Origin of the sequence: Chitinimonas sp. JJ19, assembly GCF_036961565.1 — a bacterium.
Lineage (GTDB): Bacteria > Pseudomonadota > Gammaproteobacteria > Burkholderiales > Chitinimonadaceae > Chitinimonas.
Genome location: NZ_JBAMDD010000001.1, coordinates 57,154 through 114,824 on the forward strand (window position 1 = coordinate 57,154; position 57,671 = coordinate 114,824).

The window sequence follows — 57,671 nt, forward strand, 5'->3', positions numbered from 1 at the left end:
TTGCTGGGGGCGGCCAGCAGCAGTCGCAGGAAGGGTGTCTGACGGTCGCCCGTGGTTTCGCTCAGTGCAAGGCGTGCAGCGTCGATCAGGTTTTGCGGCACCTGGACAAAGCGATTGGGGTGCTTGCGCGCCTCTTGCAGCAGTTGCTGCCACAGGTAGCGATGGATGGCGCGGGCAAGTTGGGGATAGCCGGATTGCTCCTGTGCATCGGCATAGGTTTCCAACCAGTTGCGGCTGGGTTCGGTGCGGTTGCGACGCATGCGCTGCAGCTCTGCCCGGAAGATGGCGCGGGCAATCCTGGGTTGACCCAGTTGCAGGAAGGCGCTACCCACCGCCTGCGCCATGGCACCGCCTCGCATGGCCTCATTGCGCCAGGCATGGGCGTAGCCCTGCAGTTCGTCATACTGCCGCATATCCAGCAACAGCCAGATCAAGCCGCTACGGATGTCATTGTCACCAGGGGCAAGGCTGAGGGCGGTCTTGCTATTGAGCAGGGCGCGCTCGGGCTGGCCGTTTTGCAGCCTGACCTGGGCCGACAAGGCATAGAACTGGGCGTTCTGGCTGAACAGCTGGCGCTGAGCCGGCGTCATGGCGTCCAGCCGCTGGGCCAGGGTCTGCCAGCGTAGCGCGGCAGCTTCCAGATTGAGCAGGGCCATGAACAACTGGGCATCGCTGTAGTGCAGCCAGGCCAGTTCTGCCGCCCTTGCGGCTTCGGCTGGCTCTTGCCGCCAGGTAAGGTAGTAGTAGGCCGCCAGATCGCGTTGGGTGGGTTTCTCTGCGGCGATAAGTCGCTTGTAGGCGGCGCGGGCGTCGTCTTCCTTCTGCAGCAGGTTGGCCAGTTCGGCAAACAGCTGCCAATAGGCATCGCTGGCGCCTTGCTTGTCGCTATCGCGCAGGGTGGCGAACGCCTGTTCCATCTGGCGCAGGGCAATCTGGGTCTTGGCCAGACGCAAAGCCAGCGCGGGTGTCATGCCTTGATCGGCCGCCAGGCGCTGCAGGGTGGCGGCCTCGGCAGGACGGTCGCCAATGTGCTGCTGGAAGTCGGCCAATCTGAGCAGAAAACGCGCCTCGCGCTTTTCACGATAGAGCTGGTCGAGAAAGGCAATGGCCGATTCCGGCTTACCCTGGGCATCGTAGGAGTTGATCAGCTCCTCCAGCCTCAGCTCGGTACCGCGACCGCCCTTGATCATGGCCTGCAGGGCGGCGACACGCAGGTCTTCGTCCTGGGTCAGGGGGGTCAGTTCCTCCACTTGCGCCCAGGCGGTGGCATCACCCAGCTTGGCCGCAGCCAGCCAGTGCTCCAACGCTTCGTCCGGCCGGCTGACCCAACGGGCCACCTGCGCCAGCCGGCGGCGCCAGGCCATGTCCTCGGGCCGGGCGCGGACAGCGGCCTGAGCCAGTAAGTAGGCATCATTGACGTTACGATTGGCCAGGAAAACATCGTAGCCGAGCCGGTACAGGTCTTCATCGAAGGGGAGGGCCGGCGGCTTGCCATTGAGTGGGGGAAACAAGGGTTCGCTGGTGGCGGAGGTGTTGGCGACCAGCATGAAGCTGCCAGGGTAGGCGGGCTCGCCCAGCCCGGCTAGCGAGCCCTGATACTGTTGCAGGTATTGCTGCATGGCCATCTTGAGCGCGCGCTTCATATACCGCTCGGCCAGGGCAGGCTTGCCGACAGCCAGGCTGACCTTGGCCAACTCGGCCCAAAAGCTGCCTTGCTCACCCAGGTTGGTCGGCGGCTCTGCCAGCAGTTCGCCCGCACGGTCATACAGCCCACCACTTTGCAGATCGCGCACGGCTGCCAGGAACAGGCGACGGCGTTCGGTCTGAGAGCCGCTACGCTTGAGTGCCTGCATGCGGAAGCCAGAGGCCGCGCGGTAGCTGCCCTGGCTGAGCGAGAGGGCGGCAAGCTCTTCGAGCTCGTCGGCACGCAGCTGATTTTGCCGGGCAAGGTGTTGCTGCAATTTATCCAGCAAGCTGCCACCGGTAAGTGGGCGCATCAGTTCGGGTTTGAGTAGCTCCAGCAACTGGCGGTCTACGGGGCCGTGCTCAATCAGGCGGATGACCAGTATCTGGATTTCGCGTTCCAGCACGCGGTAGTGCGAGGCGGTATGCCGTCCCAGTGCACGGTCGCGCTGGGCTACCTTGAGCAGCAGCAGATCAATGCGCTGCTGCCATTCCGCCTCATGACGCTCACGCAGGCTCTCTGCGATGCTGCGTGCCACGCTGAAGTTGCCCAGTACCATCTCCTGTTCGGCCAGGATCAGCTGCAGCTCAATGTCGCCGGGGCTGGCGCGTACCAGGTTGCGCAGGTATTGCAGGGAGAGGGCGTCTGTGCGGGCTTGCGCGGCGATCTCGGATAGCTCTCGTCCCTTGGGGAAAATCAGCGCCAGGGCCGCTGTGGCGCCGGCTGCCAGGGCCAGCACCGTGGTAGGCGGAAACAGCCGCTGCCGTGGCAGCTGCTTGCGCTCATCCAATAGCCCAGCCGGGGCGCCTGCTTTTTTCACAGCACGCTCCGGGTGAGGCAGTTGGCGGGGAGTACGTTAGGGACTGCAGGCAAGATCAAGATCGGCAACCTGTTCGGCCAGTTTGTATTGGGTGCCAGCGGCAGTGCGGCTTAGGGGCTTGATAGGGCGGCCTGCCTGGCTGAGGGTGCAGTGGGTGTCATGGGCAAGGCTCCATTGCAGTGGCACGCCGCCCTCGAGCTTGAAGCGCACGCCATCGGCGCGTGGCTGCCAGGTGGCGAGGTGGGCATTGGCTTCGACCAGATAGGGGCGTTTAGCGGCTTCGGCTGCGACTACGATGTCGGCAGATTGCTGGCCGCTCAGGTGCAGGTAACGGCCTTGCGGTTGCGGCCGCCAGCCGGCGATGCCCTGGCTGGTGGCGAAATCAGGTGTGGCGCTCTCGGGCAGCCGTACAGTACGCAGCGCCCCTTGGTTGCGTATGCGCCAGCCGCTGTCGGTCTTGGCCACCACGACCTGATTGAAGCCGATGACGCGGTCTATATAGGCCGATGCGTAGAGCGGCAGGGTTTCCTGGCTCAGGGCATAGCGGTAGACCTGGTGCAGGGCTTCTATGCTGGCCTTACGGCTGGCAGAGTAGGTGTGGTAGTAGATATTGATGGGCTTGAAGCGATAGGGCTTGTCGGTCAACTCAAAGGTTTCTATCACCCGACGGAAACCCCAATAGGGGCCTTTCCAATCGTTGGTGTAGATGTTCTCGTTCTGGTTGGGCGCGAAAATCTGGAAATTGCCGCCGCCCTTGTCCAGCCCCAGCGATGAGATACGGGTCCAGGACGGGTGGGCGCGTGTGATGGTGGTATCGCCTGCATTCATATTGCGCAGACCGGCCTTGTAAGTCGCGGCAACGGTCTCGCCATCGGGGTCGCAGTCACCACTCCACAGCAAGACCTTGACCTGCTTGCCAGGTGGCGCCAGGCGGCTGTTGATATAAGCGGCCGAACCGGAAATCTCGCGATCTACGCTGAATTTGTAGTCCTTCAGCTGCAGGTTCATGCCATAGAGGCTGCCTTCCACCTTGCGCTTGCCTGTCAACGCCTGCCAGAAGAAGGGGTGGCTGTAGGTATGGCTGGCGACTTCCACATGGGGTAGCGCAAAAATCGCGCGCGAAGTCGTTTCCAGCGACTTGGCCATGCTGCTCCAGAGTCCATTGGGTGAGGTCTCGCCTTCAATGACCGACACGGTGTGGGGCACCCGATAGCGCTCAATAAAGTCGCGCCGCATGACTTCGGCGGCGGTGGGCGAGCCCGGTATCTCGGCCAGGCTGGGAAAACCATCGCCATCGATATGGGTCAACCATAACCGTCGGCCATTCTCAGTGGTGGTATCGGCAATGGGCATGGCCGGCAGTTGCAAGGCGGTCTTCAGGAATTCCAGCGGTTGTATCACCCAATAGGTGTCGGTTTCATCACCCGGCGCCAGTTCCACGACATAGGGCCCAAGTGCATAGCCGCCCCAGGGCGTGATGCCTACCGGGTCCTGCTGTAGATCGCCACTGGCCAGGCTAAGCCAGGCCTCGCCCTGGTTCAGCTTCATGGGCTCGAAGTTGTCGCGCTGGGGGTAGGGCTTGTGCTCAAAGCCGACGGCGGTGTGCTGCCTGGTGATGCGCACGGCTTCGGTGGCATTGCCTTCACGTACGCTGATACCGCGCTGCGCCATCCAGCCCGGATCGTTAAAGCCAAAGCGCGACAGGATGGCCAGCGGCACGCCTTCGTTGCGGGCACGATCAAACAGGCGCTTGATATCGCCGGCACGGCTGGGCAAGTCGCCATTCAGCCAGCTGACTATGCCGGCGTAGCGTCCTGCCAGGGCGATGCTGGGCAGCGGCTGCTGTACATCCACATATTCAGGCACCAGCCCCAGGTAGTTGAGCGGGGTGGCGAGAAAACGAACGTGGTCGGACTCCATCAGGTTGTCGTACTGGGCGCTGTCATACAGCACCAGCACACGCCGTGGCTGCACTTCAACCTGGCCCACGCCCAGTATGTCGAGTTCAGGTGTGGCTACCCAGGGAATAAGCCCGTGTGCGCGGATGCGGGCAGCCACTTCGCGGGCCTGTTGCCTATCGCCTGCGGGTACGTAGTCGATGGCAATGACGGGCAGCTTCCATTGCTCCTGTATCGGCTTGATCTGTTGCAACAGCCAAGCGCGGTCGGCTTCCGGTACCTTGCTGTATTGGCGATTGGCGGGCTGCCAGCGGGCCTCCAGCGATTCAAATGCCACGCCGGCTGCAAGCCCGTGTACTTCCGGCAGCACCTCGAAACCACGATTGAACAGCAGCTTGGCTTCTGGATATCTGGCTTTCAGGGCCTTGAGCGTACGTATCAGGCCAGCCTGCTGGGCGGCCTGCTCTGCCGGTGTACTGGCCAGCAGCTGCCAGGAATCCAGGGTGTCGAGAAAGAAGTGCCGCCAGCCCTGCTGCCACAAGGGGGTGATGATCTGCTCGACAAAGAAGGCAGGCCATTCGGGCTGGCTCTGGTCAATGATCTTGCCACCCCAGGCGGGGTTGCTGCTAGGGAGCCAGGCCGAGGGGATCTTGCCGGCATAGCTGCGGCGCGCCTCCACTTCGCCGACGCTGACATAGGCGAACCAGTCGGTTTCGGGGCTGGCTGCCGGCGCGGCCTTGAAGTGGTCGGGCTCCAGCACTACCCAGTCGAAGGCGCGCAGCTCATTCATTGGGGGCTGAGCGCCATAGAAGAAAGCGACAGCCGGCTTGCCACTGGCCGTGGCCAGGCAGGCCAACAGCGCAGCGATCAGGGTACGGCAGAATTTTTGCAGCATAGGTCGCTTAGCCGGCCAGCAACTTGGCCAGGCCTTGTTCCAGGGTGACAAAGTCAAAATGCCCAAGCGCCGCCAGCAAGGCGCTGTTGTGTGCGGCAGAGTGGACGATGTCGCCTGAACGTGCGGGTTGATGGCTGACATCGAGCTGCTTGCCGACCACCTGCCCGAAGCTGGCGATGACCTGGTTGAGGGTACGGCTTTGGCCCGTGGCCACATTCAATACCCCGGTCTGATCGGCGAACAGGGCACGCCGGTTGGCTTCGGCCACATCGCCGACATAGATGAAGTCGCGGGTTTGCTCGCCATCGCCAAAGACCAGCAGGGTGGCTTGCTGCTCGATTCGCTCCTTGAACTTGGACAGTACGCCTGCGTAGGGCGAGCGCGGATCCTGGCGTGGTCCAAACACATTGAAGTAGCGCAAGCCCAGGCAGGACATGCCGTAGAGTTCGGCGTAGAGCTTGGCATACTGATCATTGATCAGTTTTTCGAGGCCATAGGGCGAGGCGGGGTGGACAGCCGAGCCCTCGCTGAGCGGTAGCGTGATGGGTTGACCATAGACAGCCGCCGAGGAGGCATAGACAAAGCGTTGGACGCCCGCCTGGCGTGCGGCATCCAGCACATTGATAAAGCCGGTGAGATTGCGTTCGGCCGAGGTGGGCGGTGCATCGACCGAGGCTTGCACCGAGACCTGCGCTGCCAGGTGCAGAACGCGATCAACACCCTGCATGGCATGCATGACTGCCTGGGGGTTGCGGATATCACCTATCAGCATTTCCAGTTGGGGATGGTCTGGCAGGTTATCGGGCCGGCCGGTACTGAGGTCGTCCAGTACGCGTACCGCATGGCCCTGCGAGAGCAGGTTCTCAACCGTGTGTGAGCCGATGAAGCCTGCGCCGCCGGTGACCAGTATCTTGCTCATGCCCCAACCCTTCTTGCCCTAGTAGGCAATGTTGTTTCAGGCCCGCATTGGAACAGGCTTGCCTGCTGCGCACAACAAGACTATTCGAACCTGCTGATATGCCCGCATAGCATTGATGCTGCTGGTTTCATGATGTTGGAATATTAGCCTACCAGTAGGCCGTGGTAGCCCTTGGTTTCTCGCCTGTCATAACAAGAATAGGTGCTTGTGGATAAGTCAGTGGTGAAAGCAGGATGCTGCAATAAATATATTTTTACCCTATGTGACTGATGTGCCGCAGTCGTTGCTCGGCTGTGCCGTAGTTAGGCTCGACAGGCCGCGCCTGCGCGTAGAAAATCCGCCACCGCGCCAAGTGACACGCGCCCAGCAACTTGTTCCAATCAATCCGGAAGACCCGACATGCGCCCTATCCCTGTCATTGCCATCGATGGCCCATCTGCTTCGGGCAAAGGTACGGTCGCCGCGCGCGTGGCGGCGGCACTGGGTTGGCACTATCTGGACAGTGGCGCGCTGTATAGGCTCACCGCGCTGGCGGTATTGCAGCGAGGCCTGCAACTGGATGATGCCCAGCAGGTAACGGCGGTCGCTGCGGCACTGGATGTGAGTTTTCTGGAGGGCATGATCTTGCTGGATGGCGAGGATGCCACGGAGTTGATACGCGCCGAGGCCGTGGGTGAGGCGGCCTCCAAGGTGGCGGTATTGCCCACGGTACGGGCGGCCTTGCTGCAGCGGCAACGTGACTTTGCCCGTGCGCCAGGGCTGGTAGCCGACGGTCGGGATATGGGTTCAGCGGTGTTCCCCGAGGCCACATTGAAGGTGTTTTTGACCGCCAGTGCAGAAGAACGCGCCAGTCGACGCTATAAGCAGTTGATTGCAAAAGGGGAATCGGTTAACATCTTGCAGATTTTGCAGGACATAGAGCAGCGGGATGCGCGTGATCGCGCCCGCAGCGTAGCGCCGTTGCAGCAATTGCCTGATGCGCATTTGCTGGATACAACGCAACTATCCATAGAGCAGGCCGTCAAGGCTGTGCTTGATTGGTGGCAGGCGGTTTCGCCCGAATACGCGGGCAAACTGTCGTAGCGATACCAGGTCGCTGCGGCAGCAAAGGTGCCGGTACTTGCGCAAGGCAGGTCCGGCGTTTCACAACTTGACCCCACAGGCAGTACACGTGGGCTATCTGGATAAATCTGAAATGACTACCGAAGTTTCTTCCATGGAAAGTTTTGCCGCCCTCTTCGAGGAAAGCCTGGCGCGCCAAGAGATGCGCACCGGCGAAGTAATCACTGCTGAAGTGGTTGCCGTCGAAGACAAGGTGGTGATCGTCAACGCCGGCCTGAAGTCCGAGTCGCTGATCGACATCAATGAATTCAAGAACGACCAAGGCGTGGTTGACGTCAAGGTTGGCGACTTCGTGCAAGTTGCCATCGACAGCGTTGAAAACGGTTTCGGCGAGACCAAGCTGTCGCGCGACAAGGCCAAGCGCCTGGCCGCCTGGATAGACCTGGAAGAAGCGCTGGAGCAAGGCGTCATCAAGACCGGTCTGATTTCGGGCAAGGTCAAGGGTGGTCTGACCGTCATGATCAACGGCATCCGCGCCTTCCTGCCGGGTTCGCTGGTCGACATCCGTCCGATCAAGGACACCACGCCTTTCGAAGGCAAGGACATCGAGTTCAAGGTTATCAAGCTGGACCGCAAGCGCAACAACGTGGTTGTGTCGCGCCGTGCCGTGCTGGAAGAGACCATGGGCGAAGAGCGCGAAAAGCTGCTGTCCACCCTGTCCGAAGGCGCTACCGTCAAGGGTATCGTCAAGAACATCACCGACTACGGTGCGTTCGTGGACTTGGGCGGTATCGATGGCCTGCTGCACATCACCGATCTGGCCTGGCGCCGTGTCAAGCATCCGAGCGAAGTGCTCACCGTCGGTGACGAAGTTACCGCCAAGGTGCTCAAGTTCGACCAAGAGAAGAACCGCGTTTCCCTGGGCCTCAAGCAGCTCGGCGAAGATCCGTGGGTGGGCCTGGCTCGCCGCTACCCGCAGAGCACCCGCCTGTTCGGTAAGGTTACCAACATCACCGACTACGGCGCCTTCGTTGAAATCGAACAAGGTATCGAAGGTCTGGTCCACGTGTCCGAAATGGACTGGACCAACAAGAACATCCACCCGACCAAGGTCGTCCAACTGGGCGATGAAGTCGAAGTGATGATTCTGGAGATCGACGAAGACCGTCGTCGTATCAGCCTGGGCATGAAGCAGTGCATGGCCAACCCCTGGGACGATTTCCAGGCTTCCTACAAGAAGGGCGACAAGATCAAGGGCGCCATCAAGTCGATTACCGACTTCGGTGTGTTCATTGGTCTGCCAGGCGGCATCGATGGCCTGGTTCACCTGTCCGACCTGTCCTGGAACCTGCCAGGCGAAGAAGCTGTTCGCAACTACAAGAAGGGCGACGAAGTGGAAGCCATCGTGCTGTCCATTGACGTCGAGCGCGAGCGCATCTCCATGGGCATCAAGCAAATGGAAGGCGATCCGTTCAACAACTTCGTGTCGACCAACGACAAGGGCGCTATCGTCAAGGGTATCGTCAAGTCGCTGGACGCCAAGGGTGCCGTTGTTGCCCTGTCCGAAGAAGTTGAAGGCTACCTGCGTGCTACCGAAGTCTCGCGCGACCGCGTTGAGAACATCGGTACCGTGCTGAAGGAAGGCGACGAAGTCGAAGCCATGATCATCAACGTTGATCGCAAGAACCGCTCGATCAACCTGTCGATCAAGGCCAAGGATCAGTCGGATGACTCCAGCGCCATGACCAAGCTGGCTGGTGAATCGGCTGGCAACGCTGGCACGACCAGCCTGGGTGCACTGCTGAAGGCCAAGCTCTCGGGCAACCAAGAGTAATCGGCGATGTCGTCCGGTAGCCCCATGACCAAGTCCGAGCTGATCGCCAAGCTGGCGGAGCGTTACCCGCAGCTCGTGGCGAAGGACGCCGAACTGGCCGTGAAGACGATACTTGATGCCATGGCCAGCAGTCTGGCCAGTGGTCAACGTATCGAAATTCGGGGGTTCGGCAGCTTTGACCTGAACTACCGGCCGCCACGTGTGGGGCGCAATCCGAAATCCGGGACGAAAGTCGCGGTGCCGGAGAAGTACGTGCCCCATTTCAAGGCCGGTAAAGAGCTGCGCGAGCGAGTGGACGGCCAGGAGGCATAAAGCCTGGCTGTTCCATCGGACTTGCATCCAGTAAGAAAACGCGACGTCGCAAGACGTCGCGTTTTTCTTTTGTGCAGGCCCAAGCAAGTAAAACCGATGGCATGCCCGCTTCCCTGGCGACCTCGGCTAAAATGACGGTCTATTCCAAGGAGCTGTCCGTGCGCTATCTCGCCTGGTTCATCAAGATTGCCCTGTTTTTGTTCCTGTTTGCCTTTGCCATCAAGAATATGGCCATGGTGACCTTGCATGGGCTGCTGGACATGCAGTGGCAAGCACCGTTGGCGCTGGTGCTGTTTGGCGCCTTTGTACTGGGTGCGCTGGCAGGCGTGCTAGCCATGTTGCTGCAGGTGGCGCGGCTCAAGCGTGAACTACAGCAGCTTAAGCAGCACAAAGAGAGCGGCGTACCCGCAGTGACTGAGCCGGCAGACCGGGTGGAGCCTTCGGTGCCGCTAGATGCGGTGATCTGAGTAAAACAATAACAAGGAATTACCTGTGGAATTCGAAGCCTGGTGGCTGATACTTTTCCCGTTGTGTTTCGGCCTGGGTTGGCTGGCGGCACGCGTCGACATACGGCATATTCTGTCCGATTCAAAACTGCTGCCACGGCAATACTTCGAGGGCCTCAACCATTTGCTGAATGAGCGCACCGACAAGGCTGTCGATGTGTTTGTTGATTTGGCGCGCAACCATAGCGAGACCATAGAGCTGCAGTTTGCCCTGGGCCATCTGTTTCGCAAGAAAGGTGAAATCGAGCGCGCCATAAGGATGCACCAGAAGCTGCTGGCGCGGCCTGAGCTCAAGCTGTTCGACAAACAGTCCGCCACATTCGAGCTGGCGCTGGATTTCATGAAGGCCGGCCTGTTCGACCGGGCGGAGGAGCTGTTTGGCAAGCTCGATGACACCGAATTTGCCCGTGCGGCCCGGCGCCACCTGCTGGATATCTACCAGCAGGAGAAAGAGTGGCACAAGGCGATTGAGACCGCGCAACAGTTGCGCGATACCAGCCACACCTACCAGCACGAAATTGCCGAGTTCTATTGCGAGTTGGCCACAGCGGCCATGACACGGTCGCAGCCGCAGGAGGCCAGGCAGTTTCTGCAGCAGGCGCTGGCCGAGCATCGCAAGTGTGTGCGGGCCAATCTGTTGCTGGGCGAGCTGGCAGCCAACGAGGGGCAGTATGAAGCCGCCATCGATGCCTGGCTCAAGATAGAGTCGCAGGACCATCGCTTCCTGCCCTTTGCTGCGCGCAAATTGCTGGATGCCTATGACAAGCTGGCCAAGTCCGAAGAGGGCACCGCCTTGCTCAAGGGCTTTCTCTCCACCTATCCCGAGCTGGATATGCTGGACGTGGTCGTGGAGCGCATTGCCGCCCAGGAATCGGAGCTGGCAGCTTATGAATGGCTGCGTGAGGAATTGCGGCGCAATCCCAATATGACGGGCCTGCTCAAGCTGCTGGAGGCCCAGGCCAAGGCTGCGCCGCCAGAGCGACAGGCCGAGCTCGATACCATGCTGCGGCTGACCCAGGAATCAACGCGTGGGCTCAGCATGTACCACTGTGCCTCCTGCGGCTTCAAGGCGCGCCAGTATTTCTGGCGCTGCCCGGCCTGCAATGACTGGGAGCGCTTCCTGCCGGCCCGTGGCCAGACCCGTTCCTGATCGTGCCATCCCTTTACCATTGAGAACCCGCCATGACCGTTCACGATCCCAAGATCATTGTTGCCCTGGATTTCCATGATGCCGCTGCTGCACTGGCCTTTGCCGACAAGGTGAATCCCGCGCTCTGCCGGCTCAAGGTGGGTAAGGAGTTGTTCACTGCCGCCGGCCCTGCGCTGGTGGAACAGTTGGTGGGCCGCGGCTATGAGGTGTTCCTGGACCTGAAATTCCACGACATCCCCAACACGGTCGCCCAAGCCGTCAAGGTGGCGGCCAGGCTGGGCGTCTGGATGGTGAATGTGCATGCCTCGGGTGGCCGCAAGATGATGCTGGCCGCCCGTGATGCGCTCGATGGCGAGCCCAATCGTCCGCTGCTGATTGCGGTGACGGTACTGACCAGCATGGATGGTGCGGACCTGGCGGAGATGGGTATGCCCGAACCCGCCGTGCAGGTACCCCTGCTGGCTCGCCTGGCGCTGGAGTGTGATCTGGACGGGGTGGTCTGCTCGGCCCAGGAAGCCTTTGTGTTGAAGAAGCTCTGCGGTAACGATTTCAAGCTGGTGACACCCGGTATCCGCCCCTTGGGCAGCGCTGCCGGGGACCAGAGTCGGGTGATGACACCCGAAGCGGCCTTGGAGGCCGGTGCCGACTATCTGGTGATAGGTCGCCCGATAACCCAAAGCGCCGACCCTGTCGCAACACTGCAATCCATACACGCTAGTCTCGCCGCTATCTGAGGGGCGTGGGCCCCGCATAGGCGGAGCGCAAACGCATGAAGCTGACCATAGTCGGTACGGGTTATGTGGGCTTGGTGACAGGGGCTTGTCTGGCTGAAGTGGGTAACGAGGTGCTGTGTCTGGATGTGGATGCCAGCAAGGTGGCGGATCTGCGGGCCGGTATCATGCCCATACACGAGCCGGGCCTGGAGGCGCTGGTCAGCCGCAATCAGCAGGCCGGGCGGCTACGCTTTACCACTGATGTGGATGAGGCCGTGGCTTATGCCACCCTGCAGATTATTGCGGTGGGTACGCCGCCGGGCGAGAACGGTGCGGCTGACCTGCAGCATGTGGTGGCTGCTGCGCGCCAGATAGGCCAGCGCATGACGGACTACAAGATCATCGTGGACAAATCTACCGTGCCGGTAGGGACAGCCGACAAGGTGGGCGAGGCGATTGCAGAAGAATTGGCGGGGCGGGGCGTGCAACTGCCCTATGCCGTGGTGTCCAACCCTGAGTTCCTGAAGGAAGGCGCGGCGGTAGAGGATTTCATGCGGCCCGACCGTATTGTAGTGGGCAGCGATGATGAGCGCGCCACTCAGTGGCTGAGGGCGCTCTACCAGCCTTTTCAGCGCAGCCACGAGCGGCTGGTGTTGATGGACGTGCGCTCGGCCGAGCTGACCAAGTATGCTGCCAATGCCATGCTGGCGACGCGTATTTCCTTCATGAACGAGATGGCCAATCTGGCGGAAGCCCTGCAGGCCGACATCGAGCAGGTACGGCGGGGCATAGGGGCCGATCCACGCATAGGCTACCAGTTCCTTTACCCGGGTGTCGGCTATGGTGGGTCGTGCTTTCCCAAGGATGTGCGAGCGCTGCGGCGTACGGCGGAGGCCCATGGCGTGCAACTGCGGGTGCTGGAGGCCGTGGAGGCGGCCAATGATGCGCAAAAGCACAAGCTGGTGATCAAGCTGGTGCAGCGCCTGGGTGCCAGCCTGCGTGGTCGTTGCATCGCCCTGTGGGGACTGGCGTTCAAGCCGGATACCGATGATATGCGCGAGGCGCCCAGCCTGACGGTGATAGACGGGCTGTTGGATAGAGGGGCGCGGGTGTCGGCCTATGACCCCACGGCCAGCAAGGCGGCGCGCAAACTCCTGGGCGAGCGCATACACTATGCAGCTAGCCCCATGGCGGCGCTGGAGGGCGCAGATGCTCTTCTGATCGCCACCGAATGGAAGGAATTTCGCAGCCCGGATTTCGATGCCATCAAGCGCGCGCTAAAGCGGCCGCTGATTATCGACGGGCGTAATCTCTATGACCCGGCTTACCTGCGTGAACTGGGATTTGTCTACGACGCAATAGGGCGTTGAAAGGCCTGGAATGAAGCATGAAGACTTGAGGCGCGCGCTGGCAGCATCGCGCGTGCTGGTGGTGGGCGATGTGATGCTGGACCGCTACTGGTTCGGCGATGTGGAGCGCATATCGCCCGAGGCGCCGGTGCCGGTGGCCAAGATCAGCCGTATCGAAGAGCGTGCCGGTGGTGCTGCCAACGTGGCGCGCAATATTGCGGCTATCGGTGGGCAAGCCACCCTGCTGTCGGTGGTGGGGGATGACGAGGCCGGCAGCGCGCTGCAAAGGCTGCTGAATGAGCATGGCGTGGCTACCAGCCTGCATCGCGATGCCAGCATCACCACCACGGTGAAGCTGCGTGTCGTGGCCAGGCAGCAGCAACTGATACGGCTGGACTTTGAGTACAGCCCCAGTCACGAGGTATTGGCTGCCAAGCTGGATGACTTCCGCGCTGTACTGGCGCAGCATGATGTGGTGATACTGTCAGACTACGGCAAGGGTGGGCTGACACACGTGGCAACCATGATCGAAGCTGCCAGGGCTGCTGGCAAGCCGGTGTTGGTTGACCCGAAAGGCGATGACTACAGCCGCTACGCCGGCGCGACCTTGCTGACGCCGAATCGTAGCGAACTGCGCGAGGTGACCGGGCGCTGGGGGAGCGAGGCGGAGTTGGTGGAGAAGGCTCAGCAATTGCGCACGCAATTGCGGCTGGACGCCTTGCTAGTGACACGCTCGGAAGAAGGCATGAGCCTGTTCGAGCCTGCTGGTGTGACCCATGAGCAGACACTGGCGCAGGAAGTGTTCGATGTATCGGGTGCGGGCGACACGGTGATCGCCACCCTGGCGGCCATGCTGGCAGCAGGTGAGAGCCTACCACGGGCCATGCAGTGGTCCAACCTGGCGGCGGGCATCGTGGTGGGCAAGCTGGGTACGGCGGTAGCCACGGCCGAGGAATTGTTCGAGCGTTGAGCAGTTGCGTTTTTTTGGCAACCGGGAGGGTGTACAAGGCCCGGTGCTTAACCACAAGGGAAGGAGCAACCATGTTTGGCAAGCTGGCAGCAGATGCTTTGGGACTGAGCGATATCGGTGCGGTGATCAAGCCGGAGGATTACGACAAGGTCGATGCCGATGACTATGTAATGCACGAGGACCAGGAAAAGATCTTCTTCCTGATCAAATCCAAGGTGGACGAATACTGCTTTACCAACAAGGCGTTGATACACCTGGATGGTTCCAGCGCCATGAGCAAGAAGCGCATGCTGCATCGTTACAGCTATAGCGCCTATCCGGTGTCCGAGGTGCTGCTGGAAACTGCCGGCACCATAGATATGGACGTGGAAGTGAAATTCCAGCTGGGTAACAAGGCCTTCTCCATCGATGTGCACAAAAAGCATATTGAAGAGGTGAAGGACCTGTACAAGGCGCTGCTGCGCATTGCAGAACTGATGCATGAGAATGAGATTGCCCTGGCTTATGCCAAATCCAGCCTGGAGCTGGCATCGGTGACGCTGGGCCGTGGCCAGAGCGGTGGCACCCCGGTGGTGGAGGCCTTCAAGGAGCTGAACCAGGCGGCGTTCTCCTGGCTGAGTGCTGCCCAGCAGAAGTATGTGGTCAAGGACTTTGGCTTCGTGTTCGAGCGCTATATCAAGAACTGAGCCCGTTGAGGCGCTGGCGACAGCGCCAGGGTGTCAACAAACCGCCACGATGTGGCGGTTTTTTCTTGGCTGCGAGCTTAGTCGCTGTATTTGCGATTGATGGCTGCCAGGGTGCCGTCGCTCTGGAGCGACTGGAAGCCCTGCTGCAGCTTGTGCAACACGGCAGCATCGGTGCCGGGATGGCAGGCGAGGTAAAGCTCGAAACTGCGTACCGGGATCATGGGCTTGATCTTGCCGGTGAGATGCTGGCGGGCGATCAGGGCGTTGCCGCTGTCTCCGCTGGCCAGCCAGTAGTCCAGCCGGCCTGCCATCAGATTCTTGATGGAGATATCGTGGTTGGCCGACATCACCACGTTGTAGCCCTGCTTGATCATGTACAGCGCGCTGGCGGAGCCATAGTAGCCACCTATGCGGGCGCCTATGATGCTTTCCAGGCTACGGGGCGCCTGTGGTTTGTCGGTACGGCCAAACAACATCCAATCGTTGTGCGCCAGTGGGCCTATCCAGACAAAGCTGGCTTCGCGCTCGGGGGTGCGTGCGGTGGAGTAGACGCAATGGCCGGGCTGGCTGCGGGCGGATTCGAAAGCGCGAGCCCATGGGGTTAGTTCTATCTTGTAGGTCAGATTGCTGCGCGTCAGCAGGATTTCGACCTTCTCCGTCGAGCTGCCGCCCACCCTGCCGTCGGGCAGGGGGAAGTTGTAAGGTGGCAAATCCTCGGTGAACAGCTTGAGTTGCAGGCTGTCGGCCAGGCAGGGGGGCAGCGACAAGGCTGCCAGGCAAAGCATGAGCGGCCGATACATGGCAGCCTCTTGCGGGTGATGGTGATACCACTATATGTCGGACTGCTGCTTGTGGTGGATCGTCCCGCTTGCCGTGGGGGCTTATCCGATGGGCGGCTGCGCTGCCAGGCAGGCGCGGGCGGCTGCTACGCCGCTGCGCACCGCGCCCTCCAGGGTGGCGGGGTAGTCGCCTGCCGTATAGTCGCCGGCCAGCCACAGCGCAGGGTCGGCCGTGGCATTGCCCGGCCGCTGCAGCCCGGCAGTGCAGGCAAAGGTGGCGCGTTTCTCTGCGATTACCTTATGCCACAACGGTGCAGGTAGCTGGGGGTGGGCCTGTGCGATCTCGGCTGTCACAGCGGCGGCCAGTTGCGCCTGCGACCAGGCTTCGTGCGGGCCTTCGGCACTGATGACGGCCGCCAGGAGGCCGTCCTGGCCACACAGGCGGCCTCGATCGAACAACCATTGGGTGCTGCTGCCCACCATGCCTTGCATGGCCTTGGGCAGCCGCGTGCCTGCCGGGTAACGTAGGTATACGGTGTAGATTGGTTGCCAGGTCCATTCGTCGAGCAGGGCGCAGACCGGGGTGAGGGCTGGCAGGTGTTCTGCCAGCATGGCCAGCCTATGTGGCGGCAACGCCAATATCAGCTGGCTGTAGCGCCTAGCGCTGCGATCCAGCTGCCAGCCTTCGGTGCTTTGCACCACCTGCTTGACCATGGCGCCGGTATGCACGGTGCAATTGCGCTCAGCCAGATAGCGCCCTGCGGCCTCGGGAAAGAGTGCCGAGAGATCAGTTGCGGGCAGCAGGAAGTCACTGGCCGCGCGCTTGCCGGCCAGGCTGTCGCGCAGCACGTTGAGCAGCACCTGGGCACTGGCTGTGGCGATAGGGGTGTTGAGGGCGGCCAGGGTAAGTGGCTCCCACAGGCAACGAACCAGGTGGGCGGACTGCCCATGGTCGGCCAGCCAGTTTGCGACCGTGGTGTCCTGCGTCAGCTGGAAGCCACGCAACTGCGCAGCGGCCATGGCGCGTATGGCGCTGATACGCTCGCCCCAGCTGAGTCCATCGGCCCATAGCAGGCCGGCCAGGGTATGCAGCGGTGCGGGCAGCCGTGGGCAGGCCAGGCGGAATACCCGCTGGTTACCCTGTTGTACATCGAGCTCCAGGGGTGTGCGGACGAAGCCCTCGGCTTCGCTTATTCCGGCCAGCTGCATCAGGCGCAATAGCTCGGCATAGGCGCCTATGGCCATGTGCTGGCCGTTATCCAGTGCCACACCGTCTATTTCTACCCGGCGGGCGCGGCCACCCAGTACCGGGCCTGCCTCGAACACTTCAAGCGGCTGGCCATGGGCTGCCAGTTCCATCGCGGCAGCCATGCCAGCGTAGCCGCCGCCGATGATGGCAATGGGGTCAGATTTCTTCACGGAATATGTCGCGATACAGCTCGGGATAGCGTGCCAGCACCTGGCGGGCGCGATCCGGCTTGATGGGGTGTATGGTCTGGATGAAATGAAGATCGCCCTCGGGCTCGATGGCCACCAGCTCCAGGATGAAGAACAGGCGCCGCTCGGGCATGAAATACAGCCAGCTGGCCGAGCCCTGGCCGTATTTGGCGATCTGGTTGTTCAGTTCCAAGAGGCGCTTGGAATTATCGGCGCTGTAGAGAAACAGTTCGGGCGTGCCATCGGTGCGCTGGTAATTGCGCGCGATGCGGAAGGTTTCCAGCGCTTGCCGCATCTTGCGCCGACGTATTGCCTTGCGGTCTGCATGGCGCATCTCTACCCAGCCTGCGACCAGGATGGCGATGATGACCAGCGCGGCAAACAACAGATACCAGGGCGAGAAGGGCAGTTTGTCCATCAGCTTGGGCTGGGTGTCTGGGTTGGGCGATACAGGTAGGGTAGCGTCATGACCTGATTGAACCCGCAAGCACGCGCAAGTGCAATGGATGCGTGATTGTCGGCGCTGGCCAGATAGTGGGCCTGCTTGCCCTGGGCATGTATCCAGTTGGCCGCATGGGCCACCACGGCCTTGCCCAGCCCCCGGTTACGCAGTGTGGAGGCGGTGCTGACGGCCTGGATGCTGATATGGCTGCCTGCGGCAAGATTGCATTCGGCCATGGCAACCAGTTGGCCGTCATGGATGGCAGCAAAGAAGCGATCCAGCCTGCCGAAGTCACGGATCAGTGCAGGATAGTCGGCATAGCCTTGGGCTGCCAGTTGCGGGTGCATGGGCGTGCCCTGCTGGCGTGCCTGTTCGAAATCGACAATGGTGATAGGGCTGGCGGTGAGGGCGGGGCCGTCCAAACATAGATGGGTGTCCCAGCCGACTTGCCAGCCACCGCTTGCAACCAGCTTGCCAGCGGGTAGATTGCACAGGGCGATATCGGCAACAGGAGCGTGCTGATCCAGCCCGTGCAAGGTGGCATCCAGTGCAGCTTGATCCTGGGCATAGGCCCAATACGAGGGGACTCCTGGCCGGCCGGCCCAGGGGCCGCCCAGTATCCAGGCGCTGCCGTCATCGGCCAGCATGGCTGTGGAGGCGGGATCGTGCGCCACGATGTAACGCGCAAATACCGCCATGGCGTTGTCGGGCAGGTGCGGCAGCAGTGCCGCCGCCTGGGTGAGTTGTAAGCCAGGGTGGCTGCCGCTCACGCAAACCACCAGGTTTTCCAGGCCAGCCAGAGCTTGCGTATGGGTGTGAGGCTGAGCCGCTGATTGAGCACCTTGGCAGGGCCGTCGAGCACGATTTCTTCCAGCGTGGCGCGGTATATGGCCGCCATCACGAGGCCGGCGCGCTGCTTCTTGCGGTCTGGCGCTGGCAGGGCGGCCAGGGCTTCGTCGTAATAGGTCTGCGCACGCTGAATCTGGAAATCCATCAATTGCTTGAAGTTGTCGGATTCGCGGTAGCTGAGTATGTCGGCGGCCGGTACGTTGAAGCGCTGCAGTTCTTCGACCGGCAGGTAGATACGGCCACGGCGGGCATCTTCGCCCACATCGCGGATGATATTGGTGAGCTGGAAGGCCAGGCCCAGTTTTTCGGCGTAGACATAAGTCTTGTCATCGCTGACGCCAAAAATGCGGGCGGATAACAGACCGACCACCGAGGCTACCAGGTAACAGTACTGCTGCAGGTCGGCAAAGCTGTTGTAGCGGGCCTGGGTCAGGTCCATCTCCATGCCGTCTATGATCTGCAGCAATTGCTGTTGCGGCAGTTGCAGGCGAGCGACATGCGGTTGCAGGGCCCGGGTCACCGGGTGCTGCGGGTTGTTGGCATACAGGTTGGCCACCTCGCTACGCCACCAGTTGAGCGTCGTGCGGGCCACGTTCTCGTCATGGGTTTCATCCACCACATCGTCCACCTCGCGGCAGAAGGCGTACAGCGCCGTAATGGCACGGCGGGTTTCCAGCGGCAGGAAGCGGAAGCTGTAGTAGAAACTGGAGCCACTCTGGGCGGCTTTGTCTTCGCAATATTGGTCGGGCGTCACTTGATCGGTCTCACGCTGGCTGATGGCCAGGAACGCCCGGATTGTAGCGAGTTACGCGGCTTTTGCCTTGCTTATCCAGGTAATTCCGGCCAGTACCAGGCAAAGGCCTACTACCTGCAACAGGGAAAAGGGCTCGCCCAGTATCAGCCAGCCGAAGGCGATGGTCAGCACAGGCCCTACTGTGCCCATGGCGGCGGCTCGGCTGGCGCCCAACCGTTCCACCGCACGGGCAGCCAGCCAGATGGGGAGTACGGTGGAGACCAGCGCCATGGCCAGCGCCCAGCCCCAGACGCCTTGGGGCAGGCCGGCCAGGGCATCCAGCGGGCGGGCCAGCAGAAAGTGCCCCAGAACAAAGCCGCATGCCATGGCGCCGGAGTAACCGGCCAGCCGGGTGGAGCCGATACGTTTTACATAACGGCCGGTGCCCAGGTAGTAGAGCGAAAAGGTGATGGCAGACAGGAAGACCCAGCCGCCACCTATCAGTACGGCAGTGCCGGCGGTAGTGTGGACCAAGTCGTGCCAGAAGGCTGCCAGCAGCCCGAGGTAGCACAAGCCCATGGCGGCCCAGATGCGTCCGCTGATGGGGCGGCGATGCCAAGCCGCTTCCATCAGCAGCACCAGGCTGGGGTAGGTGAACAGGATGAGTCTTTCCAGTCCGGCCGAGATGGTTTGCAGGCCCAGGAAATCAAACAGGCTGGAGAGGTAATAGCCCACCAGGCCCAGGCCGGCCAGACCCAGCCAGTCGCGCTTGCCCAGGGTGTCGCCCTGGGCGGAATAAGCGAGCCAGAGAAAGGCGGGCAAGGCCAGGCCCATGCGTAGCGCCAGCAGGCTGATAGCGTCGACCGGCCCGGCGGCATAGGCCAGTTTGACGAAAATGGCCTTGAGCGAGAAACCGGCGGCAGACAGCAAGGCCAGGGTGCGGCCGTCCTGCCACCAATGCCTGTGTTCTGAAATAGCGAAGGCTGTCAGGGCGCGCTGTATCATGGCTGCTCCAGAAACGGGTTGATGCGGCCCATTGTGAACCGCGGCAGCCAGCGCGAGAATGCGTTTTTACACCATGGGCCTTCGCCAATGACGAAACCTCTGCGCTTTGATCTGAACGATCTGCGCTTGTTTGCTGCCGTGGCTGCGGCGGGGTCGCTCTCCAAGGGGGCGGCCAGTCTGCCGCTGGCGTTGTCGGCCGCCAGTGCGCGGTTAAGGCTGCTTGAGCACAGGCTGGGCCTAAGCCTGTTTGTGCGGCACGCTACCGGTGTGAGGTTGACGCCGGCAGGCGAGGTGCTGCTGGAACACGCCCGCCGATTGCTGCGTTCGGCACAGGATGCCCAGCTGGCGATGGACGGCTTGAGCGGCGAGCAGCGCGTGGCCTTGCGGCTCTATGCCAATACCACTGCCAACAGCACGATACTGCCGGGCGCCCTGGGGCGTTTTCTGGCGGAGCATAGCTATGTTGATGTGACGCTGGTGGAGCGCCCCAGCCGCGAAGTGATCGCTGCGGTGGCGGCGGGTGAGGCAGACCTCGGTGTGATAGATGGCGACTACGAGCCCCCCGGCCTGTTGGCACTGCCCATAGGCCGGTACCGGCTGGCCGTGCTGGCATCGCCCAAACACCCGCTGGCCGATAGGGCCTGTATCAGTTTTCGTGAACTGGCCAGCCACGACCTGGTGGGCTTGCCGGATGGCAGCGCCATGCAGGGCTTTGTGGAAAAGCTGGCCAGGCTGTCGGGCCTGGATCTGCACATGCGGGCAAGGGCGCCGAGCTTTGCCGCCATCGCCAGGTTGGTGGCGGGCGGGGCCGGTGTAGCCGTTGTGCCGGAAGCCACCGGCCAGGGCTACCGGGATGCCATGGGCTTGGCCTTGGTCGCACTGAGCGATGACTGGGCGGAGCGGGAGCTGAAACTCTGCCTGCGCCAATGGGAAACCCTGCCCACCATGGTCAGGGCGCTGGCGGAAGCATTGAGCGGCATAGCACGGTAGCGCTGGCTGGGTACGAACCGAGGCTGATGGAGCCTGCCCCGGCTCAGGCTAGCCAGCCGCTGGCCGCCCGCTTGACACGGTCATTCACGGCCAGCCAGGCGGCTGCCTGCGGGGGCTGTTCCAGCAGCAAGACGTCGAAACGGCCGCCATCGTGCTCCCGCAGGGTGGCATAGAGTACGCGGGCATAGGCTTCGGCGTTCAGCGGCATGGCATGGCATTCTGCGCCGCAGACCGCCTGTAGCATTTGCGAATGGTGCAGCAGGGCTACCCGCTGGCCGGCTTCAAAGCGCTGGTAGGCCTCGGCCTCCAGGGCAGCCAGGGGGCCCACCAGCAAGGGGGTGCGGGGGGCGTAGTGGGAATCGAGCAGGCCCGATACCCGCAGCTTGGCGGTGGTCGGTTTTTCGTGGTGTATCAGCTTGACGCCCAATACGGCTTCAATGGCTTCAGCTGAGATGCCACCAGGGCGCAGCAGGGTGGGGTGGTCGTCCGTCAGGCCGACGATGGTGGATTCCACGCCGACCGTGCAGGGGCCGCCATCAAGGATAAGGCCCAGCGCATCGCCGAACTCGTTGTAAACATGTTCGGCTGTCGTGGGGCTGACATGGCCGAACTGGTTGGCAGACGGGGCGGCCAGCCCACCGCCGAAGTGCTCCAGCAAGGCATGGGTGAGCGGGTGGGCGGGGGCACGCAGGCCGACCGTATCCTGCCCGCCCGTGACGGCGTCCGGCACATGGGGCTTGCGCCGCAATATCAGGGTCAGCGAGCCAGGCCAGAAGGCATCGGCCAGCTTCCAGGCGGCATCGGGGATATCCTGCGCCCAGTCGGCCAGTTGCTGGCGGCCGGCGATATGTACGATGACCGGGTGGTCAGCCGGCCGGCCCTTCATGGCGAAGATCTTGGCTACCGCGTCGGGGCGGCTGGCATCGGCCGCCAGGCCGTAGACGGTTTCGGTGGGGATGCCGACCAGCTCGCCTGCTTGCAGCAGTGCCAGGGCCTGGTCGAGGTCGGTGGAGATAGGGCGCATGGGGCTATTTTATCGCGGTTTCTGGTTTGCGCCCGCTGTTGTCGCAGGGCTAGTGCGCCACATCGGTGGCCTGTGCCATGCGCGGTGGTGTGCGCATCCAGAACAATAGCGGCAGCAGCAGGATGATGATGGCGCCAAACCACAGGAACAGCTCGCTGAAGGCCAGCAGCATGGCCTGCTGGCTGACCTGCAGATTGATCAGGGCATAGGCCTTTTGGGTGGCGCTGGCGATGGCATCACCCTTTTGCTGGAATAGCCGGGTATAGGCTTCCAGCCTTTCGGCCATGGCGGCGTTGTCATGGGCCAGATGCTCGACCAGGGCCGAGCGTTTGATGTCTTCGAACTTGACCAGCAGCGTGGCCGACAGCGCAATGCCTACGCTGCCCCCCAACTGCCTTACCAGGTTGTAGAGGCCGGTAGCGTTGGGGATTTCAGTAGGCAGGATACGGGCCAGGCTGAGGTTGTTGAGCGGCATGAACACCAGGCCCAGGCCAAAGCCCCGTAGCAGCAAAGGCCAGAAGAAATCGGCCGCGCCCGATTCGGTGGTAAACAGGTGGTGACCCCACATGGCGTACATGAACAGGGCGGCTCCCGCGATGATCAGCACATGGGCCGGCACACCGCGGGAAATCAGCTTGGCGGCAATGGGCATGGCAAAGGCCGCTGCCAGGGCGGAGGGCAGGATGATCATGCCGGTCTGGAAGGCGTCGAAACCAATGAGGGTCTGGGCATAGACCGGGAACAGGAACACGGTGGAGAACAAGGCGGCACCCAGAAAGAAGGTGAACAGCAGGCCAGCTGAAAACTGCAGATCCTTCATGATGCGCAGGTTGACGATGGGATGGGCTATCTCAAGCTGGCGGATGACGAAAGCGAACAACGAGACGAAGCTGGTGACCGCGTAGGCCAGGATCTCAGTGGACTCGAACCATTCCAGCTTTTCGCCGCGCTCCAGCATCAGCTGCAGGCTGCCTATGCCGATTGCCAGCAAGAGCAGGCCCAGGTAGTCCACGCTGCTGATCTGCCGGCGATGGGCGGAGTCGGGTACGAAGGCCAGCACCAGGAAGAGGGCGATGGCACCGAGGGGCAGGTTGATATAGAAAATCCAGGGCCAGGACCAGGTGTCGGTAATCCAGCCGCCTACGGTTGGGCCGAGCGAGGGGCCGAACATGATGCCTATGCCGAAGATGGCCATGGCCGTCGCCATCTCCTCGGCCGGAAACACTTCGTACAGCGTGGCCTGCGCCGTGGCGATCAGACCGCCGCCGCCCAGGCCCTGGACGATGCGCCAGAACACCAGCTCGCCCAGGGAGGTAGCATTGCCACAGGCCCAGGAGGCGACGGTGAAGATGATGATGGACAGCGCCAGGTAGTTGCGGCGGCCTATCTGGTTGGCCAGGAAGCCCGAAATGGGCAGGATGATGACGTTGGCGACCACATAGCCTATCGAAACCCAGGTGATTTCATCGAGCGTGGCACCCAGGGTGCCCATCATATGGGGGACGGCAACATTGACGATGCTGGTGTCCAGCAGTTCCAGCACGCAGGCCAGGGTGACCGTGATCGCGATGATAAAGCGGTTGCGATGGATGGCATCTGGATGGTTGCTGCGTAGCAGGCTGGGGAAGAAAGGCTTCATGCTATGACCTTGGCTGGGGCGGCTGGCGGGTAGATGAATCAGGCCTGCCTGGAGAGGGCGAGCTTGATGCCGAGGAACAGGAACAACGCCCCCATGCTGCGGTTAAGCCACTGGCTAATGCCCTTGCCGGGCTGGATCAGGCTGCTGACCTTGGCGGCGGTATAGGCCAGGGTGTGGCACCAGAGCATGCCGTTGAAATTGAATATCGCCCCCAGGAAGATAAAGGCGAGGGCTTTGCTGGGTGCCGTGGCATCAATGAACTGGGGCACGAAGGCCAGAAAGAACAGGGCCACCTTGGGGTTCAGCACATTAGTCCAGAAGCCTTGCCAGAATATGCTGGACAGGGGCGCGGCCTGCAGCGTGGCCAGTTCACCTGGCGTGCTGACCTTGCTGCGCAGCATGCTGATGCCGACCCAGATCAGGTAGGCGGCGCCGATCAGCTTGACGATGGTGAAGGCCGTGGCCGAGGTGGCCAGAATGGCCGACAAGCCCAAGGCTGCGGCGAAGATATGGACAAAGGTACCCAGGCCTATACCCAGTGCGGCGGCGGAACCTGCCCTGAAACCCTGGCCGGCGGCGCGGCTGGCGATGTAGAGGGAATCCGGGCCAGGCGCGATATTGAGCATCAGGCCGGACAGGATAAACAGCCAGAGGTCGTGGGTGCCGAACATGGATTGGTCTCAGGTAGGGGATACGAGGGCGTAGCCGGTGCGCAGGGCGTGTGCCCACTCAGGCCGACCATTGCGGGCGGCTTGCGCGGCGGCAGACTCAAAGTCATACGGCAGCGCAAGCAGATCGACCTGCCAGCCGTGATCCAGGCGCTCGACGATCGCATAGCGGGCATCGGGGCTGCCGTTCTCTATCAGGTGAAAGTGCGGGTGATCGTCGTCGTAGGCCGGCAGGCCGACGCTGCCGGGGTTGACCACCAGCCGGCCATCGAGGGCGCGCAGGGTACGGGGGAGATGGGTATGGCCGCAGGCAATCAGGCGGGCGGTCTCCTGGCCCAGGCGTGCATCCAGCTCGGTGGGCGTGGCCATACGGCAGCCCGTGGGGGTCACGGTTTCCATGCAATAGACCAGGTCGCTGCTGGGGGTGCCATGGCACAGCAGCACCTCGTCCATCCGGTAGGTGGGCGGCAGGCTGGCCAGCCACTGCAAGGTGGCAGGGCTGATCTGCTGGCGGGCGTGGCGATCGCTGGCGGCCATGCGGGACGGATGCTGGGTCAGCAATTGCCGCTCGTGATTGCCCGCCAGTTGCGGCCAGCTCTGCTGCCGCAGCAATACCGCAGTTTCTTCTGGCCATAGCGGCCCGCTCAAGCTGTCGCCCAGATTGGCAATCTGCGTGATGCCACGGCGGGCAATATCGGCCAGCACCGCTTGCAGGGCGGGGAGATTGCCGTGGATATCGGAGATCAGGGCGATGCGCATGGTGTTTCTTCCTGGAATCAGCGTATGCGTATGCTGGCCATGACGCTCATGCCGGGGCGCAATGGGGTGGCGTTGTGGTCAAAAGCGGCCAGCCTGATCTTGACGGGCACGCGCTGCACTACCTTGGTGAAGTTGCCGCTGGCGTTATCAGGCGGCAACAGCGAAAACTTGGCGCCGGTGGCTGAGCTGAAGGATTCCACCGTGCCGGCAAAAGCCTTGCCGGGGTAGGCATCCACCTCGACGGTGACTGCCTGGCCGGCCCGCACATTGCCCACCTCGGTTTCCTTGAGATTGGCCGTAACCCAGATATCGCTGAGCGGCACCACGTACATCAGCGTCTGGCCTGCCTGCACCAATTGGCCGACTTCGACCGACTTCTTGCTGACCACGCCGGTGATGGGGGCCAGTACCTCGGTATCCTTGAACTGGATGGCTGCCAGATCACGCTGGGCCCGAACCGAATCGACCTTGGCCTGGGCGGACTTCAGGCCGGCGCCAGCCACGCCTACCTGCTGGCTGGCCGCGCTGGCGGTATCGCGTGCTGTCTTGAGCTGCGATTCGGCCGAGCGTTGGGCTGCCAGGGCAGCATCCAGCTGGGCGCTGGAAGCCATGCCCTTGGCAGCCAATGAGCGGGTGCGTTCCAGATCATTGTGCGCCCGCTCGGCATTGGCCGCTGCCAGGGCAATGGTCGATTGCGCTGCGGCCGCGCTGGCCTGGGCATAGCCTATCTGGGCCTCGGCCTGACCGGTGCTGCCCTTGCTGCCGGCGGCAGCCATGGCGATCTTCAGATCGGCTTCGGCCTGTGCCAGGCGGGCGCCGTAGTCGCGGTCATCTATCTTGACCAACACGCTGCGGGCGCTGACGGGCTGGTTGTCGGCCACCTTCACCGCCTGTACATAGCCGGACAGGCGGGCGGCGATGGGCACGATATGTCCCTCTACCTGTGCGTTGTCGGTCTCGACATAGGTACGGCCATGCCACCAGTGATAGATCACCCAGCCTGCGATGGCGGCGATGGCGAGCGCCAGGACCAACCTGGCTTTGGTCTGTTTCTGCGATGGGCTTGCGGTGTCGTTCATGCGTGGCTCTTGAGGCTTGCACCAGCTTGGGCTGGTGTCTGGGAGGTGTGGGGGTGTCAGCCGGGATGCTGAGGGCTATCGGTGCCGCAGGCCCTGTACCAGCAGATCAAAATGGAAGCGGGCAAAGGCCTTGAGGTCGACGGGTTCGGTATCGCACAGCGAGAAGCTCTGTTTCCAGACCTTGATCATCACCAACGGGGCGGTGACCGCCCGGGCGGCCATCATGGGATCAACTTCACGGAACTCGCCGCTCTGTATGCCACGGCTGATCACATCGGCAAACAGCCGGCGGCTACGTACCACGACTTCATCCACATAGAACCGGGCCAGCTCAGGGAAATTGGTGGCCTCGGCAATCATCAGCCGGGAGATGCCGGAGGAGGTGGCATGCTCCATCCGCTCCGCCCAGCTGGACAGCAGCTGCCACAACAGGTCGGACCAGGCGCCCTGATGTTCTTCTACCAGTGTCTCGGCAAACTCCAGTGCAGGGACGACGGTTTCGCGTACTACCGCCTTGAACAGTTCTTCCTTGTTCTCGAAGTACAGATAGACCGTGCCCTTGGTGACGCCCGCCAGCTTGGCGACATCATCCAGCCGGGTGGCGGCAAAGCCTTTGTCGGCGAACAGGGTCAGGGCGGCCTGGATGATCTCGGCCGGACGGGCATCCTTGCGGCGCTGCCAGCGTGGTAGGGGAGTATTCATAGGGGGCTCCTGGGCGGGTGAGGCCAATACAGGGCGGTGCGCCAAGCTGGGTGGTGAATTAGTGACTTTCAAGTAATTTATTCATTACTGAACAAAAAGTCAATAACTACGGGCTTGGTTGTAAGCGGCGGGGGATTGGCGTAAGGTGGCCGGCAATGCTCAGGGAAATTCATAAGAACAGTGTCCAAGTGACTGATATAAAGCTGGAAATAATCGAATCAAAGGCCTTGCAGGCGAGTGGGCGACCGCCCTTGCTGTTTATCCATGGCGCTTATGCTGCCGCCTGGTGCTGGCAGGTGCATTACCTGGCTTATTTTGCCCAACGCGGCTATCACAGCTTTGCCGTCAGCCTGCGTGGCCATGGCTTGAGCGAGGGGCGTAGCGGGCTGGCCGCCACATCGGTGCATGAGTACGCCGAGGATGTGGCGCAAGCCATCAGGCTGATCGAGATGCAGACCGGGCGCCGGCCGGTGCTGGTAGGGCATTCCATGGGGGGCTACCTGGCCCAGATGGTGGCGCGCGAGCAGGTGCTGCCTGGCCTGGCCCTGCTTGCCACGGTGCCACCCGAGGGCTTGATGGGGTCGGCATTGCATTTGTTCTGGCAGCATCCTCTGCTGCTGTGGGAGCTGAATCTGCTGCAGAACGGGGGCGTGCCGCCCCGGCTCGACAAGCTGCGGGAGCTATTGTTCTCGGCCGACATTGTGGAGGCCGAGTTGCAGGCCTACGCTGCGCGCTTCCAGCATGAATCGGATCGCGCCCTGATAGACATGAATCTACCCCAGTTTGACCAGCGACCACCGCGCGGCATGCCGCCCGCACTGGTGCTGGGTAGTCATGATGACAAGCTGATGCCTTGCCATCTGATCTACAGCGCCGCCCGTGCCTTGGGTGTGCGTGCCCATATGTTGCAAGGCCTGGGACATATGCTGATGCTGGATGCCGGCTGGCAACTGGCTGCGGCGGCCCTGGCAGCGTGGTTGGAGGAGCTACCATGAAGTTAGCGCGTATCGCTAAGCCGCGTCGCCGGCTGCTGGGCGTAGCCTTGCTGCCTTTGTTGCTGGCCGCATGCGCCAGTGCGCCAGACAAGCCAGTTGGCAAGCCTGCTGGCCAGCCTGCCGGCAAGGTGGCCAGCAAGCCACCAGCGGCGCGTCCGGCGGTGGCGCCCAGCCATATCGAGGTGAGTGCGGCAGGGCGCGAGATCGTGATGTATGCGCTGGGGCTGATTGATGTGGGCTATGTGTTTGGCGGCAAGAATCCGGAAGCGGGGCTGGATTGCTCGGGCATGGTGAGTTTTATCTTCCGTAATGCGGTAGGTATGGAAGTGCGAGGTAGCGCAGCAGAGATCGCCCGCAAGGGACGGCCCATCAAGCGGGAGGAATTGCAGGCCGGCGACTTGGTGTTCTTCAACACCATGAACCGCTCCTTCTCGCATGTGGGTATCTATATAGGCGATGACAAGTTCATCCACGCCCCCAGCACAAAGGGTAGGGTGCGGATAGAGAGCATGAAGACCAAATACTTCGCCACCCGCTATGAGGCCGCGCGCTCTTTGCTGGCGGGGTGAGCCGTTGCCTTTCAGATGACGAGCGTCAGCAGGGCTCTCGTGCGGCGGGGTGTGGATTCAATCGAGGGGAGAGCCTACTGGTTCAGACTGCGCTGAAGTCCAGCGCCAGGGTTACCCTGGCGCCTGCTCGTTCAGTGGCACCTATCGATAATCTGATTCCATAACAGGCTCTCAGTTCAGGTATTGCTGCAAGTGGTTCAGGGCTGCGGTATCGGCCTGCTCTTTGGCACAGGCATCCGGTGTGCTGGCGATGTTGACGCAGGCATCATCCGAGCCGTCAAAGCTGTGGGCTGCACCCTGGTAGACCGTCATCTGCACTTCGTTGCCGGTCAGGCTGCTGGCCCCCAGCTGGGCAGCACGGTCCTGGCGGGTGGTGCAGGGGTACTTGAGTGCCTGGGTGGCTTTGCTGGCGTCGTAGTAGAGCTTGTCGGCGCTGGCGGCCAGGATGTGCACACCTGCATAGGGCCGCCATTTGCTGTTGGTGATGCCGTTGTAGGCGCTGTTCAGGCCGCAGCCGGGATAGAAGGCTACGCCACCACGGAAGCCACGTTGTGCTGCCGGTTTGCTGGTGGTGCCGTCGGGCTGGGTGTCGGCCAGCGTGGTCATGACGGTGCTGCCGCCGTGCGACCAACCCAGCAATGACATGCGGCCAGGGGCGACCAGATCGCTGCGGCTGTCGAGATAGCTGCGGGCGGCATAGACGTCCAGCGGCCGGTCGGTGACTTCTGAGATGCCGACGCCAGCGCCATTGCTGCATTCACTCTGATTCTGGCCTGCAGGTTTGCGTGGACTGAAGCTGTCAACGATCAGGACCACCATGTTCTGGGCCACCAATCGGTCTGCCCACTCGCGATACAGGGTCTGGACATTGCTGTTGTTGGCATTGGGCAGGCTGTAGCTATAGACCCCCGAGCAGCCATGCAGCATGACGACGGCAGGGTAGCGCTGATTGCCGCCTTCGACCCAGCCTGCGGGCACGAACAGCTTGGCTGGAATAGTGAGGCCTGCGGCATTCTCGAAGTTCACATTGCTGAAGTTGCTGTTCCAGGCCATCGCAGGCAGGGTGGCGGCGCAGAGCAGTGCGGTGATGCAGGGTTTGAACATGGCGATGTCTCTCGGTGTGTTGATCTTGGCGGCACGGTGGGCGAGGCGGCTATAGGCGCCGTTAGCCCCAAGTGCGCGGGCCACAAGGTGGCTGGTGTGAGCGCATCGTCACATTGGGCGGGTTTGTGTGATCCGAATATGTAATTAAGAGAGTACTAATATTTTGCTAAATGGTCCTGGCTGGACGAGGGGGCGCAGAATATGAAACTATCGCAAGCCTGCTGATGGCCGGGTTCTTGTCTGCAGACTGGGCTTGGCCATGAGCCTTGGTGCCATCTGCGCTGCTAAACCACCTTGCCGACCACATAGTGTCGCCGTGGCGTACTGCGCGAGCGGATGCGCAGCTTGGTGGGTGCTTCCAGATGCCTCACTGCCGACCTGCCCGTAAGGAGTAGGCTGGCGTGCCAAAGCGTCTGGTGGTGCCAGCAACCTCGCTATAAAGCGGCGCTGTCCAGGGTATATCGCTCCATCTATTCAGCCTATGTAGTGTCGATATGCTTAGGTGGCGCCCGGCCTCGCCTTTAAGCCGAGGTTTCTGGAAGCACCCTGGTGTCTATGCAACTGTACTGGAGTCAGAATGAACATACGCTCATTTTTCGTCATCGCCCTCGCCGCCTCGGGTTTTGCCTATGCCAGCAATATGGCAGCCGATGCAGGGAAAGTCAGCGAAACCGTGCCGCCGGCCAAGGAATGGAAGACCGTCCGTATTGGCGTTGAGCCGGCATTCAAGCCGTTTACCTTCAAGACACCGGAAGGTGTGTTGACCGGGTTTGATATCGATATTGCCAATGAACTGTGCACGGCCATGCAGGTGAAGTGCGAGTTCGTGGAGGAGGCGGACTGGAATGCCTTCCTGGTGAATCTGAACAAGGATAAATACGACGCCATTGTCTCTTCGATGTATATCACCGATGAGAGAAAGCAATTTGCTGCATTCACCAAGACCTACTATCAGGTGCCGTCGCGCATCGTGGTCCGGGCGGATAGCAAGATCAAGAAGTTGCCTGCTGACCTGAAAGGGAAGCGCCTGGGTGTGGCTATCAACTCAGCCGAAGAGCGTTACGCTTTGGGTGAGCTGGCGGCGAAGGGAGCCAAGATCACACGCTACAAGACCCATGCCATGCTGATGGAAGATATGGCGATGGACAAATTGGATGCCGCTGCCATGGATGCACTGATTGCCGCCACGGATTTTCTGGGTAAAACCGGCAACGAGGATTGGTCTTTTGCTGGTCCGGCCATCAACGACAAAAGCAACACCAAGTATTTTGGTATAGGGCCCGGCATCGCGGTGCGTAAACAGGATGAGGCGCTGCGCGTGATGTTTGACAAGGCCATTGTGACCATACGACAGAATGGCCAGTGGAAGAAGGTCAACGACAAGTACTTCAGCTTTGACGCCTGGGTGGACTAGGCATTGCTGCATGATTGAAAACAAAGGCGCTGAATAGCGCCTTTGTTTTGCTTGAGTGCCTCGTTTATGGGGCTGGGCTATGGTAAACCAGTACACGGTGGGATATTCAACTGACGAATCAATGAGGAAGAAATGAAATCTACGTTATTTGCTGCGCTATGCATGCTGACAGCTGGCCTGTGCCAGGCGAGCGATGAAAAGATCGGTGACCAGGTGGTCTATGTCAATGATCAGGATAAGGCGATGAATGCCGCCATAGCTAAAGCCCAGGCGACGCTGGATACCTTTCTGAAGGTGGCGGAGAGCAAGCCCAGCGGTACTTTGGGCTACAAATTGAAGGTCCGGTTTGAAGACAAGAACGGCGCCGAGCATATCTGGGTGACACCGTTCAAAAGGGAAAAGACAGGCTTTGTGGGTGTCGTGGCCAACGATCCCGAAGTTGTGGAGACGGTAGAGGCGGGTAAGTCCTACCCCTTCAGCCGGGCGCAGATCAGTGATTGGGGCTATGTGAAGGACGGCAAGCAGGTGGGTAGCTTTACCGTTTGTGTCATATTCAAGTCCATGCCTGCAGATCAGGTCAAGCGCTACAAGGATGACTACGGCTTTGAGTGCAAAGACTGATTGGCCGTACCTAAGTCGTTAGGGGGCGGTACCGGGAGCCTATATGTCTGGTGTTCCGTCGGCTGCTGGGTGACGGTGCTGCGGTAAACAGGCCTAGGTCAGCTGGTATATCGTCACACAAAACAACAAGGGCGCCATGTGCGCCCTTGTTGTTGCTACTGCGAGGGGGAAACAGCCTTATTCGGGCTTGGTTTCCACGGCCTTGGTTTCGACCATGACCAACTCTTCCTGCACCGGTGCGGTGGACTGCGTCGGCTTCACTTCGCTACGGCGGCGGCGTGTCGGTGCTGCAATCTGCGGCAGTTCCGGCAGGGGCTCGAAGGCCTTGGTGGCTACCTGCACCAGGCCGACGTCTTCGGGCCGACCGATTTCCGGCAGTTGCGGGGCAACAGGCTTGGGCGCCTCTACCGCGACGGCTTCTACAACCGCTGCAACGGCGGGGGCGGGTGCTGCTACGGCTTCCACTGTGGCGGGCTCTGCCACTGGCGCTACGGCTGCTGCAACTTCGGCGGAGGGCGTGGCCACTGCCGGTGCTGCTTCAACGGCGGCTACTGCGGGCGCGGCGTCCACTGCGGCGGCCGCTGCGACGGCTTCTACCGGCGCAGGGGTGGCCTTGGCTTCGGCAACCTGGGTAGCGGCTTCGCCCTTGCTTTCCCACCAGGCGCCTTGTGCCGGTGCGGCGGTAGTTGCTGCGGCGGGTGCGGCTTCAACCGGTGCGGGTGCAGCCGGTGCGGCCTCTTGGGCGACTACAGGCGCAGCCACTTCGTTCTGGCTGGTTTCTGCGGCTACCGGTTCGGCTGCTTCATCGCTGCCGTTCTCGCTGCCTTCGCCTTGGTTCTGGTTGCTATCGCCACCGCGTTCACCACGGCCACCACGACGGCCACGACGACGACGGCCGCGGCCTTCGCTACCTTCAGCACCTTCGGGTTGTTGGCCGTCTACCGGCAGCAGTTCCTGCTGCGTTGGCTCCTCGCCCTCGGCCTGTTGTGGCTTGGGTTCGGCCTGCGGACGGGGTTGACGCGGTTCGCGCTCGGCGCGGGCCTCATTCGCTTCGCGCGGTTCACGCTGCTCGCGCGGCTGGCGGGGCTCGCGTGGCTGACGCGGTTCGCGGGCTTCGCGTGGCTCGCGCTCTGCACGGGCTTCGCTGCCTTCACGTGGTTCACGCTGCTCACGCTGTTCGCGGGGCTGACGTGGCTCGCGCTGCTCGCGGCCTTCGCCTTGCGGCCGTTCGTTGCGGTTCTCGCGTTCGCCACGGCCTTCGCCCTGGTTGCGGCCTTCATTGCGCTCGCCACGTTCGCGACGCGGCTGGCGTGGCTGCTCGTCTTCTTCGATGCGGGGCTTGTTGCCGCCACGGCGCTCTTCGCTGTTGTTGCCACGACGACCGTCGTTGTTGCGCGGCTGTTCGCTGCGTTGCTGCTCGCTGCGCTCGCCACGGCGGCCTTCGCCACGGCGGTTGCCACGATCACGGCCGCCCTTGTTGGCGGGCACGGGCTGCTTCACTTCTTCGACTTCGGGGCCCTTGAAGAAACGGACTATGCGTTCGAAGAAAGACGGCTTGGCCTCGACCGGTGCTGGCTTCTCGACAGCGATAGGGGCCGGCTGCGACGGGGTGATGGCCTTGACGGCGGCTTCCTGGCGCGGCTTGGCGGGCTCGTCGTTCTTGCCCTTGCCGTGGCTGTGTTCTTCCTCGGCGGGCGATTCCATCATCTTGTACGACGGCAGGACTTCCTCGATATGGTTGAGGTCGTCGTGGCGCAGACGGGTGACGGTGTAATTGGGGGTTTCCAGGTGGATGTTGGGGATCAACACCACGCCGACCTTGAGGCGCGACTCGATGGAGAAGATGTCGGCGCGCTTTTCGTTCAGCAGGAAGGTGGCGACATCGACAGGCACCTGGGCGTGGATGGCGCCGGTGTTCTCCTTCATGGCCTCTTCCTGAATGATGCGCAGGATGTGCAGGGCCGAGGATTCGATACCACGGATAAAGCCGGTGCCATGGCAACGCGGGCAGGGCTGGTGGGCGGTTTCGCCCAGGCTGGGCTGCAGGCGCTGGCGGCTCAGTTCCATCAGGCCGAAGCGCGAGATCTTGCCGGTCTGCACACGGGCACGGTCATGGCGCAGGGCATCGCGCAGGCGGTTTTCCACCTCGCGCTGGTTGCCGGCCTTTTCCATGTCGATGAAGTCGACCACGATCAGGCCGCCCAGGTCGCGCAGGCGCAACTGGCGGGCGATTTCGTCGGCGGCTTCCAGGTTGGTGCGGGTGGCGGTCTCTTCGATATCACCGCCCTTGGTGGCGCGGGCCGAGTTCACGTCCACCGATACCAGTGCTTCGGTATGGTCGATCACGATGGCGCCGCCGGAGGGCAGGGCCACTTCGCGCGAGAACGCGGTTTCGATCTGGTGTTCGATCTGGAAGCGCGAGAACAGCGGAACGTCGTCCTTGTACATCTTCACGCGGTTCACAAAGCCGGGCATCACATGGCTCATGAACTGCTGTGCCTGATTGAACACGAATTCGGTGTCGATCAGGATTTCGCCGATGTCGGGCTGGTAGTAATCGCGTATGGCGCGGATCACCAGGCTGCCTTCTTCGTAGATCAGGAAGGGAGCGGGATTGTCGCGCTTGAGGTGCTTGCCCTCGGGCGAGGTGGGGGTGGGGACGTACTTGGTAATGGTCTTGCCAGGGCGCTCGGGATCGGCGGCCTGCAGCTCGAAGCTGGGGGTGGCGGCCGAATCGATGGCTTTCCACAGCTTGAGCAGGTAGTTCAAGTCCCATTGCAGCTCTTCGGCGGTACGGCCTATGCCGGCGGTACGGGCGATGATGGACATGCCGGTGGGCACATCGAGCTGGTCCATGGTGGCACGCAGTTCCTGGCGCTCTTCACCCTCGATACGGCGCGATACGCCACCGCCACGAGGATTGTTGGGCATCAGCACCAGATAGCGGCCGGCCAGCGAGATAAAGGTGGTGAGGGCAGCGCCCTTGTTGCCGCGTTCGTCCTTTTCAACCTGGACGATCAGTTCCATGCCTTCCTTGAGTGCGTCCTGGATGCGCGAACGGCCGTCGGCGCCTTCCTTGAAATAGGAGCGGGCAACTTCCTTGAAGGGGAGGAAACCGTGGCGGTCGGTGCCGTAATCGACAAAGCAGGCTTCGAGCGAGGGCTCGATGCGGGTGATGACGGCCTTGTAGATATTGCTTTTGCGTTGTTCCTTGCCGACGGTTTCGATATCCAGATCAATCAGCTTCTGGCCGTCGACGATGGCAACACGAAGCTCTTCAGCTTGTGTCGCATTGAACAGCATGCGTTTCATGTTTCGTTCTCCCGCCGCCGGACAGGCAGGGGCGAACACACCGACGGCGGTTGGCCGTCGAGGGAAGACTCAGGCAGAGAGGCGTTGCAAATGGTTTAGCAAGGCGTAGGTCCCCAAGGTTCCATACTATCGTCGCGGCCGAGAGGTCGTTGCCGCGCACGGGTGTGTCCTAGTATTGCCGACTGATAGCCCTGGTTTATGGGGGCATCAGCCTGCTGATGTCCGGTCGTGCGTTTTGTCACTTTGTGCCGTCGTTGCTTTGCGGTGAACGACGTTAACCGCACCGGCATTGGCCTTGTCCGAGTTTCCCTGGTTTGGCGCACCTAAGCGCTCACGTCTGCCTTGCGCACGTGGTGCCTGGCGGGTAGCCGGCACGGCAAGAGAGAAAAAGACGTAGGGGAAAGAGCGGGAAAGGCCGCGCGAGCCGGTCGCGCGTGAGATAATCCGTTCCTTTGAAGACCGCAGCGGCCATTTTGGCCCGGTGCGGTAGAACAGACGGTCTGCCGCCGGTGGTTCCGGCAAGGCCGGCCTAAGCGGATGGCAAGACCGCCAGAGTATATGTCAGATGGACACCCCTAGCAAAGTTTCGTACCTCGTGGTCGGCAGCGAAGAAGCCGGCCAACGTTTGGATAACTATTTGATGAAGCACCTCAAGGGTGCGCCGAAGTCGCTGATCTACCGGATCGTGCGCTCGGGAGAGGTGCGGGTGAACAAGGGCCGGGCCGACGTCACCTATCGCACGGTGGAAGGCGACCAGATACGCATACCGCCCATCCGCCTGGCGGAGCCCAATGCCAAGCCCAGCCAGGCAGCCGCAGCACGCGGGCCGGCACTGCCCATACTGTATGAGGACGAGGCGCTGCTGGTGATAGACAAGCCGGCCGGCGTGGCGGTGCACGGCGGCAGTGGCGTGAGCTTTGGGGTGATAGAACAATTGCGTGCACTGCGGCCCCAAGCCAAGTTCCTGGAGCTGGTGCACCGGTTGGACCGCGAAACCTCCGGCATATTGCTGGTGGCCAAGAAGCGGGCGGCGCTGGTGGCCATGCACGAGATGTTGCGTAATGACCGGGGCATGGACAAACGCTATCTGGCGCTGGTGAAGGGGGTGTTCCCCGACGCACGGCGGCATGTGCGTTTCAAGCTGCAGAAATATGTCACGGCAGACGGCGAGCGCCGGGTGAGCGTGACCCCGGACGGCCAGGACTCCCACACGGTATTCAACCGCAAGGCTGCCTTTGCCGACGCCACCTTGCTGGAGTGCGAACTGAAGACCGGCCGTACCCATCAGATACGGGTGCACTGTGCGCAATCGGGCTTTCCTATCCTGGGCGATGACAAGTACGGCGATTTTGCGCTGAACAAGGCGCTGCCACGGCAAGGGCTCAAGCGCATGTTCCTGCATGCCTGGCGGTTGACGCTGAACCACCCCATCAGCGGCGAGCCGCTCAAGCTGGAGGCGCCACTGCCCTTGGAACTGCAAACCTATATGAACAGCCTGGAATCGCTTTGATGGCCGACCGCTTTGATCTATTGATATTCGATTGGGACGGCACCCTGGCCGATTCCACTGCCCTGATTACCCGTTCCATCCAGCTGGCGTTTGCCGACGTCGGCCTGGCCGTACCCAGCCGGCAGCAGGCCAGCTACGTGATAGGCTATGGCCTGAATGAAGCCATGCGCTTTTTGGCCCCCGAGGCCACGGCCACCCAGGTGGCACAGATCGTGGATGCTTACAAGACCCACTACCTGGCCCGCGACGGCGAGATTGCCTTGTTCGATGGCGTGGCCGAGGCGCTGGCGCACTACCGCTTGGCGGGTTACCAGATGGCCGTGGCCACCGGTAAATCGCGCCGTGGCCTGGATCGGGTGCTGGAGCAGACGGGTATGGGGGCATTTTTCGAGACCACCCGTTGTGCTGACGAGTGCCATTCCAAGCCGCACCCGCAGATGCTGGAGGAGATTACCGAACTGTTGGGTGTCGCGCCCCAGCGCAGCGTGATGATAGGTGACACCACGCATGACCTGCAGATGGCGCTGAATGCGGGCACACCTGCACTGGGTGTGGCCTATGGCGCGCACCCCAAGGCCGATCTGGCCGCGATGCAGCCGCTGGGCTTGTTTGACACCTTCGCTGAACTGGATGGGTGGTTGCGTGAGCATGGCTGATTACGCTGGGCGCAAGTGGCGTATCTGCGCCAGCGAAGAACTGCCCGACAGCGGCTTGGGCAAGCGCTTTCAGGCTGAGTGGGCTGGCGTGCCGGCACCGGGCTTTGTGGTGCGCTGGCATGGCAAGGTACAGGGCTACCTGAACGCCTGCGCCCACATACCGGTAGAGCTGGATTTCAATGAAGGCGACTTCTTTGACCTGAGCCGTTCGTATTTGATCTGCGCTACCCACGGCGCATACTATAGGCCCGATACCGGGCTATGCCTGGGAGGGCCGTGCAAGGGTGCGCGGCTGACCAAGCTGGTGCTGGTGGAGGAAGGCGGCGAGGTGTTCTTTTTGCCGGATGCCCGACCTGAACAGGATGGCTGGCGCTGAGCCACCGTCCCATGATGATTGAATGGCCGGATGGCAAGCGCTGTCTGGTGTGATAGGTAATAGAGGAAACTATGAGCGAGCAAGAAAACCCGAACTGGGAACGTCAGGTGCTGGAGCGTCTGGTCATGACGACGCTGAAGGAACAGCGCAAGAGCCGTAACTGGAGCATCTTCTTCAAGTTTGCCGGCTTTGCCTGGCTGTTCCTGGTGCTGGCCATCATCGTGACTTGGCGTCATGGCGAAGCCCCTGAAGGCACCACTACCGGCCCGCATACCGCACTGGTTGACCTGACCGGCGTGATCGCAGCGGGCGAGGGCGCCAATGCTGACACCATCAACGAAGGTTTGCGCAATGCCTTCAAGGACAAGAATACCAAGGGCGTGATACTGCGTATCAATAGCCCCGGCGGCAGCCCGGTGCAGGCAGGCCAGATCAACGATGAAATCAAGCGCCAGCGCAAGCTGCACCCCAATACACCGCTGTATGTGGTGGTGGACGATATCTGCGCCTCGGGTGGTTACTATGTGGCGGTGGCCGGCGACAAGATCTATGTCGACAAGGCCAGCCTGGTGGGCTCGATCGGCGTGCTGATGGATGGCTTTGGCTTTACCGGTGCCATGGAGAAGCTGGGCGTGGAGCGCCGGCTGCTGACGGCGGGCGATAACAAGGGCTTCCTGGATCCGTTCTCGCCGCAATCGGCTACGCAAACCGAGTACGCCAAGCAGATGCTGGGTGAAATCCACCAGCAGTTCATCGACGTGGTGCGTACCGGTCGTGGCAAGCGCCTGAAAGAGACGCCTGACATGTTCTCCGGCCTGGTGTGGAGCGGCGAGAAGAGCGTGGCCCTGGGCCTGGCCGATGGCTACGGCAATGCCGAAAGCGTGGCGCGTGACGTGGTCAAAGCCGAGGAGATCGTCGACTTCACCCCGCGCGAGGATTGGGCGCAACGCTTTGCCCGTTCCATCGGCGCTTCTGCCGGCGCCCAGTTGGGCAGCTTTATGGAACTCAAGCTAAAGTAAGACTGACCGATATCTATCCGGTGTACGGTTGATCGGTTCAAGGCACGGCCCGGCAGTCCGGGCCGTTGCTGTCTCCAGGGATGAAAACAATGGCGCGCAAGCGTAAGCACGAGGACCACGACAACCACGAGCGCTGGCTGGTGTCGTACGCCGACTTCATTACCCTGTTGTTTGCCTTCTTTGTGGTGATGTACGCCATCTCGCAGGTCAACGAGGGCAAGTACAAGGTCTTGTCCGATTCGCTGACCGTGGCCTTCAGCAAGCCCGATACCTCCAGCAATGCGCTGCTGAAAAGCGACCCCAATGGCAATAACCAGAATGTGATCGCCCTGCCATTCAAGGAGCGGCGCGAGGCGCAGAAGCTGCTGCAGGAACAGGCCGAGAAGGCGGCGGCCATGAAGGAAATACAGTCTGAGCTGAAGGAGGCGCTGGCCCCCATGATTGATGATGGCCAGATACGCATCAGCGAGAACAAGCGCGGGGTGGCCATTGATGTGAACGCCAACCTGCTGTTTCCAGTGGGCTCGGCCACGCTGGAGACCACGGCCAGTGGCTCGCTACGGACCATTGCGCAGAAGCTGGCCCAGGGCAAGAACCTGATCCAGATCGAAGGCCATACCGATAACGTCCCCATTGCCTCGCCGCAGTTTCCCTCCAACTGGGAGCTGTCTGCAGCACGCGCCGGTACGGTTGTGCGCCTGTTCGAGGCCAGTGGCGTCGCCGCATCGCGCTTGGTGGCTCTGGGTTTTGGCGAGAACCGCCCGGTGGAACCCAATGAGAACGCTGCCGGGCGCTCGCGCAACCGGCGGGTGACCATACAGATACTGACCGACACCAGCGAACAGCCGGCAACCCTGCAGAGCGCGCCTACTGCCTGATGGTGCCTGCGGGGCGGCTTGCTTATGCCTCAATACGGCGTCGCTCGCCTGGATACGGAGTTGGCTGGCATCACGATAGGCATCTTGCACGAATGCAGCAAGCCGCAAAAAAACCGCCATAGCTGGCGGTTTTTTTGTTGCGCGAGGGTTGTCCGCAATCGGGTACGGCCCGGTACGCCTTACATGGCTTCCAGCACGGCAATGCCCAGCAGGCCCAAGCCTTGTGCCAGCACCTTGGCGGTCAGATCGCAGACCTTGAGGCGGGAGGCATTGGTCTGGCCATCCTGTATCACCGGGCAGGCCTCATAGAAGCGCGAGAAGGCGGTGGCCACGTTGTACAGGTAGGCGCAGAGGAAATGTGGCTGGCTGTCGCGCGCAACCAGATGCACCACATCGGCGAAGCGTGATAGTTCCAGGGCGAGAGCGTGCTCGGCAGGCTCAGTCAATGCAACGGTGGCCTTGCTGTCCCATTCTCCTACCTTGCGGAAGATGCTGCGGACGCGGGTATAGGCATACTGCAGGTAAGGAGCTGTATTGCCCTCGAAGGACAGCATGGTGTCCCAGTCGAAGATGTAGTCGGTGGTACGGTTCTTCGACAGATCTGCATACTTGAGCGCACCAATGCCAACTGCTTTGGCGATATCGCGGCGGGTTGCCTCTTCAAGCTCGGGATTCTTGGCGCTGACCAGTTGGTAGGCGCGCTCAATCGCTTCGTCCAGCAGGTCTACCAGCTTGATGTTCTCGCCTGAGCGGGTTTTCAGTGGCTTGCCGTCGGCGCCCATGATGGTGCCATGTGCCACGTGCTCGAGTTGCAGGCTGGCGGGTGCAAAACCGGCCTTGCGCGCAACGGTGAACAACTGCTGGAAATGCAGGCCTTGGCGTGCGTCCACCACATAGAGGCAGCGATCGAGCTTGAGCTCGCGGGCACGGAAACGGATGGCGCCCAGATCGGTGGTGGCGTAAAGGTAGCCGCCACCTTGCTTCTGCACGATATAGGCAGCCGGATCGCCTTCCTTGTTCTTGAACTCTTCCAGGAATACCACCTGGGCACCCTGGTCTTCGGTCAGCAGGCCCTGCTGACGCAGCTCGTCCACCAGCACCGGCAGGTCGTCGTTGTAGAAGCTCTCACCACGAACATCGCTATCATTGAGCAGCAGGCCCAGCTTTTGGTAGATATCGTTGCAGTGCGCCAGCGATAGCTCCACGAACTGCCGCCACAGTGCCAGCACCTCGGCATCGCCGCCTTGCAGCTTGACCACATAGTCACGCGCCAGGTCAGCAAAGGCGGGGTCTTCGTCAAAGCGTTTCTTGGATGCCTTGTAGAAGGTATCGAGATCCTTGAGTGCGTACTCTGCCTCGCCCGCCTTGCGCGATTCCACCATGAAGGCCACCAGCATGCCGAACTGGGTGCCCCAGTCGCCTACATGGTTCTGCCGTATCACATCCTGGCCGACGAAGCCGTTGATGCGGGCAAGTGCGTCGCCGATGATGCCGCCGCGCAGGTGGCCAATATGCATCTCTTTGGCCAGGTTGACCGAGGAGTACTCGACCATGACCCGTTGGCGAGGCAGGGTATCGACGCCCAGCTTGGGGTCGGCCAGGGCGGTTTCGACACGTTGGGCCAAGAAGCCGTCATCGAGCTTGATATTGATGAAGCCAGGCCCGGCTATCTCGAGGCTGGCGGCGATGCCGGCCAGATCCACGCTGTCTATGACCTTCTGGGCCAGCTCCCGTGGATTGAGCTTGAGTGCCTTGGCAGCGCCCATCACGCCATTCATCTGGTAGTCGCCAAACTCGGGGCGGCCAGCCAATTGCACCAGCGGCTGGGCATCGGGCGCGCCGACTGCCGCAAGGGCGGCGGCAAAGCGTTGATTCAGTAGGGGAAGCAAAGACATATCGTTGTGCCATCCAGGCCGGCGACCAAGCCTGCCGGGAGAGGGCAGGCGGCGCGACATGGGAAAATAGGGAAACAGTCTGGGTCGCAGGCGGCATCCCCTCACCCAGCCCTCTCCCGGAGGAGAGAGGATAGGCAGCCTGCATTTGGCGCTATTGTACCGGCTGGCAGTAGGCCGACCAAATCATCGGGATACGGTAGCGAGCACGTCGAAGTATTCGGGGAAGGTCTTGCCCACGCAGCGCGGGTCGTTGATGCGTATGGGGGTGCCACCCACGGCCACCAGTGAGAAGCACATGGCCATGCGGTGGTCGTCGTAGGTATCAATGACGGCATGGGGTGTGAGCATGGCCGGGGGGGTGATGCGCAGGTAATCAGCGCCTTCTTCCACGGTGGCGCCCACCTTGCGCAGCTCGGTTGCCATGGCGCTGAGCCGGTCGGTTTCCTTCACGCGCCAACTGGCGACATTGCGTATGGTGGTGGTGCCATCGGCAAACAGCGCCAGCACGGCAATGGTCATGGCTGCATCGGGGATATGGTTGAGATCGGCATCGATGGCGCGCAGCTTGCCGCCGCGGGCGGCGACGGGGCCACTTGATTCTATCCAGTCCTCGCCCAGCGCAATCAGTGCGCCCATCTGCGCCAGGGTATCGGCAAACTTGACATCACCCTGGATGGAGTCGGCCCCCACGCCTTCCACCCGAACCGGGCCACCACCCAGGGCGCCGGCAGCCAGGAAGTAGGACGCCGAGCTGGCATCGCCCTCGACATGGATCAAGCCGGGCGAGTGATAGGACTGCCCGGCCGGCAGGTGGAATTCGCTCCAGCCACGACGCTCCACATGCAGGCCAAAGCGGCGCATCAGATTGAGGGTGATCTCGATATAGGGCTTGGAGATCAGCTCGCCGGTGACTTCGATCAAGGCATCTTCGCCGCTCAATGGCAGGGCCATCAGCAGGGCAGTGAGGAACTGGCTGGACACATCTCCGCGCACGCGGGTGCGCAGGCCAGGGCGCTCGTTGTGTTGATTCTGCCAGGGCTTGATGGCCAGCGGCGGGTAGCCTTCTGTACCCAGGTAGTCGATCTGTGCACCCAGCTCGCGCAGGGCGTCTACCAGATCGCCTATGGGGCGCTCGTGCATGCGCGGCACGCCGCTCAGCTGGTAATGGCCCTGCATCAGCGCCAGCGCGGCAGTCAGCGGACGGAAGGCGGTGCCGGCGTTGCCCAGAAACAGATCCGCCTGGGCCTGGGGAAACTTGCCCCCCACACCTTCCACCCGATAGGCGCGCTCGCCAGTTTGCGTCCAGTGCACGCCCAGGCTGGTCAGTGCCTCCAGCATGCGGCGGGTATCGTCCGAGTCGAGCAGGCCGCGTACCTCGGTGCTGCCCTCGCTGAGCGCAGCCAGCAAGAGAGTGCGGTTGGAAATGCTCTTGGAGCCTGGCAGGCGTACCGTACCGGCGGTGGCAGTGCTGGGGGCGAGATCGAGATGTTCCATGGGCGGCCGAAAAAATGTTGCGGTGCAGAAGGAACTGTCGAGTGTAGCCGGGGTGGGCTGTGCTGGAAAGCTGACGTTCGCGGCAATGAGGTGTCCTGGCTATAGAGGACGTATCCATTCTGGGCATGAAGGGGAGGGCAGTGCTGCCGTGCGGTAGCTTTTCCAGCTTCACCTATAGTGGGTATTCAAGCCTAGATACAGGAGCAGGCCATGCGACACATCACTCTGAGCAGCGCGGCAAGGTTGGGCTGGCTGGCCCTGGTTTGTGGGACGGTGGCGGCGGCCAATTGGTCCGACCCCTTTATAGGCATGCGCTACGGCACCGATTATGCCGAGCCCGGCAATACCAAGGATATAAGCAAGCGCATCGTGCAGCTGCAGTATGTGGGTGGCTTTGCCTATGGCGATAATTTCGTGAACCTGGACCTGCTGTTCTCCGACGCTGACGATCCCGCCCGCAATGGTGGCGGCGCCCGCGAAGCGTATCTGGTCTATCGCAATACCTTGAGTTTTTCGGCCATACGCGGGAAACCGGTGAAGTTTGGGCCGGTGCGCGATGTAGGCTGGATGACAGGGATAGACCTCAATACCAAGGACACCCGATTTGCGCCACGCAAGAAGCTGTTTGTGACCGGCCCCAAGCTGCGTTTCGATGTGCCAGGCTTTTGGGATGTGTCGCTGCTCTTCATGAAGGAGCGCAATAACAATGGGATTGTGGGGCGCAAGGTGAATTTCGATGCCACCTGGGGGGTCAGCACGGCCTGGAGTTTTCCCATCAGCACCTCGGTACCGCTCAAGTTCAAGGGCTTTGCCAACTATATCGACGAGAAGGGCAAGGATGGCTTTGGCGTGCAGACCGAGCCGGAAACATTGCTGGAGTCTGCGCTGCTGGCGGATGTCAGCAAGTTCTACGACAAGAAGAACCAGCTCTGGGCGGGCGTGGGCTACCAGTACTGGCGCAACAAGTTCGGCAACCGGCCGGGGAATGGTACGGAGGCCAAGGTGCCGCAACTACTGCTGGAGTTTCACCTCTAGGGTGGCGGAGTGGGTGTGCGCCAGGGCAAGCTTGGCGCTGGACGGCAGTGCAGCCTGAACCCGCAGGCTCCTACCTGTTTGAAGCACCCTCGGCAACGCGCTACCGTTCGGCTATTCAACGATACCGGCGTAGAGCCGGCTGTTACAGGGTTCGCCTCGTGCCAGGTGGACGCATTGAAGGTGCCAATCGCACCCCGCTTGCCCCCTGTCCGCACCCTGTGGAGCGCGGCATTGCGTACCGTCCACCGTGTTGTGGTGGCTCGGTTATTCTGCCTGGCTTGTGGCCAACATCTCCGCCCAGGCACGAAAGCGTGAGGGAAAATATACCTAGGCCGGAGGTGAATAGGCTTTCTATCTTTGTGCGATTGCCCGTATTATTCTGATGAATATTCCTGAAATTTTCGTAAATTTAGAACGATAATCTTTATTCAGATGACGACTGCCAAACACCGGTCTCTGGACACCCAGGACCGCAAGATACTGCGTGCGCTACAGCGCAATGCCAGGCTCAGCAATGCCGAGCTGGCGGAACAGGTAGGCCTGTCTACCACGGCGTGCTGGAACCGTACCAGGCAACTGGAAAACGAGGGCTATATCCAGGGCTATGTGGCCTTGATAGACCAGCAGAAGATGGGTTTGGCCGATACGGTACTACTGGAAGTGACGCTGGACAGGCACGAGGATGATGCGCTGGCCCGCTTTGGCGAGGAACTGGCGCTGCTGCCCGAAGTGTTGGAGGCCTATCTGGTCTCGGGTGAATACGACTACCTGGTCAAGGTGGCGGTCGACGGCACGGCAGGCTATGAGCGCTTTCTGCGCGAGAAGCTGTACCGCATCTCAGGCATACGCCATAGCCGCTCGATGTTTGTGCTGCGCTGCATGAAGCAGGTGTCGTCCGTGCAGGTTTAAGGGCAGTTATTGACGGATAGCAGCGCGCTCACGGTAATGCAGCCAGCCCTCCAGCAGCGCAATGACACAGGATGAAGCTGCCAGTACGGGCATGCCCAGCAACAGGATGGGTAGCAAGGGCCAGGCTGTTATCGGCAAGGCACGCCAACTGCCGGGCAGCAGCCTGGGCAGTATGCTGGCGCCGTGACGGCGACGCTGGAAGTACATTACCCAGCCGGAGACCAGGGAAAATACGACGCCCAGGCCAAACAGCAGCAGCAGGCCCTGGTTCCACCAACCGAAATCGCCCCGATGAAATGGTATGCCGATAGCCGTTGCCTTGCTGAAGGCGGTTTGTTGCTCCCAGCCTGCGTAGTACAGGCCCTGGCCGCTATAGCGATCCAACAGGAGTTCAAAGCGCTTGAGCGGCTCAGCCGTGTTGACGCTATGGGCGCGCCAAACACCAAGAGGCTGCTTGGGTGGGGTGAGCTGCATGGCGGTCTGTGGTGCCTGTTGCCGGCTGTGCTCCCATATGGCTTGCCAGCCCAGGGGTGTCGCACCGTCAGGCGCCTGCGATTGCAGCTGCTTGGGGGCTCTGGGCGGCGCTTGGCCCGTCATATCACGCAGGCTGCGTATCTGCTCGCCTGCGTACTTGCTCCAGGTGAGCCCGGTAGTGAGTATCACCAGGCTGATCAGGCTGAGCGCAAGGCCCAGCAAAGCGTGCCATTGGCGCCACCAGCGCCGTCCTTGCAATCCTTTGCGCGGCAGTAATGCTGACATGCTCGCTGGCCATGCCAGGTAGATGCCGGTCAGCAGCATGATCATGAGGCAACTGGCGGCGAGCTCGATCAACCAGCGCCAGCCTTCACCTTGCAGTAGGCTGGCGTGCAGGCTCTGCGCCCATGCGCTGAACTGCTCGTTCTCCCATAGATTGCCCAGTATCTGAGCTGTGTAAGGGTCTACAAACATGATGAGCCGGCCCCGATCCACCGCTGCCGCGGGCACATGCCCATGCCGTGCGTGTTCGCCAGCGGTGTTCGGATCGGCGCTGAACACCAGCTGGACGCTGTCGGTCGGCGAGAAGGGCGGGCGTACGCTATGGAGCACCATGCCGGAAGGGGCATGCCGGGTGGCACGGTCTATCAAGCTGTCCAGGCTTTGCCGGTTGCCGCTGGCCTGTACCTCCCGCAGGGGGCTGTAGAGCTGTGATTCGATCTGCGGCGTGAACACATATAGCAAGCCTGTCAGCGCAGCCAGCATGGCAAATGGCGAGGCGATCAGCGCAGCCCAGAAATGGATGCGCCAGAGCAGGCTGCGGCGGCGGGCTTGCAGCGATGGCAGGGTGGGCAAGGCATGGGTGGGCAAGGGGGACTCGCTCAGTTATCGAAACGCAGCTCGGCAAAGACCGTGCGCTGGGTATAGGGGTGGAAGGCCCAGTAGCGGGTGTTGTTGAGGTTGTCTACACCCACGGCAGCGGTCCATTGCTTGTTGAAACGGTAGCGAGCCCGGATGTCGGCCACCAGAAAGCGGCTGACGCCGGTATAGGTGTCGCCGTTCGGGTCGGCGTTATCCAGCGTACCGTATTGCTTGCCGCTGTAGCGCAGACCCAGGCTGGTGCTGAGCGCGGCGCTGAGATGATAGCTGGCCAGTAGATTGGCCCGCCATTGTGGCACACGCGGTTGCCAGCGGCCCACGCTGGCGGGGAAGCGTGCATTGCGGGTGATGATGGAGTGGGCGTAGGTCAGGCTGCTGCTGATATCCAGGCCGTGCAAGCCCACATCCTGCAATTGCAAGGCCATTTCCAGGCCTGTGGTGCGTATGGCGTCCACATTCTGGATATTGGTGACGTTGGGTGTGACGGTGACATCGGTCTGCGAATACAGCGCGTCGCGGCTGTCTTCAAAGAACAGGGTGCTGCGCAGACTGCCACCGTCCAGCCGTCGTTCTGCCGTCAATTCGCTGGTCCAGGCGCGTTCGGGTTTGAGCTTGGGGTCGTTGTTGACGATGACACCGGCTGAGATTGCGCCCTGGTAGAGCTCGGCCACCGTGGGCATGCGCACCGAACGGCCCAGCGAGGCCTTGAGCTGCCAATCGGCATTGGCCTGGTAGGCAAGCGCGGCCTTGGGCGAGAAATGCTGTTCGCTACGCTCGGCAAAGTGGAGCCGGCTGGTGGCATTGGCAATTTCGCCGCCCCAGGCCTGCCAGCGTTCGAGACGGCCACCCAGGGTGGTGCGCCAGGCTGGGGCAAAGCGCCAGGTATCCTGCAGGTACAGGCTTTGCAGGCGCGTATTGCCGCTGAAGGCGGAAATGGCTGTTTCAGCGCCGCCGTGTTGCCAATGGCGAGTGCCATCGACCCGTGTGCGCAGTTGATAGGTATCGGCTTGGGCGCCTAGATCGATCTGATGCGCGCCCTGCGTGCCACCGGGGCGCCATATGCCTTTGAGCGACAGCGTACGCCAGCCTGTGCCGGCCATGTCGGTGAGCTGGCCATTGCCACCCTTCAGTGCAAGAGGCAAAGGCGTGGTGGAGCTGCGTACCTGATCGCGATGGTAGTCGTAGAGGCTACCGGCGATTTCCCAGTCGAACTGTCCTTGTCCGTGCTGCTTGAGCGACAGGCCGTGCATCAGATGGGTAAGTGCGCCACGGCTGGTGCCAAAGTCAGTGGCCTGCAGGCCGTATTGTCGACCACCGAGGATGATATTGCCGCTATAGACGGACCTGCCCTGCTGGTCGCGCAGATAGCTGTCGGAGTGGCGCTCGGCATCGTTCTGCCACCAGCCCAGCGTGTAGCTGGCCCGCAGGCCGGGCGTGAAATCATAGGCCAGCTTGGCCTTGGCGTGGCGCTGCAAGGTGTGTACCTGATTGCTTGCACCCAGTATCCACCAGTCCTGGTTCTTCGGATTCTTGTCGGCTATGGCGCCGGTCACGGTCACCCCATTGCTGATGGCAGTGCCGCTGCTGGTCAGTTTGTTGACGAAGGCGATGGGTTGGCCATCGCTGTCGAGCTGATTGACGTTGAACCACCAGGACCAATTGCCATTACGGTTACCCAGCGAGGCGCTGGCCTGGTTGCCGCTGTAGTGATCATCGGTGCCGTACTGCTGGTAGCCCTGGCGAAATCCACTCAGTTTGACATGGGCTTCGAACTGCCTGGGCATGTGGGTAAGGTAATCGACCACCGCGCCGACGGCGTTACCGGAGTAGGCGGCGGAGAATGGGCCGTAGAGTACATCTACCCGTGCGATCTCCTCGGGCGTTACCAAGCCCCAGCGTGGGGTAAAGCTAGCGCCATTGCCCAGCAGGTTGGAGAGCAGGATGCCATCGGCGTAGACCAGCGAGCGGGCACTGTTGCCCGTGCCGGAGGCGCGGCTGGCCAGCACGGCATGATCGTAGTCGCCGATAAAGCGCTTGCGCACATTCAGGCTGGGCAGGTATTTGAGCGCATCTTCGCTGTCGGTAGCGTTGATGGTTTGCTCCACCTGCTTGCCGCTGATGCCCTCCACGGTGGTGGGGATATGGCGTGGCAGGGAGCTGACCCGCTGGCCGGATACCGTGATGGTGCCCAACTCCTTGACCGGCGCTTCCTTGTCGCGATGATCTGCAAAGGCCTGGGCGGATACGGCTGCCAGCAAGGCTGCGGCCAGTGGGGTGTACTGCATGCTGCGCTCCCTGTTCGAATCGGCCGGATTCTAGGGAACTTGAGGTGGTGTGACCTGCGACATGTTGTCGCGGCTGATTAACCTTGGCGCGCGGTCAGGCGCTGTAGGGTGAAGGCGCCGTATGCGCCTATGACGCACAGCACCTGCCCATCTACTTCGATCAAGGCCTCAAGGTAAGGCCCATCGGATGAAATAAAACGCGCAATTTGCATGGGCGGATACTCACACCGGCTTGATCAGGTAGACGCAGCGGCGGGCGCCCGCCAAAGCATGTTCGGCGCGCTCCACCGTGCAATCCGGCCCCAGCACTCGCTGGAACACTTCCAGCTCGGAGCGGCAGAAGCCCTGGCATACACGTGCAGCGGCACAGATGGGGCAATGGTTTTCTATCAACAGCAGGGCGCCGTCGGCCGCAGGCTGGACCTCGGCCATATAGCCCTCCTCGTCGCGGGCCTGGGCTAGGTGGGTTACCTTGTCTTCCAGCGCTGGGCTAGTGGCCAGCCGTGCACGGTACAGCGCCTCGCTACTGGTTTCGCGGGCGCTGATTAGCTTCTCCAGCCCGGCCTCGCCGAACAGGCTGCGCACCTGCTCCAGCAGTTGTAACGTCAGGTCGGCGTGGCGGTCTGGGAAGCGGGCATGGCCGGCCTCGGTCAAGCACCAGTAGCGCGCCGGGCGGCCTACCTTGTCGGCGCGGTCTTCGGTGCTGAGCAGGCCTTTCTCCTGCCAGCCTTCCAGATGGCGGCGCGCGCCCATGGAGGTAAGGTCCAGCAAGGCCGCCAGTTGCTGGGCGGTTTGTGGACCCCGGGTCTTGAGCAGGAAGAGGATTTGATCGGCGGTATTCATGGCTGCACGGTCTGGGCTGCGGCTTCTGGTGAGGATGCTAACCGCCAGCGGGTGATGCGCCAAGCCGCCCAGGTGGTGGAGGCTGCACCCAGCAAGAGGATCAGCCGGGTGTCGATCAAGGTCAGCACAGCGCCGGCCATGGCCATGAGTATATTGGCCAGGCAGAAGGTGGTGGCAAGCAGGCCCATGACGGCTCCTTGACCATGGTGGCCAAATCGGTCGGCGCACCAGGCGGGCAGGATGGCGTTGTAATAGGCGTTGGGGATGGCAAACAACACAATGGCAGCCAGGCCGAAGCGGACATCGGCCAGGGCGACAAAGGCGACTGTGGCGGCTGTGCCATAGGCGTAGAGGCTGGCACGTTGCAGCGGCGGCGCGCTGCTGGGGCGGCCAGCCAGCAGCGAGGTGGCTGTCATCAGCCCGCAGAGCGCTGCCGTGGCCCAGGCAATGCCACGGGCGTCGTAATGGGCGAACTCCACCAGCCAGAGCGGATAGAACTCGTAGAACGCGGTGACACCGCAGGTGTAAGCCAGCTGTATGGCAAACAGGGTGCGTAGCTCGGCGTGCCGCAACAGATTGAGTGCATGTTGATGGCGAGCCACCTGCCACCACGAGGTGGTGGCCTTGCTGGCGGATTCACGCGGCAGGGCCAGCGTTACCAGCAGGGTGGTGAGCAGCAGTGCGATGGCGGCCACCCAGAACGGCGCTGTCAGGCCCCAGCCCAGGGTTGCGGCAGCCAGCAGTGGCCCGGCCAGCCAGCCCAGGTAGAAGGCACCGTTCAGCCAGGAGAAGGCACGCACTCGCAGGTCGCCTTCCAGCTTGTCGGCCAGCAGGGCGCGGGCGACGGAGCCATTGCCTTCCAGCAGGCCGGTGGCAAAGCGTGCCAGCATGAACAGCGGGTAGGACTGCAGCACTAGTGCCACTGCTGTCAGGGCGTGGCCCAAGGCGGCGCCCAGGGCGGTGGTGATCAATACGGGGCGACGCCCATAGCGGTCGGAAAGGGGGCCCAGCAAGGTAGAGCCGATCAGCAGCCCCAGGGGGTTGATGGCCAAGGCCAGGCTGAACAGCAGCTTGGGCGGCAGCCCCATGAAGTGATTGAACTCATTGACACTGCCAGCCGCGAACAAGGGCGGCAGGATGGGGTAGGGCAGGGCTGCGCCTATGGTGGAAAGCAGGGCCAGCAGGCAAGCTGCTGTGATCAGCAGGGTGTGCTTCATGGCGGAGGCCGGTATAGGGAGATATGGGAGGCAGGGCTTCAGTGTGCAACGTACACACCATTAAGTAAATAAAAAAATTTACAAATTAATAGGGGTAGCTGAACTTGCAGCGCGTGCCAGCGTTGTATCGTCACACCGCTGTCATCTGCCGATTTTGCTTTGCTGAACAAGGGCGTAAACTTCCGGCCTTTCCCCCGCAGTCAAAAACAGGCCGCCATGAAGCCCGCTATTCACTACCGCATCGTACCCGTCTCGCCCGAAGCCCATTTGTTTGAAGTCACCCTCACCATAGACAAGCCAGAGTCTGCTGGTCAGCGGCTGGGATTACCGGTCTGGATACCGGGCTCCTATCTGGTGCGTGAATTTGCCAAGAATATCGTCAGTATCGAGGCGTTTGATGAACACGGTGCCTTGCCCATGGCCAAGCTGGACAAGCGCAGCTGGCAGGTAGCCCCCACCCGTGCACCGTTGACGGTACGCTACACCGTGTATGGCTTTGACCTGTCGGTGCGTACCGCCTACCTGGACCAGACCCGTGCCTTTTTCAATGGCACCAGCCTGTGCCTGGGTGTGGAGGGCCAGCTTGATGCGCCCGTGGTCGTGGAACTGGTGGCGCCTGCAGGCAAGGACTACCGTGAATGGCGGGTGGCCACTTCGCTCAAGCCCCTCAAGGCCAAGCCCTTCGCCTTTGGCACCTATACGGCGGCCAATTACGATGAGCTGATCGATCACCCGGTCGAGCTGGGCGACTTCACCCTGATCCAGTTCAAGGCCTGTGGCGTGCCGCATGACTTCGTGCTGTCGGGCCGTTTGCCCAAGATCGATTCCAAGCGGCTGGCCCGTGACGTCAAGGCCATCTGCGAGTACCAGATCAAGCTGTTTGGCGAGCCGGCGCCATTTGATCGCTATGTGTTCATGAGCTTTGTTTCGGGCGACGGCTATGGTGGCCTTGAGCACCGTGCTTCCACGGCGCTGATGTGCAGCCGCGACAGCCTGCCGCAGCCTGGCGAGACCGGTATGAAGAGCAGCTACCGGCAGTACCTGGGCTTGATCAGCCATGAGTATTTCCATACCTGGAACGTCAAGCGCATCAAGCCGGCGGCCTATGCACCTTACCCGGCCGATGGCGAAGCCTATTCCCGCCTGCTGTGGGCGTTCGAGGGACTGACCAGCTATTACGACGACCTGACATTGGTACGTACTGGCCTGATCGAGGTGGACAGCTATCTCGAGCTGCTGTCCCACACTATTACTGGCGTGTTGCGCTCGCCTGGCCGGCAGGTGCAGACGCTGGAGGATTCCAGCTTCGATACCTGGATCAAATACTATCGCCCCGATGAGAATGCCCCCAACAGCATGGTGAGCTACTACACCAAGGGCGCGTTGGCAGGCATGTGCCTGGACCTGCATATCCGCAAGGAAACAGCCGGCAAGCAATCGCTGGACGACGTGATGCTGGCCCTGTGGCAGCGCTATGGCCGCGATTTCTACCAGGGCAAGCCGGTGGGTGTGCCCGAAGAGGGCTGGGAGGCTGTGGCGGAGGAAGTGACGGGTCTCAAGCTCAAGCCGCTGTTCGACCTGTTGCTGCGCAGCACCGAGGAATTGCCGCTGGAGGCAGCGCTGGCCCAGGTGGGGGTGCTATGGCAGGCGCGTGCCCAGGTGGGCGCTGGCGACAAGGGGGGCTGGCTGGACAAGGCCAAGCCAGCCGGTGTGTGGCTGGGGGCGCGTACCGGCACCGATGCCGGCCTGGTGAAGCTGACCCATCTGTTTACCGACGGCCCGGCCATGAATGCCGGTTTGTCGGCCAATGATGTGCTGGTGGCAATAGACGGGCTCAAGGCCAACCAGACCAATCTGGATGCCGTACTGGCCACGGCCAAGCCGGGCGACAAGCTGGAGGTACTGGCTTTCCGCCGCGACGAGCTGCTCAAGTTCAAGCTCAAGCTCGATAGCGCACCCGCCACGACCGTGGGCCTGATGGCGAGCGAAGAGGACAAGGCCAAGCTGGCTGAACGGCGCGCTTGGCTGGGAGCCTGAGGCCAAGCTGTTCGCACCCTGTGGGCGGGTAGCACCGCCACTAGGGTGTTGCTGGTTGTGCCATGGGCGAAGGTGCATCGCACCTTCGCCTTGCTACTGGTCGGGACGCCGCGCTATCGGGTATCACACGGTTGTGGTGCTTCGTCGGCGCAGGCTGCATGTCTTCAACTTGGCACTGCAGGATGTCTGCAGTGCATGGCCGCAAGAAAATGGTCACATAGGCCCGCTAGGATCTGGGGCGAGACTGCGCGATGAGAATCATACGAGCGGTTTCACTTCCCTCCCCATCGCTACCGCCCTGCCGCTGACCCCTGCTACACCTTGGCGGGTGTTGTTTTGCGAAAGGCAAACGGGCACGCCTAGAACATGTCGCAACGTGCGCAGACCCAGCTCGAAGAGATCGCCAACAGCCTGAGCCATGGTATCGGCCTGATCGCCGCGGTGGCCGCTGCGCCCATGTTGATCGTCGCCAGCGTGCGACAAGGCAATGGCGCTCTGGTGGTAGGCACCGTTATTTTCTCGGTCACCATGGTACTGGTCTATCTCAGCTCCATGCCCTACCACGCGGTGTCAGCGTGTCGTTGGCGCGAGCGTCTGCTTCAGCTTGATCACGGCGCCATTCCCTTGTTTATAGCTGGCAGCTATACCCCGTTTGCCCTGGGGGCTGGAGTAGGGCGGTGGGGCTGGCTGCTGTTTGGCAGTGTCTGGTTGCTGGCCTTGGGCGGCTTGGTGCTGCGGGCCATGGGCTGGCTGAAGCGGCCGCTGTATTCCACCGGCCTGTACTTGCTGATGGGCTGGCTGGTGCTGATTGCCGCCTGGTCGCTGGCGGCGCATCTGACGCCCGCTAGCCTTGCCTGGCTGATCTCGGGCGGGGTGGCCTATACGGTGGGTGTGCTGTTTTTCGCCTTGGATGCCCATGTGCGTTTCGGGCATTTTATCTGGCACCTGTTTGTCATGACCGGTAGCACATGCCATGTGCTGGCAGTCATGGCCGTTGCTACCCGTTAGCGCTTAGAGCCTGTTCAAAGTCTTTTCACCGCGTCGTTCGCAACCTTGCCGGATGAAGGGCAAGGCGCAAGCCGCGCAGCGGTACGGGTTCCGGTACCGGTACCGTAAGCGGCTTGCAACGCCGCCATTCGCCGGCAAGGCTGCGAACCCGTACGGGAGCCCGAAGGGCTGAACTGGAAAACGGCCATTCACTGCGTTGTGGTGCTTGGCAATAACTGGTTATTGCCTGCGCACCACGCCTTGTGCCTGGCCATTTTCCAGATCAGCCCAGCGGGCCGGCGCGCGGCGAAAAGACTTTGAACAGGCTCTTAGGCCGCTAGCGATACACATCCTGCTGTGCCCGCCAGACCGGGTCACGCTCCATGGCGCTAAGTACGGCAGTGAGATCGGGCAGCACCTCGGCGTATTCCTTGGGTATCAGGATATAGCGCTCGAAGCGGTCGTGCGGTTTGCTGGCCACAAAGAAACGCCCTGTCCATTCTGTCTGGTGGCGCAGGTAATACTCCAGTGTGGGCCGGCTGACGATGGCGGCATCGATGCGGCCCAGGGCCAGTTTGCCCAGATTGGCCCCTTCACTGAAGGCATCCTCGCGGATGATGCGGCCTGAGCGCACCAGCTCATCGACCCCGTAGTAGTAATACCCGGTAGGTAGCCCGATGCGCTTGCCTACGAGGCTGTCCGGCCCATCATAGTGGATGGCCTTGTCTGAGCGGGAGACGACGACGTCCTCGTCCTGCATGAAAGCGGGAGACCAGAGGTAGCGGGTGCGGGTTTCGTCCTTGAACCAGATGGGATGCACGCCCAGTACCAGGCCCTTGAGTCGGCCCAGCTCAAGGTCGCTCTCCAGTCGCCGCCGTGGCAGGTAGACCGTCTTGAACTGATGGGCGCTGATGCGCTCGTTCAGATAGCGGGCCAGATCGTAGTACAGGCCGACGCCGCGATCAGCATCAACGATGTAAGGTGGCTTGAGGTGGTAGGCATTGAGCAATACCTCCATGGCCTGCACCGGCCAGGCAAGCAACGCAACGACCAGTCCAAGCAAGGCAGACTTCATCGACAGCTCCTCAGACACGCATTTTTCATCAGTCTAGGTCGTCGGCGCGGGCTTGGGTCTGGCTGCCGCCGAGCGGCGTCTCAGACTTGTGGGCCAACAAAGCCGAAGTCTAGTTCTGGCCGTTTGCCGGACATGATTTCGGCTATGGCTCGGCCCGAGCCGGGGCCTTCTGTCCAGCCCAGGGTGCCGTGGCCGGTGTTGAGGTAAAGATTGCGCACCGATGAGCGGCCGATGATGGGGACGTTGGAGGGGGTGGAAGGGCGCAAGCCTGTCCAGTACTGTACCGAGTTGGGGTCGGCAGAGTTGGGGAACAGCGAGAAGTAGCGTTTGGTCAGTGCCTCGCAGCGCACCTCGTTGAGTTCTGTGTTGTAGCCATTGAGCTCGGCGGTACCGGCGATGCGTATGCGGTCGCCCAGGCGGGTGTAGACCATCTTCATGGCGTCATCGGTGATGCTGACGGTGGGGGCGCCCTCGTAGTCTTCCAGCGACACGGTGGCCGAATAGCCCTTGGTGGGATACACCGGCAGGTACACGCCCAAGGGGGCGGTCAGCAGGGGGCTGTAGCTGCCCAGGCAGACCAGGTAGTAATCGGCACGCAGTGTCTCCTGCTGGCCATCGCTATCGCAAACACGTACCCCGCTGACTTCGCCGCCGCTGCTTTCCAGTGCCCGTATGCAGGTGTTGAAGCGGAACTCGACTCCCTTGTCGGCGGCCAGTTGCGACAGGCGCTGGGTAAACAGACGGGCGTCGCCTGATTCGTCTTCCTCGGCATAGATGGCACCCACCAGCCGGCTGCCCAGCCCGGCCAGGGCCGGTTCCAGTTCGACGGCGCGCTCGGCCGTGATGGCATCGCGGTGGCAGTTGTATTGGCGCATCAGTGCCGACGACTCGGCAGCCGCATCGTAGGTTTGCTGGTCAAAGAATATCTGCAGGATGCCGCGGCTCAGTTGGTCGTATTCGATACCGGTGCTGGCGCGTAGATCGCGCAGTGTCTCGCGGCTATAGAGGCCCAGGTTGACCATCTGGATGATGTTGCGCTCATTGCGGCTGGGCAGGCATTCGCGCAGGAACTGCAGGCCCCAGGCCCATTGACGGGGGTCCAGCCGGGGGCGGAAAAGCAGCGGCGAATCATCACGCCATAGCCATTTGAGCACCTTCAGGGGGGCGTCGGGGTTGGCCCATGGTTCGGATTGCGATACCGATATCTGGCCACCGTTGGCAAAGCTGGTCTCCAGGGCAGCTTCGGGCTGCCTGTCGATGACCGTGACGTCAAAGCCGGCCTCGCGCAAGAACCAGGCGGAACTGACACCGGTGATGCCGGCCCCCAGAATGATGACTTTCAACCGTTTCTCCTTGGCGCCAATATCAGGCAGGGCAAGCGATGGCGTTTGCATCGCCACTGTAGCGGGCCTAATAATAACTAAGTAGCGGCGGCGCTTGCAGACTATGTCGGCAAGTTTGCCATGTCTTCCGGGCGGAGGGCGTGGCAATGGTGGCTTGTTCGGCTAGATCGGCCCAGTCAGGTCGGCTCGGCCAGATTGGCCTTGTTGCCGATCGCCAGGCACAGCTAACATGAATGCCATACTCGCTTCAATATGCGGCAGCCCCTCTATAGGCCGCAAGTGCAGCATGAATCAACAAGAATATCGGGGACCTCATACATGACACTAACGCTACGCCGAGCCGTCGTTCTTGCGATCCTGGCTGGCTTGCTGGTGCCTGGCATCTTTATCAGCTATCTGACCCTGCAAAGACAGGAGGATTCCCTGATCAAGCGACTGAGCGAGGATCACAACCGCATCACCGAGATTCTGGTGCTGGGCATGCAGGAGCCGCTATGGAACCTGTCCCCCGATACCGGCAAGCCGCTACTCGAATCGGTGATGAGTGACGAGCGCATAGTCCGGGTCATCGTGCAGGACGCCACCCTGGGGACCTTTCTTGAAAAAAACAGCCCAGAGCGCCGCCAGGGCAAGCTCAAGACGCTGTCGCAGAATGTCACCAAGCAAGGCAACGATATCGGCAAGGTGACGGTGGAGATGGATGACGGTACGGCGCTGGCCTCCATCCACCAGTACCAGCGCTATTACTTCGTTACTGCTGCCATCCAGCTGATTGCCAGCCTGGCGTTCATCCTGGTCATACTGCAGAAGCGGGTGCTCAACCCGTTGCAGCGCTTGATGTCCGAATCCATACGCCTGGCACGGCGAGATCTTTCGACCCCGTTTGAATGGAAGCGGCAGGACGAGATAGGCAAGCTGGGGCAGAGCCTGGAGATTACCCGGCAATCGCTGCATAGCCTGTTTGGCGAGCTGGAAAGCAAGAACAAGGAGCTGGAAGCCGACATCCTGCAGCGCAAGCAGATCGAGCACGCCCTGCGCGCCAGCGAAGATCGCTATCGGCGCTTGGTGGAATCGACCAATGTGGTGCCGTGGGAGGCCAATCCGGCCGAGTGGCGCTTTACCTATATTGGCCCGCAGGCTGAGACCCTGCTGGGGTATCCGCTGCACATCTGGTACAGCGAGGGCTTTCTCACCAGCTATCTGCACCAGGATGACAGGCACCTGGCCTACAAGCTGTTTACCGAGACCCAGGACAAGGACAACACCATTGAATTCGAGTGCCGCATGCTGGGCTCGGACGGCAAGTCGGTGTGGGTAATGCTGGTGGCGACGGCGATCCCCGATGAAGCCGGCGAGCGCCACCTGCAGGGCTACCTGATCGATATCTCGGCGCGTAAGTCGACCGAGATCGAGCTCAACCACTACCGCAACCACCTGGAGGAGCTGGTGGAGCAGCGCACCAAGGCGCTGGCGGCTGCCAACAAGGAGCTGGAGGCGTTCTCGTATTCGGTCTCGCATGACCTGCGGGCGCCGTTGCGTAGCGTGGATGGCTTCTCGCAGGTGCTGTTGGAGGACTATGCCGACAAGCTAGATGACGCCGGCAGGCAGTACCTGGGCCGGATACGGCGGGCCACCCAGAATATGTCCAACCTGATTGATGACCTGCTCAACCTCTCCAAGCTGACACGCAGCGAGGTGAACACCCAGCCGGTGAACCTGTCGGAGATCGCGACCGAGATTACCCAGGACCTGAAACTGGCCGACCCCAGCCGCGAGGTGTCGATCAATATCATGCCCAACCTGATTACCGATGCCGACCCCAAGCTGGTGCGGGTAGCTC

At 61.7% G+C, this 57,671-nt stretch carries 49 protein-coding genes (2 of these 49 only partly in view); 24 read left to right on the forward strand and 25 right to left on the reverse strand.

Going from position 1 to position 57,671, the window contains the following annotated elements; translation table 11 throughout:
• The 3 genes in view from V7714_RS00260 to V7714_RS00270 are tightly spaced (at most 36 nt apart) and all read right to left on the reverse strand, a layout consistent with a single transcriptional unit that may run on beyond the window.
• Nucleotides 1-2,504, reverse strand: the 5' portion of a protein-coding gene (locus tag V7714_RS00260) for a tetratricopeptide repeat protein (protein WP_335387236.1). It extends 1,348 nt beyond the left edge of the window; 2,504 of the gene's 3,852 nt are visible here — the first part of the coding sequence; its start codon is at nt 2,502-2,504; the stop codon falls past the left edge of the window.
• Nucleotides 2,505-2,540: 36 nt separating this feature from the next.
• On the reverse strand, nt 2,541-5,297 hold the full coding sequence (locus V7714_RS00265) for a bifunctional glycoside hydrolase 114/ polysaccharide deacetylase family protein (protein WP_335387237.1): 2,757 nt from the start codon (nt 5,295-5,297) through the stop codon (nt 2,541-2,543).
• Nucleotides 5,298-5,304: 7 nt separating this feature from the next.
• Nucleotides 5,305-6,216, reverse strand: a complete 912-nt coding sequence (locus tag V7714_RS00270) for an NAD-dependent epimerase/dehydratase family protein (protein ID WP_335387238.1) — start codon at nt 6,214-6,216, stop codon at nt 5,305-5,307.
• A 399-nt stretch (nt 6,217-6,615) separates the two neighbouring features.
• On the opposite strand from V7714_RS00270, the gene cmk reads away from it, so the two are divergent.
• The 9 genes from cmk to V7714_RS00315 all read left to right on the forward strand — a co-directional run bounded on the left by cmk (nt 6,616) and on the right by V7714_RS00315 (nt 14,798).
• On the forward strand, nt 6,616-7,299 hold the full coding sequence (cmk, locus tag V7714_RS00275; protein WP_335387239.1) for a (d)CMP kinase: 684 nt from the start codon (nt 6,616-6,618) through the stop codon (nt 7,297-7,299).
• Between the two features lie 112 nt (nt 7,300-7,411).
• On the forward strand, nt 7,412-9,112 hold the full coding sequence (gene rpsA, locus V7714_RS00280; RefSeq protein WP_284196856.1) for a 30S ribosomal protein S1: 1,701 nt from the start codon (nt 7,412-7,414) through the stop codon (nt 9,110-9,112).
• 24 nt (nt 9,113-9,136) lie between these two features.
• Nucleotides 9,137-9,424: an integration host factor subunit beta gene (locus V7714_RS00285; protein WP_284196855.1), complete on the forward strand. Its 288-nt coding sequence runs from the start codon at nt 9,137-9,139 to the stop codon at nt 9,422-9,424.
• 101 nt (nt 9,425-9,525) lie between these two features.
• The gene (locus V7714_RS00290; RefSeq protein ID WP_335387240.1) at nt 9,526-9,891 is read left to right on the forward strand and encodes a LapA family protein; all 366 of its coding nucleotides are present in this window, start codon (nt 9,526-9,528) and stop codon (nt 9,889-9,891) included.
• Nucleotides 9,892-9,916: 25 nt separating this feature from the next.
• Entirely contained in the window at nt 9,917-11,080 is a 1,164-nt protein-coding gene (gene lapB / locus V7714_RS00295; protein ID WP_335387241.1) for a lipopolysaccharide assembly protein LapB, read from the forward strand.
• Nucleotides 11,081-11,112: 32 nt separating this feature from the next.
• The gene (gene pyrF / locus V7714_RS00300; RefSeq protein WP_290332391.1) at nt 11,113-11,814 is read left to right on the forward strand and encodes an orotidine-5'-phosphate decarboxylase; all 702 of its coding nucleotides are present in this window, start codon (nt 11,113-11,115) and stop codon (nt 11,812-11,814) included.
• Between the two features lie 35 nt (nt 11,815-11,849).
• A complete protein-coding gene (locus V7714_RS00305; protein WP_335387242.1) occupies nt 11,850-13,163 on the forward strand; it encodes a UDP-glucose dehydrogenase family protein in 1,314 nt (437 codons plus the stop codon).
• Nucleotides 13,164-13,173: 10 nt separating this feature from the next.
• Nucleotides 13,174-14,112, forward strand: coding sequence for a D-glycero-beta-D-manno-heptose-7-phosphate kinase (rfaE1, locus tag V7714_RS00310; RefSeq protein WP_335387243.1), 939 nt, complete (start codon nt 13,174-13,176; stop codon nt 14,110-14,112).
• Nucleotides 14,113-14,183: 71 nt separating this feature from the next.
• On the forward strand, nt 14,184-14,798 hold the full coding sequence (locus V7714_RS00315; protein ID WP_335387244.1) for a PH domain-containing protein: 615 nt from the start codon (nt 14,184-14,186) through the stop codon (nt 14,796-14,798).
• A gap of 77 nt (nt 14,799-14,875) precedes the next feature.
• Here the strand turns inward: V7714_RS00315 and V7714_RS00320 are convergent, their stop codons facing one another.
• The 6 genes from V7714_RS00320 to V7714_RS00345 form a co-directional block, all read right to left on the reverse strand.
• Nucleotides 14,876-15,598 carry a substrate-binding periplasmic protein gene (locus V7714_RS00320; protein ID WP_335387245.1) on the reverse strand — a complete coding sequence of 241 codons (723 nt, stop codon included), beginning with the start codon at nt 15,596-15,598 and terminating at the stop codon, nt 14,876-14,878.
• Between the two features lie 81 nt (nt 15,599-15,679).
• Nucleotides 15,680-16,996 (reverse strand): hydroxysqualene dehydroxylase HpnE, encoded by a 1,317-nt coding sequence (hpnE, locus tag V7714_RS00325; RefSeq protein ID WP_335387246.1) that lies wholly within the window; start codon nt 16,994-16,996, stop codon nt 15,680-15,682.
• Nucleotides 16,983-17,432 (reverse strand): hypothetical protein, encoded by a 450-nt coding sequence (locus V7714_RS00330; RefSeq protein WP_284196846.1) that lies wholly within the window; start codon nt 17,430-17,432, stop codon nt 16,983-16,985. The genes hpnE and V7714_RS00330 overlap by 14 nt, the downstream gene beginning before the upstream one ends.
• Nucleotides 17,432-18,226, reverse strand: coding sequence for a GNAT family N-acetyltransferase (locus tag V7714_RS00335; protein ID WP_335387247.1), 795 nt, complete (start codon nt 18,224-18,226; stop codon nt 17,432-17,434). Before V7714_RS00335 ends, V7714_RS00330 begins: the two co-directional genes overlap by 1 nt.
• Nucleotides 18,223-19,059, reverse strand: coding sequence for a presqualene diphosphate synthase HpnD (gene hpnD, locus V7714_RS00340; RefSeq protein ID WP_290332397.1), 837 nt, complete (start codon nt 19,057-19,059; stop codon nt 18,223-18,225). Before hpnD ends, V7714_RS00335 begins: the two co-directional genes overlap by 4 nt.
• Nucleotides 19,060-19,110: 51 nt before the next feature.
• Nucleotides 19,111-20,043: a DMT family transporter gene (locus tag V7714_RS00345; RefSeq protein ID WP_335387248.1), complete on the reverse strand. Its 933-nt coding sequence runs from the start codon at nt 20,041-20,043 to the stop codon at nt 19,111-19,113.
• Nucleotides 20,044-20,130: 87 nt separating this feature from the next.
• Here V7714_RS00345 and V7714_RS00350 point away from each other — a divergent pair, with 87 nt between their 5' ends.
• The gene (locus tag V7714_RS00350) at nt 20,131-21,033 is read left to right on the forward strand and encodes a LysR family transcriptional regulator (protein WP_335387249.1); all 903 of its coding nucleotides are present in this window, start codon (nt 20,131-20,133) and stop codon (nt 21,031-21,033) included.
• 43 nt (nt 21,034-21,076) lie between these two features.
• Here the strand turns inward: V7714_RS00350 and V7714_RS00355 are convergent, their stop codons facing one another.
• The 6 genes from V7714_RS00355 to V7714_RS00380 all read right to left on the reverse strand — a co-directional run bounded on the left by V7714_RS00355 (nt 21,077) and on the right by V7714_RS00380 (nt 26,904).
• Nucleotides 21,077-22,057, reverse strand: coding sequence for an L-threonylcarbamoyladenylate synthase (locus tag V7714_RS00355; RefSeq protein ID WP_335387250.1), 981 nt, complete (start codon nt 22,055-22,057; stop codon nt 21,077-21,079).
• A 49-nt stretch (nt 22,058-22,106) separates the two neighbouring features.
• On the reverse strand, nt 22,107-23,696 hold the full coding sequence (locus tag V7714_RS00360; protein ID WP_335387251.1) for a DHA2 family efflux MFS transporter permease subunit: 1,590 nt from the start codon (nt 23,694-23,696) through the stop codon (nt 22,107-22,109).
• Nucleotides 23,697-23,734: 38 nt separating this feature from the next.
• Complete coding sequence (locus V7714_RS00365; RefSeq protein WP_335387252.1) at nt 23,735-24,367, reverse strand: LysE family translocator; 633 nt, start codon at nt 24,365-24,367, stop codon at nt 23,735-23,737.
• A gap of 9 nt (nt 24,368-24,376) precedes the next feature.
• The gene (locus tag V7714_RS00370) at nt 24,377-25,123 is read right to left on the reverse strand and encodes a metallophosphoesterase family protein (RefSeq protein WP_335387253.1); all 747 of its coding nucleotides are present in this window, start codon (nt 25,121-25,123) and stop codon (nt 24,377-24,379) included.
• A gap of 17 nt (nt 25,124-25,140) precedes the next feature.
• Nucleotides 25,141-26,202 carry an HlyD family secretion protein gene (locus V7714_RS00375; protein WP_335387254.1) on the reverse strand — a complete coding sequence of 354 codons (1,062 nt, stop codon included), beginning with the start codon at nt 26,200-26,202 and terminating at the stop codon, nt 25,141-25,143.
• 75 nt (nt 26,203-26,277) lie between these two features.
• Nucleotides 26,278-26,904 (reverse strand): TetR/AcrR family transcriptional regulator, encoded by a 627-nt coding sequence (locus tag V7714_RS00380; RefSeq protein ID WP_335387256.1) that lies wholly within the window; start codon nt 26,902-26,904, stop codon nt 26,278-26,280.
• Between the two features lie 188 nt (nt 26,905-27,092).
• Here V7714_RS00380 and V7714_RS00385 point away from each other — a divergent pair, with 188 nt between their 5' ends.
• Complete coding sequence (locus V7714_RS00385) at nt 27,093-27,899, forward strand: alpha/beta hydrolase (RefSeq protein WP_335387257.1); 807 nt, start codon at nt 27,093-27,095, stop codon at nt 27,897-27,899.
• Entirely contained in the window at nt 27,896-28,468 is a 573-nt protein-coding gene (locus V7714_RS00390) for a C40 family peptidase (protein ID WP_335387258.1), read from the forward strand. Before V7714_RS00385 ends, V7714_RS00390 begins: the two co-directional genes overlap by 4 nt.
• A gap of 171 nt (nt 28,469-28,639) precedes the next feature.
• Here V7714_RS00390 and V7714_RS00395 read toward each other — a convergent pair whose 3' ends face one another.
• Nucleotides 28,640-29,572 carry a dienelactone hydrolase family protein gene (locus V7714_RS00395; RefSeq protein ID WP_335387259.1) on the reverse strand — a complete coding sequence of 311 codons (933 nt, stop codon included), beginning with the start codon at nt 29,570-29,572 and terminating at the stop codon, nt 28,640-28,642.
• A 577-nt stretch (nt 29,573-30,149) separates the two neighbouring features.
• On the opposite strand from V7714_RS00395, the gene V7714_RS00400 reads away from it, so the two are divergent.
• Together V7714_RS00400 and V7714_RS00405 are read left to right on the forward strand one after the other, a co-directional pair.
• Complete coding sequence (locus V7714_RS00400) at nt 30,150-30,986, forward strand: transporter substrate-binding domain-containing protein (RefSeq protein WP_335387260.1); 837 nt, start codon at nt 30,150-30,152, stop codon at nt 30,984-30,986.
• A gap of 132 nt (nt 30,987-31,118) precedes the next feature.
• Nucleotides 31,119-31,607 carry a YegJ family protein gene (locus V7714_RS00405; RefSeq protein ID WP_335387261.1) on the forward strand — a complete coding sequence of 163 codons (489 nt, stop codon included), beginning with the start codon at nt 31,119-31,121 and terminating at the stop codon, nt 31,605-31,607.
• A 177-nt stretch (nt 31,608-31,784) separates the two neighbouring features.
• On the opposite strand, the gene V7714_RS00410 is transcribed toward V7714_RS00405, so the two are convergent.
• The gene (locus V7714_RS00410) at nt 31,785-34,919 is read right to left on the reverse strand and encodes a ribonuclease E/G (RefSeq protein ID WP_335387262.1); all 3,135 of its coding nucleotides are present in this window, start codon (nt 34,917-34,919) and stop codon (nt 31,785-31,787) included.
• Nucleotides 34,920-35,484: 565 nt separating this feature from the next.
• Here V7714_RS00410 and V7714_RS00415 point away from each other — a divergent pair.
• The 5 genes from V7714_RS00415 (at nt 35,485) to motD (ending at nt 39,358) form a co-directional block, all read left to right on the forward strand.
• Nucleotides 35,485-36,429 carry an RluA family pseudouridine synthase gene (locus V7714_RS00415; protein WP_335387263.1) on the forward strand — a complete coding sequence of 315 codons (945 nt, stop codon included), beginning with the start codon at nt 35,485-35,487 and terminating at the stop codon, nt 36,427-36,429.
• Nucleotides 36,429-37,085: an HAD-IA family hydrolase gene (locus V7714_RS00420; protein WP_335387265.1), complete on the forward strand. Its 657-nt coding sequence runs from the start codon at nt 36,429-36,431 to the stop codon at nt 37,083-37,085. The genes V7714_RS00415 and V7714_RS00420 overlap by 1 nt, the downstream gene beginning before the upstream one ends.
• Complete coding sequence (locus V7714_RS00425) at nt 37,078-37,461, forward strand: Rieske (2Fe-2S) protein (protein WP_290332415.1); 384 nt, start codon at nt 37,078-37,080, stop codon at nt 37,459-37,461. The genes V7714_RS00420 and V7714_RS00425 overlap by 8 nt, the downstream gene beginning before the upstream one ends.
• Before the next feature lie 71 nt (nt 37,462-37,532).
• Nucleotides 37,533-38,480, forward strand: coding sequence for a S49 family peptidase (locus V7714_RS00430; protein WP_284196826.1), 948 nt, complete (start codon nt 37,533-37,535; stop codon nt 38,478-38,480).
• Between the two features lie 89 nt (nt 38,481-38,569).
• Entirely contained in the window at nt 38,570-39,358 is a 789-nt protein-coding gene (gene motD, locus V7714_RS00435) for a flagellar motor protein MotD (RefSeq protein ID WP_284196825.1), read from the forward strand.
• Between the two features lie 179 nt (nt 39,359-39,537).
• Here motD and argS read toward each other — a convergent pair whose 3' ends face one another.
• Both argS and aroA read right to left on the reverse strand, forming a co-directional pair.
• A complete protein-coding gene (gene argS, locus V7714_RS00440; RefSeq protein WP_335387266.1) occupies nt 39,538-41,253 on the reverse strand; it encodes an arginine--tRNA ligase in 1,716 nt (571 codons plus the stop codon).
• A 183-nt stretch (nt 41,254-41,436) separates the two neighbouring features.
• Nucleotides 41,437-42,747 carry a 3-phosphoshikimate 1-carboxyvinyltransferase gene (aroA, locus tag V7714_RS00445; RefSeq protein WP_335387267.1) on the reverse strand — a complete coding sequence of 437 codons (1,311 nt, stop codon included), beginning with the start codon at nt 42,745-42,747 and terminating at the stop codon, nt 41,437-41,439.
• 210 nt (nt 42,748-42,957) lie between these two features.
• Here aroA and V7714_RS00450 point away from each other — a divergent pair, with 210 nt between their 5' ends.
• Both V7714_RS00450 and V7714_RS00455 read left to right on the forward strand, forming a co-directional pair.
• On the forward strand, nt 42,958-43,782 hold the full coding sequence (locus V7714_RS00450; RefSeq protein WP_335387268.1) for a hypothetical protein: 825 nt from the start codon (nt 42,958-42,960) through the stop codon (nt 43,780-43,782).
• Between the two features lie 432 nt (nt 43,783-44,214).
• Nucleotides 44,215-44,691, forward strand: coding sequence for an Lrp/AsnC family transcriptional regulator (locus V7714_RS00455; RefSeq protein ID WP_335387269.1), 477 nt, complete (start codon nt 44,215-44,217; stop codon nt 44,689-44,691).
• 6 nt (nt 44,692-44,697) lie between these two features.
• Here V7714_RS00455 and V7714_RS00460 read toward each other — a convergent pair whose 3' ends face one another.
• The 4 genes from V7714_RS00460 to V7714_RS00475 all read right to left on the reverse strand — a co-directional run bounded on the left by V7714_RS00460 (nt 44,698) and on the right by V7714_RS00475 (nt 50,389).
• Nucleotides 44,698-46,035, reverse strand: a complete 1,338-nt coding sequence (locus V7714_RS00460) for a PepSY-associated TM helix domain-containing protein (protein WP_335387270.1) — start codon at nt 46,033-46,035, stop codon at nt 44,698-44,700.
• A gap of 11 nt (nt 46,036-46,046) precedes the next feature.
• Nucleotides 46,047-48,329, reverse strand: coding sequence for a TonB-dependent receptor (locus V7714_RS00465; RefSeq protein WP_335387271.1), 2,283 nt, complete (start codon nt 48,327-48,329; stop codon nt 46,047-46,049).
• 222 nt (nt 48,330-48,551) lie between these two features.
• A complete protein-coding gene (locus V7714_RS00470; protein WP_335387272.1) occupies nt 48,552-49,172 on the reverse strand; it encodes a helix-turn-helix transcriptional regulator in 621 nt (206 codons plus the stop codon).
• Nucleotides 49,169-50,389, reverse strand: coding sequence for an MFS transporter (locus V7714_RS00475; RefSeq protein WP_335387273.1), 1,221 nt, complete (start codon nt 50,387-50,389; stop codon nt 49,169-49,171). The genes V7714_RS00470 and V7714_RS00475 overlap by 4 nt, the downstream gene beginning before the upstream one ends.
• Before the next feature lie 216 nt (nt 50,390-50,605).
• On the opposite strand from V7714_RS00475, the gene V7714_RS00480 reads away from it, so the two are divergent.
• The gene (locus V7714_RS00480) at nt 50,606-52,426 is read left to right on the forward strand and encodes a M61 family metallopeptidase (protein ID WP_335387274.1); all 1,821 of its coding nucleotides are present in this window, start codon (nt 50,606-50,608) and stop codon (nt 52,424-52,426) included.
• Nucleotides 52,427-52,792: 366 nt separating this feature from the next.
• Complete coding sequence (gene trhA / locus V7714_RS00485) at nt 52,793-53,434, forward strand: PAQR family membrane homeostasis protein TrhA (RefSeq protein ID WP_335387275.1); 642 nt, start codon at nt 52,793-52,795, stop codon at nt 53,432-53,434.
• Nucleotides 53,435-53,750: 316 nt separating this feature from the next.
• Here trhA and V7714_RS00490 read toward each other — a convergent pair whose 3' ends face one another.
• Nucleotides 53,751-54,488, reverse strand: a complete 738-nt coding sequence (locus V7714_RS00490) for a substrate-binding periplasmic protein (protein WP_335387276.1) — start codon at nt 54,486-54,488, stop codon at nt 53,751-53,753.
• Between the two features lie 80 nt (nt 54,489-54,568).
• Nucleotides 54,569-55,831, reverse strand: a complete 1,263-nt coding sequence (locus V7714_RS00495) for a D-amino acid dehydrogenase (protein ID WP_335387277.1) — start codon at nt 55,829-55,831, stop codon at nt 54,569-54,571.
• A 318-nt stretch (nt 55,832-56,149) separates the two neighbouring features.
• Here V7714_RS00495 and V7714_RS00500 point away from each other — a divergent pair, with 318 nt between their 5' ends.
• Nucleotides 56,150-57,671, forward strand: partial view of an ATP-binding protein gene (locus V7714_RS00500; protein ID WP_335387278.1) — the 5' portion only. The gene runs 338 nt beyond the window's last position; only the first 1,522 of its 1,860 coding nucleotides appear in the window; its start codon is at nt 56,150-56,152; the stop codon falls past the right edge of the window.

Bases quoted from the DNA above. Each gene is read 5' to 3' on its own strand.
- V7714_RS00265 (WP_335387237.1), bottom strand. From the start codon at position 5,297: ATGCTGCAAAAATTCTGCCGTACCCTGATCGCTGCGCTGTTGGCCTGC.
- V7714_RS00270 (WP_335387238.1), bottom strand. From the start codon at position 6,216: ATGAGCAAGATACTGGTCACCGGCGGCGCAGGCTTCATCGGCTCACAC.
- cmk (WP_335387239.1), top strand. From the start codon at position 6,616: ATGCGCCCTATCCCTGTCATTGCCATCGATGGCCCATCTGCTTCGGGC.
- rpsA (WP_284196856.1), top strand. From the start codon at position 7,412: ATGACTACCGAAGTTTCTTCCATGGAAAGTTTTGCCGCCCTCTTCGAG.
- V7714_RS00285 (WP_284196855.1), top strand. From the start codon at position 9,137: ATGACCAAGTCCGAGCTGATCGCCAAGCTGGCGGAGCGTTACCCGCAG.
- V7714_RS00290 (WP_335387240.1), top strand. From the start codon at position 9,526: ATGCCCGCTTCCCTGGCGACCTCGGCTAAAATGACGGTCTATTCCAAG.
- pyrF (WP_290332391.1), top strand. From the start codon at position 11,113: ATGACCGTTCACGATCCCAAGATCATTGTTGCCCTGGATTTCCATGAT.
- V7714_RS00305 (WP_335387242.1), top strand. From the start codon at position 11,850: ATGAAGCTGACCATAGTCGGTACGGGTTATGTGGGCTTGGTGACAGGG.
- rfaE1 (WP_335387243.1), top strand. From the start codon at position 13,174: ATGAAGCATGAAGACTTGAGGCGCGCGCTGGCAGCATCGCGCGTGCTG.
- V7714_RS00315 (WP_335387244.1), top strand. From the start codon at position 14,184: ATGTTTGGCAAGCTGGCAGCAGATGCTTTGGGACTGAGCGATATCGGT.
- V7714_RS00320 (WP_335387245.1), bottom strand. From the start codon at position 15,598: ATGTATCGGCCGCTCATGCTTTGCCTGGCAGCCTTGTCGCTGCCCCCC.
- V7714_RS00330 (WP_284196846.1), bottom strand. From the start codon at position 17,432: ATGGACAAACTGCCCTTCTCGCCCTGGTATCTGTTGTTTGCCGCGCTG.
- V7714_RS00345 (WP_335387248.1), bottom strand. From the start codon at position 20,043: ATGATACAGCGCGCCCTGACAGCCTTCGCTATTTCAGAACACAGGCAT.
- V7714_RS00350 (WP_335387249.1), top strand. From the start codon at position 20,131: ATGACGAAACCTCTGCGCTTTGATCTGAACGATCTGCGCTTGTTTGCT.
- V7714_RS00355 (WP_335387250.1), bottom strand. From the start codon at position 22,057: ATGCGCCCTATCTCCACCGACCTCGACCAGGCCCTGGCACTGCTGCAA.
- V7714_RS00360 (WP_335387251.1), bottom strand. From the start codon at position 23,696: ATGAAGCCTTTCTTCCCCAGCCTGCTACGCAGCAACCATCCAGATGCC.
- V7714_RS00365 (WP_335387252.1), bottom strand. From the start codon at position 24,367: ATGTTCGGCACCCACGACCTCTGGCTGTTTATCCTGTCCGGCCTGATG.
- V7714_RS00370 (WP_335387253.1), bottom strand. From the start codon at position 25,123: ATGCGCATCGCCCTGATCTCCGATATCCACGGCAATCTCCCCGCCCTG.
- V7714_RS00375 (WP_335387254.1), bottom strand. From the start codon at position 26,202: ATGAACGACACCGCAAGCCCATCGCAGAAACAGACCAAAGCCAGGTTG.
- V7714_RS00380 (WP_335387256.1), bottom strand. From the start codon at position 26,904: ATGAATACTCCCCTACCACGCTGGCAGCGCCGCAAGGATGCCCGTCCG.
- V7714_RS00390 (WP_335387258.1), top strand. From the start codon at position 27,896: ATGAAGTTAGCGCGTATCGCTAAGCCGCGTCGCCGGCTGCTGGGCGTA.
- V7714_RS00395 (WP_335387259.1), bottom strand. From the start codon at position 29,572: ATGTTCAAACCCTGCATCACCGCACTGCTCTGCGCCGCCACCCTGCCT.
- V7714_RS00400 (WP_335387260.1), top strand. From the start codon at position 30,150: ATGAACATACGCTCATTTTTCGTCATCGCCCTCGCCGCCTCGGGTTTT.
- V7714_RS00405 (WP_335387261.1), top strand. From the start codon at position 31,119: ATGAAATCTACGTTATTTGCTGCGCTATGCATGCTGACAGCTGGCCTG.
- V7714_RS00410 (WP_335387262.1), bottom strand. From the start codon at position 34,919: ATGAAACGCATGCTGTTCAATGCGACACAAGCTGAAGAGCTTCGTGTT.
- V7714_RS00415 (WP_335387263.1), top strand. From the start codon at position 35,485: ATGGACACCCCTAGCAAAGTTTCGTACCTCGTGGTCGGCAGCGAAGAA.
- V7714_RS00420 (WP_335387265.1), top strand. From the start codon at position 36,429: ATGGCCGACCGCTTTGATCTATTGATATTCGATTGGGACGGCACCCTG.
- V7714_RS00425 (WP_290332415.1), top strand. From the start codon at position 37,078: ATGGCTGATTACGCTGGGCGCAAGTGGCGTATCTGCGCCAGCGAAGAA.
- V7714_RS00430 (WP_284196826.1), top strand. From the start codon at position 37,533: ATGAGCGAGCAAGAAAACCCGAACTGGGAACGTCAGGTGCTGGAGCGT.
- motD (WP_284196825.1), top strand. From the start codon at position 38,570: ATGGCGCGCAAGCGTAAGCACGAGGACCACGACAACCACGAGCGCTGG.
- argS (WP_335387266.1), bottom strand. From the start codon at position 41,253: ATGTCTTTGCTTCCCCTACTGAATCAACGCTTTGCCGCCGCCCTTGCG.
- aroA (WP_335387267.1), bottom strand. From the start codon at position 42,747: ATGGAACATCTCGATCTCGCCCCCAGCACTGCCACCGCCGGTACGGTA.
- V7714_RS00450 (WP_335387268.1), top strand. From the start codon at position 42,958: ATGCGACACATCACTCTGAGCAGCGCGGCAAGGTTGGGCTGGCTGGCC.
- V7714_RS00455 (WP_335387269.1), top strand. From the start codon at position 44,215: ATGACGACTGCCAAACACCGGTCTCTGGACACCCAGGACCGCAAGATA.
- V7714_RS00465 (WP_335387271.1), bottom strand. From the start codon at position 48,329: ATGCAGTACACCCCACTGGCCGCAGCCTTGCTGGCAGCCGTATCCGCC.
- V7714_RS00470 (WP_335387272.1), bottom strand. From the start codon at position 49,172: ATGAATACCGCCGATCAAATCCTCTTCCTGCTCAAGACCCGGGGTCCA.
- V7714_RS00475 (WP_335387273.1), bottom strand. From the start codon at position 50,389: ATGAAGCACACCCTGCTGATCACAGCAGCTTGCCTGCTGGCCCTGCTT.
- V7714_RS00480 (WP_335387274.1), top strand. From the start codon at position 50,606: ATGAAGCCCGCTATTCACTACCGCATCGTACCCGTCTCGCCCGAAGCC.
- trhA (WP_335387275.1), top strand. From the start codon at position 52,793: ATGTCGCAACGTGCGCAGACCCAGCTCGAAGAGATCGCCAACAGCCTG.
- V7714_RS00490 (WP_335387276.1), bottom strand. From the start codon at position 54,488: ATGAAGTCTGCCTTGCTTGGACTGGTCGTTGCGTTGCTTGCCTGGCCG.